The organism is Arthrobacter sp. JZ12 (assembly GCF_035189165.1).
Classification (GTDB): Bacteria; Actinomycetota; Actinomycetes; order Actinomycetales; family Micrococcaceae; genus Arthrobacter_D.
The window spans coordinates 3,252,254-3,307,057 of record NZ_CP045246.1 but is presented as its reverse complement, the minus strand read 5'-3'; the positions used below and the strand labels follow the sequence as shown (position 1 = coordinate 3,307,057).

The window sequence follows — 54,804 nt, the reverse complement described above, 5'->3', positions numbered from 1 at the left end:
TAATGTCCTCAACTGAAGTTTTGACGGACTCTCTGGTCCAGGAAGGCAACTAATCCACAGAGTTATGCACAACCCGTGGATAAATGCGCCACCCGGCAACAGTAGACGATGAAGAATGCAGGCGATAGCTGGCGCAGGCGCTGTGGATCAGCTCACGTTCGCGATAGCCTGACTCCACAGTCCTACCGATGATCCTCACAGGTTGTCCACAGAGATATCCCCATTTCCTGCACAGGGTGCTTCAGAGCCGGTTTGACCGCCCTGCTTTCAGTGCCCTAACGTTAGGTAGTCCTTTATGTCTGCATTTCGCATGCCTTCACACCGTCAGCCATAGGCTGGACAGTACGAGTAGGTGCGCAGGGCGGATGTACAACTTCATTGCGCCGTTCCGTTCTTCCCCCTTGTAGCAACGGAAGCGCATGCCAAGAACGTTCTGGAGTATCAACAGTGAGCAAGCGGACCTTTCAGCCGAATAACCGCCGTCGTGCCAAGAAGCACGGCTTCCGCCTTCGCATGCGCACCCGCGCAGGCCGCGCAATCCTCTCCGCGCGCCGCAGCAAGGGACGCACCGAGCTCTCGGCTTAGCAGCAGTTAATCCGTCCGCCGGCGTCATGACTTTCGTGATGCCCTGACCGTCCCGGAGCTCCAGGTGCTGTCTACCGCCCACCGAGTTCGGACGGCCAAAGATTTTTCACACACCGTCCGTTCCGGTGCCCGATCAGGGTGCCGGAACTTGGTGTTATATGCGGTCGGAACAGGAACCGAGAACCCATCCAGGTTCGGCTTCATAGTGTCGAAGAATGTGGGGAACGCCGTTACCCGGAACCTCGTTAAGAGGAGACTGAGAGAAGCGGCGGCAGCAGCTCTGGTTCGTAGGCCCCTCGGTCTTGATGTCGTTGTCCGGGCCCTGCCTTCTTCGGCTTCCGCCGGCTGGCCGGAACTCAGTTCCGACTTCGAACGATGCCTCGCATCCAGCGCCAAGCGGTCGATCAAGAACAGTAGCGGCAGAACAGGAGACGGCACATGACAACGGTTCATCCGCCGTCGAACCTGTCGCGGCTCGCGTCGATTCCCCGCAACATGCTGATCGCTCTTCTGAAGACTTACCGGTTGGTGGTCTCGCCGCTGTATGGGCAGGTATGCCGATTCTTCCCCTCCTGCTCGGCGTATGCCCTGGAGGCGGTAACCGTTCACGGTGCCTTGAAAGGCTCATGGCTTGCTGGAAAACGGCTGTGTCGCTGCCATCCGTGGAACGACGGCGGTGTCGACCATGTCCCTGCAGGTGGGCGACACTTTGCGCCGGGCGAAGAGCCGCGAATTGTAGTGCTGAATCACCCGGTGATTCCCGCAGATGAGGAAAGCCGCCCCGCGGCCTGAGGAGCAATAAGACTATGGACTTCTTCGAAACGATTCTCCTGCCCTTCCGGTGGCTGGTGTCCTGGATCATGTGGGCGTTCCACGAGGGGTTCACCTTCCTCGGAATGGACGCAGCATCCGGGTGGACGTGGACCCTGTCCATCGTCGGCCTGGTCGTGGTCATCCGAGCTGCGTTGATTCCGGTTTTCGTCAAGCAAATCAAGGCACAGCGCGGAATGCAGGCGCTTCAGCCCGATCTGCGCAAGCTGCAGCAAAAGTACAAGGGCAAGACGGACCAGCTCTCGCGTCAGGCAATGACGCAGGAGCAGATGGCACTGTATAAGAAGCACGGGACCAATCCCTTCGCAGCATGCCTGCCCATCCTCATCCAGATGCCGTTCTTCTTCGCTCTGTTTACGGTGCTGAATGGAGTCTCCACAGCTAGCGATAACGGCGAAGGTATCGGTGCGCTGACTGTTGAGGACGTTCGGCAGTTCGATGCCGCGGAAATCTTCGGCGCTCCACTGTCTTCCTCGTTGCTGCATGGATGGGGTACGCCGGGCCATACCTCGGTCGCCATCCTCTCAATCATCATGATCCTCGCGATGACTGCGTCGCAGTTCATCACGCAGAAGCAGATCATGGCGAAGAACATGTCTGAAGAGGCAATGCAGAGCCCCTTCATGCGCCAGCAGAAGCTCATGCTTTACATCCTGCCGTTGGTCTTCGGCGTCGGCGGCATCAACTTCCCGATCGGTGTACTGATCTACTGGACCACCACCAACCTTTGGACCATGGTGCAGCAGTTCTACGTCATCCGGCGTATGCCCACTCCTGGATCCCCCGCAGCCAAGGCCCTGGCCGAGCGTCGTGCGAAGAAGGGCCTGCCGATGGTTCCCCTGCTTGGCGAGAAGAAGCCTGAGCCGGCGGTGGAAGCCGTCGCGCAGCCCAAGGGTCAACGAGTACAGCCTCAGCGCAAGAACAGGAAACGCAAATGAGCACTGACAACATCCAGGAAGAGACCATCGAGGCCGTGAACGAGGATGCGGTCGATCACGATAGTGCTGCGTCTGTTGAGGACGAGGGCGATGTGGCCGCTGACTACCTCGAGGAACTCCTAGACATAGCGGACATCGACGGAGATATCGATATTGAGGTACGCGGCGGCCGCACCTACATCTCGATCGTCTCTGAAGACAGTGATGCCCAGGGTCTTCAGTCACTGGTCGGACGTGACGGCGAGGTTCTCGAGGCTCTGCAGGAGTTGGCCCGCCTATCTGTCCTGACGTCCACAGGTACCCGTTCACGCCTGGTCCTGGACATCGACGGTTTCCGCGAAACGCGCACGCGGGAGCTTCGCGAGATTGCCGAGCGTGCGGCCGGGAAGGTGAAGGAAACCGGGGAGGACATCGCTCTCGCTCCGATGTCTGCCTATGAGCGCAAGATTGTGCACGACATCATCGCGGATCTCGGGCTGGTAAGTGAGTCGGAGGGTGAAGGCTCGCGCCGCCATATCGTCGTCTCGGCGAGTTCCTGAGACGTCGTTCTTCTCTTTCAAGGAGGGATCCCGATGTCGGTTGAAATAGGGACAAAAGAGCTTCAGGCAGCTCGAACCATCTTCGGAGAACGCCTATCACTGGCTGAACGTTTCGTATCGCATCTGGCGACTTCGGGCATCGAGCGGGGGTTGCTTGGCCCTCGTGAGGTTCCGCGTTTGTGGGAAAGGCACGTTCTCAACTGCGCCGTTATCGGAGAGCTGGTTCCCTCCGACGCACGTATAGCAGACGTTGGAAGCGGTGCCGGTTTGCCGGGGGTTGCCCTTGCGATCGCTCGCCCGGATGCACAGCTTGTGCTGATTGAGCCCCTCGAGCGCCGCGTTGCCTGGTTGCACGAAGTGACGCAAGACCTCGGTCTGACCAATGTCGATATTTTCCGTGGGCGCGCAGAGCAGGCTGTCGGAAAGTTCGACGTGAATGTTGTGACGGCCAGGGCCGTGTCCGCCCTTACTGGTCTGGCAACCCTGACCATCCCGCTCCTTCAGGGCTCCGGTGAAGTTCTTGCCATCAAGGGGCGGAGCGCGGCGGAGGAGGTTGCGAAGGCGGCAAAGGTTATCCGCCGGCTTGGCGGCGTGGACACCAGAATCGAAGCGGTCGGCAGCAGCCTTTTGGAGGAACCGACAACGGTGGTCCGTATTGTTGTCAGCCGGTGACGGGGTGGTTGAGGGGAGATTCCAGACACTGCGTGGTGTCTCGTCGGGTATGCACGGCGTAACAGCTAACCTAGAGTGAACCCTTTCCGCACCCTGAAAGTGAGCGAGACGCTTGTGACGAAAGATTCAGCCACACGGCGCGAGCTGCCGAGCACGAGCATTGGCTCGTCTCTGGCAATCACTATTGCGGATATTCAACCTAAGGTGTTTTCAAACCCGATCAACACCGGGATTGTTTCACGTGAAACGTCGGCGGTGGTAGGGTCTGCTAAGGCTGGGGTGGAGTCGGCGATGAAAAGCAACGGAGAACCGAAGAACGTCATCGATGTTATGGATGACAGCACGCCGCTAGCGCGTGAACTCGCCTCCGAGACGCGTCGACGGGAAAAGCTGCTTGGGCGGAAGCTACGACGCCCTGCAGACACCCGCATCCTGACCGTGAGTAATCAAAAGGGTGGCGTAGGTAAAACAACAACCACGGTGAATCTGGCCGCTGCTCTGGCTTCAGCCGGTCTGAATGTGCTGGTCATTGATATTGATCCCCAGGGAAATGCGTCGACTGCCTTGGGTATTGAGCACCACGCAGACGTGGACAGCATCTACGACGTCCTGATCGACGACCAGCCATTGGCTAGCGTCGTCGCACAATGCCCGGACATTCCAAAACTTATCTGTGCGCCGGCCACAATTCACTTGGCTGGTGCGGAGATTGAGCTGGTCTCCCTTGTAGCTCGCGAGCAAAGGCTTCGCAGGGCTATCGAGCTCTATGCACGCGAGAGGGCGGAGAAGGGCGAAGAGCGTCTGGATTACATCTTCATTGACTGCCCACCTAGTCTCGGATTGCTCACTGTGAATGCGTTCGTGGCAGCCCGTGAAGTACTGATTCCCATCCAGTGCGAGTACTACGCCCTTGAGGGACTGAGCCAGTTGCTGAAGAACATCGAGATGATTCAGAAGCACCTGAATGCCGATCTAGTTGTATCAACCATATTGCTCACCATGTATGACGGCAGGACCAACCTGGCTGCCCAGGTCGCGGCTGAGGTGAGGGAACACTTCCCGCATCAGGTGCTCAAGGCAGTGGTTCCCCGGTCCGTGCGGATATCCGAAGCCCCAAGCTACCAGCAAACGGTTCTCACCTACGATCCGTCCTCCAGTGGGGCACTTTCGTATCTAGAAGCAGCTGCGGAACTCGCGGAACGTTCGTAGAGCGCCTACACGGCACTTCATCGAGCCGCCAGTAGAATTGACGCGATATCAATTTGCGCAGTTTGTCTGCTCTCGGTCGAGAGGAACCGTTGTATGCCTGAAAAGCGTAGAGGGCTGGGTCGTGGCCTTGGAGCACTAATACCGAGCGGTGTCGAGGAAGAGCGGAAGGCTGACTCGGGTACTGGACGCGCGAACGAGCGGGGACGCCCGGTTGACCTGTTCTTTCCCTCAGGGAACGGAAACGGCGCACGGCAGGGCCAAGCTGATGTAGACGGTCTGAATGGAGCGGCGCCCAGCAAGTCCGCGATCAATAAGGATGCACTGACTGCACCTGCCAAGCGCTCTGGTGGCAGGGCGGGCTCGCCGCGTAAAGCAACCTCCGAGGCTCCGAGGAAAGCCAAGCCGGCTCCCGCCCCGGAGGAGGCTCCCGAGAAACCTCAGTTGAAGGCCTCGGTCAAAGAGCGCGGGGCTACGGAAGCCGAGCGTACTGAGGCCCTGGAAGCGCCCGCAAATGAGTCCGTGGCTAGCGTCGCCCCGACCAAGGATGACGAAATCGCTCTTCCTGCGATTCGGGAAGAATCCGACGAAGAGCAAGTAGACGAGGAGAAGCGCGCTCTCGCTGATTCCGGAGACCTCCCGGATTCTGGTGCCGAGGTTTCACGTGAAACGCTGAAGGAAGTACCGGGTGCCAGGTTCGCCGAACTCCCTGTTCTATCTATTCACCCGAACCGCAAGCAGCCCCGCTCGGTGTTCGACGAGGACGAGATGGCCGAACTGGTGCATTCGATCCGCGAAATTGGGGTACTTCAGCCAATCGTCGTGCGTCGCTCAGCTGAGGGTGGTGAGCAGGCGTATGAGCTGGTGATGGGTGAGCGGCGGTGGCGTGCAACCAAAGAAGCGGGACTGGAAACGGTGCCCGCGATCATCCGGGACACTACGGATGACGATCTCCTTAGGGACGCCCTGCTGGAGAACCTCCATCGGAGCCAGCTGAACCCCTTGGAGGAGGCAGCCGCCTACCAACAGCTCTTGGATGACTTTGGATGCTCACAAGAGGAGTTAGCAAGCCGGATCGGTCGCTCTAGGCCACAGATTTCCAACACGCTTCGTTTGATGAAGCTTCCTCCGCTGGTGCAAAGGCGTCTTGCTGCAGGCGTGCTGAGTGCTGGGCACGCCCGTGCTCTCCTCGGCTTGTCTGACCCTGCAGAAATGGAGAAGTTGGCCCAGCGGATTGTCGCTGAGGGTCTCTCGGTTAGGTCAACGGAGGAGATTGTAGCGATGAGCGACGGACTGCGTCGCCCCGCGAAGCAGAACGCGCCACGCGCGGGTGCAAGGCATGAGCGTTTGGACTACCTGGCGACATCTCTATCCGACCGTCTGGATACGAATGTGAAGATTACTCTCGGCGCTAAGAAGGGTCGGGTCAGCATCGAGTTCGCCAGTGTTGACGATTTGAACCGTATCATGGGCGTACTCAACCCGTCGTAGTCTTCAGTGCTGTAGCGGAAGGGCGCTGTTTCACGTGAAACAGCGCCCTTCCTAATCTGGGGAGTGCACTCTCTGGTCGGTGCGAGTGAGCGATGGCGCGACTGCTCGCCTCGCCCCGTCAATAAGTTCGGGTGCTAGGCACGTAGGGCTTGGACTATCTGGAACGCGTCCCTGCGACCATTGTTGAAAACATGGTGAAAGGATGCTGTCGGTGCGAAGAAGCGGCTTGTCAGCGTCGGAGTCGTCTGTGCTGGCGATCCGGGCGGAACATGAGGGCTTCGATGCGGTCTCAGTCCTTCGTTGCGCTGCGGAAGAGGGCTGTTTCACTTGAAACAGCGCGGATCCTCATGCGGCATATCGGTGTGCACGCCCAAGTTGGTCCAGGTGAGCGATGAGGGAAGGCCCGCCTCGCCCCGCCAACATGTCTGGATGCTGACACTAGGGCTTAGACCGTCTGGCAGCGTCTTCATCATGTGAACTTTTCGAAATTATGGTGAAGGTTGCTGCCGACGCCAACGAGTCGGAATTCAGTACTGAGGTAGCTAATGTTGACGTTGCGAACCCGATTTTGTGGGCATTCGTACTGTCGTAGTACAGAGTTGTGTTGCCAAGAGGGCTGTTTCACGTGAAACAGCCCCTCGCACAGTCGCGCGTGTGCAAGCCTAGCAGGAGGAGGTCCATAATGAGCGACCGGCCGCGTGCTCGGGTATTACGGTAGGCCTGCCGTCGGATGCTTGGTATGAGTGTCTGAGGTGCTCCTCAATGTCTCTATTCGACCATCTCAAAGGAAGGCCAGGTTGCTGCCGGCGCGAAGGAGCGAGGAGTTAGCGTTCAGCTCGTCTACGTTGTCTAGATGAATCAATGATGGGTGGATGTGCGTTAAACCCGTCGCTGTGCTGTAGTTCGCTGATTAGGCGTGCCGTTTCACGTCGAACAGGATCATTACAAAGGTCTGTGCACAAGAAGTTGGTTGGTTGGTCTAACCCATGGGATTGTGGCGATGAGCGACCGCTCGTGCCGCCAACCGCGCAGAATGCCGCACACACGGATCAGGACAGCGTTGAACCTCCAAGCAGTTCTTATACGTCCGTCTGGGCTCGATCTGAAGACTACTCTCGACGTCGACTCTGCCTTCGGTAGCGTCATCAACCGCAACTGCACTTCCGGGTGTACCCAACCCGCGGCGTCCCCGGCTGGTGTCGCAAGGGCCATCGTTTCACGTGAAACAGGGTGACCACTTGTGTGGTGCTCGTACTCCCTTGACACACTTGTGCTTCTGGGTGGACGGACTGGGGCTCTGACTTCAAGGCAGTGTTTGGTCCTCGGCAAACCTAGGTTCTCCGGCGCGTCTTCTGCCTCCCTCGGTATGGACAGCTTAGCGCCAAACGCCCAGGCATTTCGATTCTCACTACCGGATAGAGGAATTGCTGCTAGCGACAGGACGAGGTGAAACCCAAAGCACAGTGCGGCCGGCACTATCCCCAACGGCCCTTCAAAGGCGGACTCAGGGGGTGAAAGAGTGGGCCTGCCTCGATTGACTAGGGAGGTAACCGGAATCGGGCAGATCGGGCGTGTTCCAGTCCGTCGCGCTGCAGGTCGGATGCCGATCGAGAAGCTAGGCTGCTACGTTCCCCTGCTGAGCGTCCAGGCGGTTCAATGTCAGCTTTGGGCTGAACTGCGGATCCCAATGGCGCGACAACTGATCAGGGCACCGTATAGAACCCGCACCGGAGTGGGACTTAACCCGCCGTTTCACGTGAAAAGGCAGGAGTTCTACGGCTGGCACCGCGCCTATTGGAGCCACAGGCTGCCTGAACATTACGTATACGGGTGATGCGTGGCTGTACCTGAGGTGGCCGGGCATCCCGTTAAACAGCCCAGGCCAGTGCACTACTGATGATGAGGACGTGGCAGAACCGGTACGGCTAGTTGGTGGATCAGATTCGCGTCCAGAAGGGCGATCGTGGCGGTCTGCCCGCGATGGCGAGGCGATAAGACCGAGTTCGAGTACGGTGAGTGGGCCAGCGGGCAGGGCTAGGGGGCGTGGCCGTGGAGAGCGCGAGGTGGAAGCGACATAACGCTCTGCCGCCTGGCCCACACCTGCCCACGCCCAAAATCGCCCGTGCGCTACCTCGACGGTACGTCCGCAACCACTCATTCGCTTGGAAGGCTCGCTCTCGGCCATGTTGGTGACACCTGCGGGGCAGTCGAGAAGTGGCCTTCGCGTCCCGGTGCGGCGCCAGAGCATCTACTGCCAACCGTCGCCTAGCGCATGTTTCACGTGGAACGGCAACTCGCTTTAGCTAGTGGTCGTGGAACCCGCTGGGCTCCACGAGGGCGTGGGGGCTTGAGCCCCATTGTTGTTTCAGTGGTTGTGCCTCTTCCTCGGCTAGGGTCGTAGGGCTTGCGGCTTCTACAGGACCTAATCACGAGATGTTGGTAGCCTACTCACGACGTCGCTGGCGCGGCACTACCGCTGCGTACATATCGCCCTGTCGCACGATGATCAGCCCCAATCGAACCTAAAGATGGCAGTCGGAGTCTCGCGACCTCTTAAGCAGGGACTAGTACCGGACGTGCTGATCACTGATCGGTACGCCCACTCTCACCTGGAACCAGGTTCGAGGCCAACTCGAATGTGGTCGCGGCCGCCTCTATGCTAGCGGGTGACATGTTCTCGGGACATCGAATACGGGCCGCATGCCGGCGACAGCCTTGAGTTGAGTCAGCAGCTCGCGGGATGCGATCAGATGTGACGTACTAGGCGCACCGAATGGAGGATTCCGCCCGCGCGGGTTCGTGTCGGAGGTAGAGGTGTCTTGACGTCCCGGTTAGCGTTTCACGTGAAACCGCACGGCCTCGCAGTAGCTTCACACTTGACCCTACGCTACGCGCCGTGGCGGTTGCTTTCGCGACACCTCTCATGCTGGCCTTCCGCAGGCACCTCAGAGCGGTCCGGCGGTCACAGTTCCGTGCGCACTCCTGGCTTCCTACTGCGGCGCAGATAACAGTGCAACCGGGCGGCCGTATTAGTTAGCCTGGATCGCACTATGTTCCTTCGGCGGTGTCAAAGGGGCGACATCGGGCGCCCCCGAGAGAGTTTTCCCTTCTCGCTGTTCCGGTCTGGGTACTACTGCCAGCGCTACGCGGTAGCTGTTGTACCGGGAGGAGTTTCACGTGAAACGTAGGCGGCGTGGTTAAGTGCATTGCCGCTGCACCATTGCGAGGCAGCGTCGATATATTTGCGCTTTGGCAGTCAAACGGGCTTGGCACGGTGTCGCCTGTAATCAGGGACTAGTGGGCACGGCTGTGAGTATGCGTTCTATCGCACGGCCAACAGCCTTAGCTTTGACCACGAAAGTCAGTTCCTCATACCCCGTCGGTTCCACCTGGGTGAAAGAGGCTGTGTTGTTATGGCCTCCTCGCCCCACCAGATATCGCGGTCCTCTTGCCGGGAGAGTCACCGAAGCGCGTGCTTGTGCGGGAATTTACTTTGTCTATCTTGACGTTCGGCAGGATCGGGGCCCGACACTTTTCCTTATCAGCGGGCCGCTCCTGGTGTGCGTGCTAGCACTCTCCTCGGCCGTCCCCTTGATCCGGCAGTTTCACGTGAAACGTCGTGAGGTACATATTCTGACTTGCACCACCCTGGTGTATTCGCTAGTAGCCGGTCCGATCGTTGCGGGTTAAGCGAAAGCCATCGCGATTAAACAAAAGGCCGGTCCCTCAAAGGAGACCGGCCTGTCGCTTAGACAGTTCAGAGGAATTCGGCGAACTCCTGCTCAAGTACAACCTTCGGCTTGGCGCCGATCGATGTTGCTGCTACTGCGCCATCCTTGAAGACGTATACAGCCGGAATTGAAGTGATCCCGTACTTCGCAGCAGTGGCCGGGTTGTCGTCCACATTGAGCTTCACGACGTCAATCTTCTCGGAGTGCTCCGCAGCGATATCGTCCAGAATCGGGGACAGCTTGCGGCACGGACCACACCACTCAGCCCAGAAATCAACCATCACGGGTTTCGAAGCGTTGAGTACGTCAGATTCGAAGCTCGAATCGGTAACTTCCTTGGCATTGCTCATAGTTTTGCTCCTTCTTGTTCCTAGACAGCAGCTGTCTCGGAGACTTTCTCTGATTTCGGAGTAGGTACTTCGGCCGCAGTGTCTACAGCGTCCCCAAGGTCAGCGAGGTAGTGCTCAACGTCAATCGCGGCAACGCACCCGGACCCCGAAGCGGTAATGGCCTGTCGGTAGGTCGGGTCAATCACATCGCCGGCAGCAAAGACGCCGGGCAGTGAAGTCTTGGACGTCCGCCCCAGGACAGCAATCGTTCCCTCTTCAGTGAGCTCGAGCTGATCCTTGACGAGTTCAACGCGGGGATCATTTCCGATCGCAACGAAGATGCCGGTGACGGCCAGGTCCCGAGTTGACCCGTCCACGGTGCTCTGAAGAGTAAGACCGGTAACCTTGTCGGAACCGTGAATGCCGACAACCTGAGCGTTCCACTCGAACCGAATCTTCTCGTGAGCCAACGCCCGGTCCTGCATGATGCGGGAAGCCCGGAGCGTGTCCCTGCGATGCACCACAGTGACAGAGCGCGCGAACTTGGTGAGGAACAACGCCTCCTCCATCGCAGAGTCTCCGCCTCCGATGACTGCAATGTCCTGATCCTTGAAGAAGAACCCATCACAGGTTGCACACCAGCTGACGCCGTGCCCGGAGAGCCGCTTCTCGTCCTCCAGCCCGAGCTCGCGGTATGCGGAACCAGTGGAGATGATGACGGCCCGTGCACGGAAGGTTTCGCCGGTGCCGATCGTGACGGTCTTTACGTCGCCTTCGAGGTCTACGGAGGTGACGTCCTCGAAAAGGATCTCGGTGCCGAACCGGGCGGCTTGCTTCTCGAAGTTCTCCATGAGGTCCGGCCCCATGACGCCCTCGGGGAAGCCCGGGTAGTTCTCGACGTCGGTGGTGTTCATCAGCTCTCCACCAGCAGTCACGGAACTGGCGATCAGCAGCGGCTTGAGGTTCGCCCGGGCGGTGTATACCGCTGCGGTGTAGCCGGCCGGTCCTGATCCGACGATGATGACATCGCGAATCTCGCTGGACGCGGACTGACCGGTTTCTGTCTCAGTGCTCACGGGGTGGACGAACCTTTCTATCGGTGAGAGCGATCGAACCCGTTCGGTCCGGTCGCGGTCTTCTGCGTCAACGACAGCGCCAACCTGCTTATTCCGCACACTGGCACAGGGCAGGCTGGGAAGCTAGGAGACGCTGATCTCTGCAATACGCATGCCCCAGGGGTACTGTGCCTGGACGTTTGAGAGTCGGGGCAGCTGGGTGAAGTTCACGATCACATACTGCGCCGTCGGAGGTGCGCCATCGACCTGAGGCACATTGAATGTGACTGACGGGCCGGTGAAGCCTGACTGCGCTACTTGGGTGGCGCCGTCGAGAGTCGGCTCATCGTTGAGCAGTACCGTGAAGCTGCCACCGGAACTGTTCAGCTGCTCGATCTGAATCTCGGAGATGTTGGAAGGCTCCTCGAGCTCCACCACCAGTGCAAGGTTTTGTGCCAGCCCACCGAACGTCTCGTTCGCGTAGACGAGGCTGCCCCAGAAACTCGCGGGATTACCGTCGATGATCGTTCCGAGGTCGGCGTCGGTCTGTGCGTTCAGTTCCGGGTTGTCCGGAACGAGGCGGATTACATTGGCCGGAACCGGGTCAACGAGCTCTTCCGGTGCCGCAGCGGAGGAGCTTCCCTCGGCTGCTGGCTCTTCGCTCGCTTCTGCAGTGCCTTCTCCGGCTGCCTGGGAGGTTGTGGTTTCGCTGGCGGTAGGCGGGCCGAAGAGGGGGCGCAATTGCGTGACGGCGAGAACGACGGCGCCGACAATCACGAGAGCCAGGACCACACCTACGAGCAATCGGGTGAAGCGTGGGTTGTTGCGGCGATCGTCGTCGTCGTAATCCTCATAGGAGTCATCGCCGTACTGGGTGCCGGCAGCGGATGCCCCGCCCGCCGCTGCAGCGGCAGGGAAGCGGGAAGCAGCACGGTGGGGTCCGCTGTCCTGGTGACCGTCGTGGTCCTCGTCGGTCCAGGCAGCCGCACGGGGCTGCTCAGTGCGAGGCGCGGCGGGAGTGGAACGCGGCGGAGCGCTTGGCGGCGGAGGTACGCTCGCGCCGCCTCCTCCTGCGGGTCGGGCTCCGCTGATCTGCTGCGGTTCGGTTCCCGGCTGGGTATGGTTGCCGGACGCGGCGGCACCGCCTGCGAGCCCCGCTGCTCCAGCGGCTCCCGCTGCGGTGGCACCTCCGCGTCCAAAGCGCGGCATGCGGGCCTTTGGAAGCCGCGAGGGACGGCGCTCGTGCTCGTCCTCGTGGTCGTAGTAGTCGTCGTCTTCGTACGTTTCCGGTTCGGTGGAGCGGGCCACACCGAAGATCTCGGAGCCGAGCGTGTCGGTGAAGAAGGGCTCGATGTAGGGCGCATCCTGCTGGATCACCAGATCCAGCAGATCCGCGGCCGGTGCTCGGTTTGTCACGAGGTAGGTACCGGAGTCCGTGATTCCGAGGTCCAGGACCTGGATGTTGCCCGGACGCTCTCCGGTGGCAACCTCCCGGGCACTCGTGGCAACCTGTCCGGCATTCGACGCCGACGCCACCAGGATGCTCACCGGACGGTTCAGCACCTGATCGACGCCGTCCAGCACCAGGTCCCTCTCAGCAGAGGCCAGTACATAAGCGGTGACCTTGTATCGGCCACCCAGTACCGAACCGACGTCTACTGCTTCTGGCACGAGTTCCTCCCGACTGTGGATAGTTTGTACCAATGCTACCGGTCACAGCCGGGCCTCCAGTGCAGCCGCACTGCAGTGCCCTGCATTACCCGGGACGGCACTCGACGACGCTAACGCCGCCTGAAGCGTGTGAGCAGCGGCGCCAGGAACTCGCTCAGTTCCGTAACACGCAGGACTTTGAGCATGCCGAAGTAGACGCCCGCCATCACCGGTCCGGTAATCACAAGAACGACGGCGGCGCTCGCCACTGACTGCCAGGCGAAGCCCTCGGGGCGGTAGCCCCCGAATACCCACAGAAGTGCGGCGCCGACCGCGGCGGATACCAGTCCCGCGACAACCAGGCGGACGTGAACGTCGTAGATGTGCCCTGCACCGTAGCTCCCGATCTTCCGCACCAGGAAGACGTGACTGACGATAACGGCCACGATGTTTCCCAAGGTGTAGCTGAGCGCGAGCATGGGCACGATCAGGCCGGGATCGAACAGGCTGGCGCCCAGGGCCAGGGCCACTCCCGTGACCGAGAGGATCAGCTGGATTTTCAGCGGGGTGATGGCATCCTCGGCCGCGTAGAACACACGGTTCATGAAGAAGTTTGCGCTGAGGAACGGCGCTCCGACAGCGAGCAGGCTGATGATCAGCGCGTTCAGCGCGCCGCCTTCTCGGATGCCGCCGGAGAAGACCATGCCCAACGGACCTGCCAGGGTGAGCAGCGCTGCTGAGCCGAAGACGGTGGCGACGCCGATGGTGCGCAGGCCCCGGGACAGTGTCTCCTTGGTGGTGGCGACGTCGTCCTCGGTGTGTGCCCGCGCGAGGCTGTTGAACATCACGGTGGCAAGCGAGAGCGCGATGACCGAGTGCGGCAGCACATAGACCAGCGAACCGATGTCGAGATTGGTCAGGCCGGCGATGTAGCTATCCGGGGGCAATTCGGTTCGAGCCTCGGTCGCGATGGTGGCTACCCATTGGTTGACCATATAGAGGCCGTTGCCGATCAGCATGGTCACGATGGTGACCGACGCCAACCGGCCGGTCTTGCCCAGACCTACGCCACGCCAACCGAACCGTGGCCGCAGGCCGAGTCGCAGGCGCCGCAGAGGAACGAGGAGTACGAGGGCCTGCACAACGATGCCCAATGTGGTCCCGCCCGCGAGCAGCAGGGTGTGGGTGGGGGTCCAGGTGTCGGGGGTGTGGCCGGTTGTCCGTTCAGCGCCCATGAGCACGATGAAGGCGATGAGGAAGCAGATCGAAACGATGTTGTTGACCACCGGCGCCCACATGTACGGCCCGAATGAGCCGTTGGCATTGAGCACCTGCCCGATGATCGAGTAGAGCCCGTAGAAGAAGATTTGGGGCAGACACCAGTAGGCAAACACCGTGGTAAGGGCCAGTGCATCCCCGGACACATTGGTAAGCAGGTCCGCAATGAACGGCGCCGCCAGGGTGATGAGGACCGTCATCACGAAGAGCACGATCACCGAGAGTGTCATCAGCCTGCTGACGAAGTCGGCGCCCCGGTCCGGCTGTTGGCTCGCCCGGATGATCTGCGGCACCAGTACGGCATTGAACACACCGCCTGCGATCATGAGGAAGATGTAGGTCGGCAGGTTGTTGGCCGCCGGAAAGAGGTCGGATACCGCGCCTGCCGTACCGATTGCCGTCGCCAGAAGCGCCACGCGAACGAGGCCGAGCACGCGCGACACCAGGGTGCCTGCAGCCATAATTGCGCTGGAGCGTGCCGTGGAATCCGTGGGCGGGACATCCCCGGCGGGGGTGGGGCGACGACTGGGCACCACGCCCGCGTCCTGGACCGGTATTGAGGCGGTGTTTGTATCAGACATCGCTCAATATCGTCTCACCAATACTGCCCGACGCCGGTAAAGGCCTGGACGCGCCTCCGGCCGCAGCGCCCGCAACAGCGCGCTCCCTGCAGCGCTCGCGAGCAGAGTCCATACCCGTTACAGGTACTGCGGCAGGACTTCCCGCGCGAGGTCAGCAATGCGACGTTCGTTCGGGAAGGAGAGTTTGCGTCCGAGGTCAGCCAGCGGTACCCACGCGACGTCGACCGCTTCATGATCGGGGTCGTTCTCGATGGTGAGGTGGCCACCGGTGGAAACCAGCAGGAAGTGATGGACGGTCTTATGGACGCGGTGGCCGCTTACGGTGAACCAGTAGTCGATACTGCCCAGCGCGGCCAGCACGCGACCGCGGATGCCGGTCTCCTCTTCGATCTCCCGTACTGCGGCCTGCTCGTTGTCCTCCTGGTTTTCAGGATGGCCCTTGGGCAGGCACCACTCGAGCCGCCCGCCGCGGTTCAGGCGAGCAATGATTGCCACATTGAGCAGGTCCGTGGAGGTATCCACCACGATTCCGCCCGCGGAAACTTCTTCCACGGTAGGCAGGCTCTGATGAATAAGGGGCGCGCCTGAACTGCCCATTGACGCTGTCAATGGGGTGCGCTTGGGTGCGCTCGGAACAGGACGGTCCATGCCCCCACTCTAACGACCTTTCCCGGCGGATGATGACCGGACACAACCCTTCCGCTTGCCTGCGCACCTGCATCGGCGTGTTGTTCACGTGAGGTGGGCCGGTGGTCTTTCGTCGCAGGTGAGAGGCTCGTAATGGCGATTGGCCCGATGTCTGGCACGCTTAAGGCACTATGGTTCACCTGTTGGAAAACTCTCCCCTCACCGCTCCGCTTCCGGCGGTGGTCACGGAGCTTGGCAAGCTCTTCGACGACGCCGGCCAGGAGCTTTCGCTGGTGGGCGGCCCTGTGCGGGACCTCTTTCTTGGCAGGGTGTCGCCGGACCTTGATTTCACCACCGACGCCGACCCCGACCGGACAATTGCAGTGATCAAGCACTGGGCCGATGCATTCTGGGAGATCGGCCGTGAGTTCGGCACCATTGGCCTGCGCAAGGGCACCTTCACGATCGAGGTCACCACTTACCGCGCCGAGGCTTACGACCCCTCCTCGCGCAAGCCCGTTGTCGCCTTCGGAAGCAGCCTCGAGGACGACCTTTACCGGCGCGACTTCACCATCAACGCCATGGCCCTGCGCCTGCCGTCCATGGAGCTCGTGGATCCCTACGGCGGAGTGAAGGACCTCCATGCCGGGATGCTGCGCACGCCGGGCGCGCCGTCGTCGTCGTTCTCTGACGACCCGCTCCGCATGATGCGGGCGGCACGGTTCGCCTCCCAACTGGGCGTCGAGGTAGCGCCCGAGGTACGGGAAGCAATGACGGCGATGGCGGAGCGCATCTCGATCATCTCGGCCGAACGCGTCCGTGACGAGCTCGTCAAGCTGATCAACGGCACCCATCCGCGCCGAGGCATCGACCTGATGGTCTCCACCGGGCTCGCTGACCATGTGCTTCCGGAGGTGCCCGCCCTGCGCCTGGAGATGGACGAGCACCACCGGCACAAGGATGTCTACCAGCACTCGCTGACGGTGCTGGAGCAGGCCTGCGAACTGGAAACCGACGACGACGGCGCGGTGCCGGCTCCGGACTTCGTGCTGCGTTTTGCGGCGCTGATGCACGACGTCGGCAAGCCGGCTACGCGGCGTTTCGAACCCTCCGGCGCGGTCAGCTTCCGGCACCACGACGCCGTTGGAGCCAAGCTGACTGCGAAACGCATGAAGGCGCTCCGGTTCGACAACGACACCATCAAGGCAGTCGCCCGGCTGGTTGAGCTGCACATGCGCTTCTACGGCTACGGTGAGGCGGGCTGGACGGACTCCGCGGTTCGGCGGTACGTCACCGACGCCGGCCCGCTGCTGGAGAGGCTCCACCGCCTTACCCGTTCGGACGTGACAACCCGCAACCGGCGCAAGGCTGAGCGCCTCGCTTTCGCCTACGACGACCTGGAGCAGCGCATCACTGCGCTCGCCGAACAGGAAGAGCTTGCCGCTATCCGACCGGATCTGGACGGAGGGCAGATCATGGCCCTGTTGGGCATCAAACCCGGACCGGTGGTGGGGCGCGCCTACCGCTATCTGCTGGAGGAACGCATGGAGCACGGACCGCATCCTCCGGAGGAGGCGGAGCGTAAGCTGCGAACCTGGTGGGCAGAACAGCCCGAGGCTTCCGGGGAAGATGCATGAGCCAGTCAGGCGCTGCGGCCGCGGATCTCACGAAGGCCGGCACACCACTTCCGCATCTGTGGCTGCTGAGGCACGGTGAAACCGAGTGGTCCCGGGATGGCAATTACACCGGCCTCACCGACCTGCCGCTGACTTCCGACGGCGAACAGCAGGCCCGCGACGCCGCTGCCCATCTGGCCGGAGTCGAGTTCGACCGCGTTTTCACGTCGCCGCTGCATCGTGCCCGGCGGACGGCCGAACTGGCCGGTTTTCCCGATGCCGAAGTGCTGCCCTACGCGCACGAATGGGACTACGGAGACCACGAAGGCCGCAACAGCGCAGCTCTCAGGAAAGAAAAGCCCGGTTACATCATCTGGAACGACGGCGTCCCGAACGGTGAGACCCTTGCGCAGGTGTCGGCGCGTGCCGACCGGATCATCGCTCGCGTTCAGGCAGGATGCGGCACACCTGCCGACCAGGATCCTGATGCCACGCCCATCCGCAACGCACTCCTCGTGGCGCACGGGCACTTCCTTCGCATCCTGACAGCACGATGGCTTGAGTTCGAGGGGGTCGAGGGGCGGCGCTTCATCCTCGGGACGGCCGCGGTCTGCGTCCTCGGTTGGGATAAGCGCACCCCCGCTATCCGGCGCTGGAACCTCTAACAGCCTGCCGCTGCTTGCCGCTGCCTGCCGTAGGTCAGGCGGCGCAGCACCCATTCCGCCGGTCCGGTGCGCATGTGGTCCAAAAGGATCCTGCTTGCCACCAGCTGGGCCGCGAAAATTACGACGGCGATGCCCGCCACTGCTACAGCCGGCAGTCGGTCTGCCAGTTGCAATCCAAGGCCGGTGAAGATCAGACCCAGCACCAGTGACTGCGTCAGATAGTTGGTGAGGGCAATCCGTCCTGCCGGGGCCAGGAAGCTGCAGACCCGTGCACCCGGTTTAGTCCGGAACAACAGGAGCAGGAGGCTGACATAACCGGCCGTCAACAGGGGTGCGGTCAATGTCGAGATGCCGACGGCTAGTACCGAGAACCGGTCCCTGTCCACGTAGACGGTCAGGCAAGCCTGTACTACCGCAGCCGCCAGTCCGATCATTTGCAGTTGCGTGGTGATGCCCAATCCGGTGACGGTCGCTGCAATGCCCAGGCCCACAGCAAGGACGACCGACCCGATGACGCCGATCAGCGCGCTGCCCGTTATCACTGCGGAGGACGTGCGAAGGGAGCGCGTGGCCAACAGGATGAGTCCCATCAGCGCGTAGGTAAGCAGAATGTCGCCGAAGAACAAGAACACTCCGTGAAGGAGGCCGAGTAGCAGAAGGCCGAGGAGTCGACGCCGCGCCCTGGGAACGGGAGACTGCCCGATCGCAATCGCTGCGCGTTCCTGCAACACAAAGCTGTACCCGAACAGGAACGAGAAGAGCAGGTAGAACTTTGCCTCGAACAGGGCTGCCACTGTGAAGCGGGTGAGCAGGTCTGCCGCAGAGGAATGGTTGGGGCTAATGGCCCCGCCCAGCGCGTAGGGATCGGCGAAGTACCAGATATTCACGAACAGAATCCCAGCGAGGGCGAAGCTGCGCAGGGCGTCGATCTCGCTGGACCTTCCCGGAACCGTCGGCTTCGCTTCCCTCACATTGACCAGACTAGTGCGCGGTCTGGCCGGTGATTTCCGAATCTATTCCCGTCTTCGAAAATTTCTTTGGGAATTTTCAGAAACTGCTAGGTGAAACGGCTTCCTCTGCGGTAGCTTTGAGGAGTGCCATTGAGAGATCTCAATTTGCTCTCAATTTGCACCGTTCAGGCAAGCGCAACATCAGAAGTGGAGGTGGGATCAGTGGTTATTCCCTTTGGCGGCATGACGGCCGCGCGTACCCGCCCGGCCTCCGCCGTGTCTGCGCACTGATTTCCTGCTGAAACCAGCACTTCTCCGCTAGATATCCGCGGGAGAAGTCTCTTTTCACCCCTTTTGTGCGACGGCGGAATCCGCCACGAAACTGCTGTGCAGTTTTCATGCCGATTAACACGGCGAATGTATTCGTACCCGCAATTCCGGCACCTTTTCCACCTGCCTTCGGGCTTTTCATGCACCACCCCTTTTTGTATCCAATTAATTCTCATCCAGGAGATCCTTATGCCTGACGTCCAGGTTCTTTCCGTCCCCGTTTCCGTCGAGCGCACCGTGGCTCCTGCCACTGTCCAGCAGCGCTCGTACGGGGAATTCATTATGTCCGGCAACCTCACCCGCCTCGACGGCTCCACCGGCGAATGCGCCGGTGAGCCCGCCGATCCATCAGCGGTGATGCCCGACTTCACCCAACGAGAGGAGGTGAACCTCATGATCAAGAAGCTTCGCCAGAGCGTTTCCTTCTGGAAGCGAATACAGCGCTCGTCAGAGGAAAGTTCCTGGGACAACGCCCAGTCCTATGCCTTGCCGCAGCATCACCTGTACATCAAGTAGCAGCCCATCCCGCATGGCTGAGCTTGAGCCCCCACTGTCGACCGCGAAGGAGGAACCGATGCAAGTCACCGGTCCCACCAACAGAGAAGCCCGCGCTTCCCGGCGCGGGCTTCCGCCTTTAACGGGCCAGTACCTCCTACGCAGCCACTACGGTCGTAACGTCCCAATCCGGTCATGGAATGTGGCGGTCGGCGCGCGCGTTATATCGTCAAACGTGGCCGCCGACTGAGCTGGCCGGAACCAACCCCAATCCAATTGACGCCGAAGGGAGGGACTGTGACCCCGGTGAAGCGCGTAGCGATGCTGTCGCTTCATACATCCCCCTTCGATCAGCCCGGCGGCGGTGACGCCGGGGGCATGAACGTCTACGTGCGCTCCGTTGCCCTCGAGCTTGCAAAAGTGGGCATCGACGTCGAAATCTTCACGCGCGCAGCAGCGGACGGGCAGCCGCACATCGAGGAACTGGGTCCGGGAGTCCTGGTGCGCCACGTAGTAGCCGGCCCCACGCGGCGGGTGCCCAAGGAAGTCCTCCCGCAACTCTCGGACGACCTTGCGGACGCCATCTCCGACGTCACGGACCTGCTGTCGGACGGACACTTCGACATCATCCACTCGCACTACTGGGTATCCGGCATTGTTGGCTTAACCGTGGCAAAGTCGCTGCGGCTGCCATTGGTCCACTCCATGCACACCATGGCGAAGGTCAAGAACCTCCGCCTCCACGCCGGTGGAGTGAGTGAACCCGAGTCCCGTATCGCCGGGGAACAGGAGATCGTTCACGGGGCTGACCGCCTGATAGCCAACACGAGTACCGAGGCTGCGGAACTCGAATCGCTCTACGGAGCGGCGGCCGACAAGGTGGACATCGTGGCTCCGGGGGTTGACCTCGACATCTTTCATTCCGGCAACAGGGCCGCTTCACGCAGCGGCCTCGAGTTCCCACCCGAGGCTTATCACGTGGTCTTCGCTGGGCGGATTCAAAAGCTCAAGGGGCCCCACCTGCTGGTTGAGGCCGCTGCGGATCTGCAGCGCCGGCGCCCCGACATTCCGCTGCAGGTCAGCATTATCGGTTCGGGAAGCGGCCCGGAAGCACTCGAACTCCAACCGCTCATCAACCGGCTTGGAGTGCACGACACCGTAAGGCTCTATCCGCCGGTGATTCCCGAACAGTTGGCCCACTGGCTGCGCGCCGCCGACGTCGTTGCCATGCCTTCCTACAGCGAGTCCTTCGGACTGGTTGCGCTCGAAGCGCAGGCGTGCGGCACCCCCGTTCTCGCCGCGAACGTAGGCGGATTGCCGCAGGCCATCAGTGACGGCCGCACCGGGATACTGGTTGACGGGCATGGCCCCGCGCTCTGGTCAGCAGCGCTGGAGGCACTGCACGACGACGCCGAGATGCGCCGCACGCTGGGGTCTCACGCCTCTATTCATGCGCTGGCGTTCGGCTGGCAGCGGACCGCGCTTTTCACGGCGCAGAGTTATCGAACCGCCGTCGAACAGTACGAGGGCGCAGCCGTTTCCTAGCTGAGTCGCGTGAAGGGGCGGTATCCCAGGCGGGGGTATGCCTAGGATGGAGAAGTGAATGCCGCGGAACTCGCCAGCTACCTTGACTCTGTAGGAATCACCGGGAACGTCGCGACGCCGCGCCAGGACAACCTGCGGCACATGCGCCTCTTCCTTGAAGGCAACGAGCACCTCGAATTCGGTGTGCGCCTGACGCGTGAATGGACGTTCGACGAAGTGTTCGAGGTAATGCACCAACGCGTGGGCATCAGCACCGACGTTGAGCTCCTTGAAGGCCAGGACACTATCTCCGCCGAAAAATGTGTAGCCGCGCTGGACCGGTTTGCAGACCGCTTCGGGGAGGCGGTTCGCGCAGGCGCACGCATCCTCTTCGCAACCGGTCATCCGGCGGGGCTGCTCCCGGTTCACGCCGCCCTCGCTGCAGCAGCGGAGCGTGGCGGAGCCAAGCTGGTGAAGGTGCCCGAAGGCCAGCCCTTCCGCGACGGCGATATCCGCCAGCTGTTCGGGGTGCTGGCATGGCACCAGTACGGCGGACTGGTGCACACCCACTATCCGGAACCGATGCGCCTGAGCCTGCAACTGCTCGCCTCGCAGGGCGCTCCGCCTCCCGAGCTTGTTGTGGCCGACCACGGCTGGGCGGGATTCGCAGCCTCGGAGGGGATTCCCACCCTTGGATTCGCCGACTGCAACGATCCGGGTCTGTTCGTTTCCGAGGCCCAGGGCCAGATTGAGGTGGCCGTACCCCTCGATGACAACCTGTGCCCGGGCCTCTACGAGCCGATGACCCGCTACATCCTTGAGCGAGCCGGACTGGCCTGAGGTTCAGCGCACCCCCACGTACCCGTGCACTGGTAGATTGAGCGTGAGCTCACACCCCGAGCCGGCCCAGTCCATCCATCACCCCGGAGGGATTCAGACGATGACGTCTATCCATGCCCCAGTGTCCGACCTGGAGATTGCCCGCGCAGCGCCGATCCGACCCATCGAGGAGATCGCTGCAACGGTGGGAATCCCGGCCGATGCGCTGGAGCTCTACGGCCGGCACAAGGCAAAGATCGACATCAGCCGTCTGCCCGAGGTACCCGGAAAGTCCCCTGGGAAAGTGGTGCTCGTCAGCGCCATGAGCCCCACCCCTGCGGGTGAGGGAAAATCGACCTGCACAGTTGGTCTGGCCGATTCACTGGCCCGGGCCGGGCAGCGCGTCATGGTGGCGCTGCGGGAACCGTCCCTGGGGCCGGTCATGGGGATGAAGGGCGGGGCCACCGGCGGTGGCTATTCGCAGGTGTTGCCCATGGAGGACATCAACCTCCATTTCACCGGTGACTTTCACGCCATAACGACCGCCAACAACACACTGATGGCCCTGGTCGACAACTCGATCCACCAGGGCAACCCGCTCAATATCGATCCCCGAAGGATCACCTTCAAGCGCGTGCTGGACGTCAATGACCGGGCGCTGCGTGAAGTGGTCATCGGGCTCGGCGGTCCCGGCCAGGGCGTACCGCGCCAGGACGGCTTTGACATCACCGTGGCGTCCGAAATCATGGCAGTCTTCTGTCTCGCGACCGATCTTCCGGATCTTCGGCGTCGGCTGGCGCGGATCACCGTTGGCTACACCTACGACCGACGACCGGTCACCGTTGCGGACCTCGGCGTGGAAGGCGCCCTCACACTCCTGCTGAAGGACGCCCTCAAGCCAAACCTCGTACAGACCATCGCGGGAACGCCGGCGCTGGTGCACGGAGGCCCCTTCGCCAACATCGCGCACGGCTGCAACTCGGTCATCGCCACCCAGACAGCGCGCAGTATCGCCGACATAGTAGTGACCGAGGCAGGGTTCGGGGCGGACCTCGGGGCCGAGAAGTTCATGGACATCAAGGCGAGGTCGGCAAATGTGGCGCCTGACGCCGTCGTAATTGTGGCCACCGTCCGCGCCCTCAAGATGCACGGCGGGGTTGCGAAAGCGGACCTCGGCGCGCCGAATGTACCGGCACTGCAGTGCGGCATCGAGAACCTGCGCCGCCATGTGCGGAATGTGCAGAAGTTCGGCATCAACCCCGTGGTCGCCATCAACAGGTTCACCACCGATACCGATGACGAGCTTGCCTGGATCCTGAAGTGGTGCGCGGCCGAGGGCGTTCCTGCCGCAGTAGCCGACGTGTGGGGAGACGGCGGAGGAGGCCCGGGCGGCGACGACCTCGCCGCAAAGGTCCTGGCCGCCCTGGACGCGCCGTGTTCCTTCCGGCACCTCTACCCGCTGGAGCTGTCGGTGGAGGAGAAGATCCGGACCATCGCCTGCGAGATCTACGGCGCTGCCTGCGTCGAATTCTCGGTCGAGGCCCTGCGCCGGCTGCGCGAGATCGAGGCCAACGGCTGGAATTCGCTGCCCGTTTGCATGGCCAAGACGCAGTACTCCTTCTCCGACAACCCCGGCCTGCTTGGAGCACCGGAAGGCTTCACCCTTCACGTCCGCGACCTCATCCCCAAGACCGGTGCCGGTTTCATCGTGGCCCTGACGGGAGCCGTCATGACCATGCCCGGGCTGCCGAAGGAACCGGGTGCCCTGCGCATGGATGTGGACGACGACGGCGGCGTAGTCGGCCTCTTCTAGCCGGCTCCGCTGGGTTCGGGGCGGTTCAGACGAAAGGATTCGAGTGAAGGCGCTCTATAAACCCGGTGCTCAACCGGGCTTCGAGTTGGTGGACCGGCCGGAACCCTCGGTAGGACTTGGCGAGGTCAAGATCCGGGTTATGGCCACGGGAATCTGCGGAACGGATCTCCATATCGAGTCGTGGGACTCATGGGCGGCCGGCACGATCAACGCCCCGCTGATTCCCGGACACGAGTTCTACGGCGAAGTGGTCGAACTGGGCGATGGTGTCCATGAGGTGCGGGTCGGGGATCGGGTGTCCGGCGAGGGGCACATAGTCTGCGGCATCTGCCGCAACTGCCGCGCCGGCCGCCGGCAAATGTGCATCCGCACGATCAGCGTCGGAGTGCAGCGCGACGGTGCCTTCGCCGAATACATCGTGATTCCGGAAACCAACGTGTGGGTGCATCACGACGGCGTCACCCCTGAGCTCGGGGCCGTCTTCGACCCGTTCGGCAACGCCGTCCACACGGCGCTGAGCTTCCCCGTCGTCAGCGAGGACGTGCTCATCACCGGAGCTGGTCCAATTGGGCTCATGGCGATCGCAGTGGCTCGGCATGCCGGCGCCCGGCACGTCGCGATCACCGACGTCTCCGAACGGCGACTGGAACTGGCACGGTCCATCGGCGTGGACCTGGCCGTGGACGTGAGCAAGACCCGCATCATCGAGGCGCAGCGGGAGCTGGACATGCGCGAAGGGTTCGACGTGGGACTCGAAATGTCCGGACACCCGTCCGCCCTGCCGGAAATGATCGACAACATGAACCACGGGGGACGGATCGCGATGCTGGGCCTTCCCTCCGAGGACATCCGGATCGACTGGGCCAAGGTGGTCACCCACATGCTCACGCTGAAGGGCATCTATGGACGCGAGATGTTCGAGACCTGGTACGCGATGAGCGCCATGATGCATTCGAACCATGCCCTGCGTGATGCCGTGGCGAGTGTCGTGACCGACGTGCTTCCGGCGTCGGACTGGCGGAAGGGGTTCGCCATCGCCCGCAGCGGCCACAGCGGCAAGGTTGTCCTGGACTGGACGTCAATCTAGAGGAGTTGGAATGTTTGCTTCAGTAAGGAATCAGTTGCAGTCCGAGCTCGACGAGATCCGGGATGCCGGGCTGTACAAGCGTGAACGCACCATTTCCTCGCCGCAATCCAACTCCATCCGTGCGGCGCTTGGCGAGGGCGACGGCACGCAGGTGCTGAACTTCTGCGCCAACAATTACCTCGGCCTCGCCGACCATCCGGCCCTGATTTCCGCGGCCAAGGATGCGCTGGATGAGCGGGGCTTCGGTATGGCGTCCGTCCGGTTCATCTGCGGAACCCAGGACCTGCACCTTCAGTTGGAGCGGCGGGTTTCACACTTCCTCGGTACGGAGGACACCATCCTGTTCTCCTCCTGTTTCGATGCGAACGGCGGGGTCTTCGAATCCCTGCTGGGCGCTGACGACGCCGTCATCTCGGACGCGCTCAACCACGCTTCGATCATCGACGGAATCCGGCTGAGCAAGGCTCAGCGGTTCCGTTACGTGAACCGGGACATGGCCGACCTTGAAACGAGGCTGCAGGAAGCCGCCGGTGCTCGCCGTCGTCTGGTGGTCACCGACGGCGTCTTTTCGATGGACGGCTACCTGGCACCGCTGCGGGAGATCTGCGACCTCGCCGAGAAATACGACGCGATGGTGATGGTGGACGATTCGCATGCCGTCGGGTTCATGGGTGCTACAGGTGCGGGCACGCCTGAGCATGCGGGCGTCTCCGAGCGGGTGGACATCTATACCGGAACCTTTGGGAAGGCGCTGGGCGGTGCGTCGGGTGGCTATGTGTCCGGGAGGGCCGAGATTGTCGAGTTGTTGAGGCAGCGCGCCCGCCCTTATCTCTTTTCCAACTCGCTGGCGCCGTCGATCGTCGCTGCGACGCTGACCTCACTGGACCTTGTCCAGGACAGTGCGGACCTGCGCGGCCGGCTGAACGAGAACGCCGCACTGTTCCGCCGCCGGATGACGGAGGAGGGATTCGAACTCCTCGAGGGTGAACACCCGATCATTCCCGTGATGTTCGGGGACGCGGTCCGCGCTGGGCGGGTGGCGGACGCGATGCTTGAGCAGGGCGTCTACGTCATCGCGTTCAGCTATCCGGTAGTTCCCAAGGGAGCCGCGCGAATCCGCGTGCAGCTCTCGGCGGCGCACAGTCCCGAGGATGTGGAAACCTGCGTGTCGGCTTTCGTTGCTGCCCGGGATGCCGTGGGATAAGCACCGCTAGTTTTCGCCGCGCAGCACGTCCACATGGACGTGGTCGAGGTGTCGGAGGATCTCGTTTTCCGGGTCGGGGGCGTCGTAGTTGTGCCACTGGCCTCGGGAGAGGTGCGCGCTCCAGAATTTATCGTCGAAGATGACGTACTGGATGTTGTAGTCCCCGGCATGGGCAACCAGCCATTGCGACAGGATCCAACCCTGGCGCCGGTTCTCCTCGGTGACGGGGCGGAAGAAGACGTCGATGGCCCGACCGTCGTAGTGCGTTGATTCCGCTCCGTGACCCGAACTTACGCCTCCCGGGGCGAAGCCGCCGAGGCTCGATTCACCGAACACCTCACTCATCGCGTCGCGCAGCTTCTCTGCGCGCGGTGTCAGGCCGCTGGGAGTGAGCGGTTCCTCCTCCAATCCATCCGTGGCAGTACCTCGACAGGACAGGCTTGGACCGGCGTCGTCGGGTGGTCCTTCGATGAGCCGTTGCATCACTGCCTCGTCGATGCCGGCGGCGCCGTCGATGCTGTCGATGTCTGCAAACGAGGACCCGCGCGCTAGGAGGGCCGCGGTCGTGGTGGCCCGCTGTGCTTCTTCCCGGCTGAGCCCCACGTCCCCTTTGGACGTCTCGACGGTGCATTCCGACAGTCCCAGCAGCGAGGTGCTGCGGTCGCTCAAACCGTTGACCAACACGAATCCGAGGAGCAGCACGGGGACAAGCAACAGGAAGACCAGCAGGAAGGGGCGACGCCGCACCTCCGGCCTCTGGTCGGCAGTCATCACATGAGCCTTTCGCTGAGGGTAGGTCCCACAGGGTTAATCGACCGCTTCCACCGTTGGTTCCCGCGGCACACCTACGACACATTCCGGCGCAGGGGAGGCCTTCTCCCGGACCATAACTACACTGATGGTGTTTTGCTCGCTAGCGCAGGGGGACGCGTGGGATTCGACGCCGGCCGCAGGGCCCTTATTTTCGCTGGTCTTGGGCTGGCGCTGGCAGGTTGCGCAACCAAGCCGCCTCAATCCCAGCCCGCTGAGAGCGCAACCGCGCGCGCCACAAGGAGTGCGGCGCCGTCGTCGTCGCCTACTCCCGCCCCCAGCGCCTCGCTCACGCCATCGCAGCCCGCGCTTCCTGCCGTGAGGAAATCGTCGCGCGGTTCACCGGCATAGTGCCGCAGCAATGGGGGCTTGATGTTCCGGGCGTGCTCAGCTCGCTCCCCGTCGACGCCGGCGGAGCCGTCCTGACCCTTGACTATTGCGGAGGTCCGGGTGGGAGCCAGACCGATCACGCCATCTTCGACCTCCTGCGTGAACGCCGGATGCCGGCCACCCTCTTCATGAACTACCGCTGGATTGAAAGTAACTCCGCGCTGGCGAAGGAATTGGCGGAGGATCCGCTGTTCGAGATCGCCAACCACGGCACCCAGCACCTGCCGCTCAGCGTAAATGGGCAGAGCGCCTACGGTATCCCGGGAACAACGGGACCGGGCGAGGTGTACGACGAGATCATGACCAACACCGCCGTGATCACCGAGCTTGCCGGCCGGCCGCCGCGCTTCTTCCGGCCCGGAACCGCGCACCTGGACGAGGTGGCCGCGCAGATCTGTCTGGCATTGGGCCAGGTCCCAACCGGGTTCAGCATCAACGGCGATGCCGGGGCAACGCACCCGGCCCACCTCGTGACCCAGGAACTGGTACGCGCACAGTCCGGGGACGTCATCATCGCCCACGGAAACCAACCGGCATCCGGGACCGGCGCGGGAGTCGCCGCGGCGCTCGCTCAACGGGAGATCCTCGGCGCGCAGTTCGTTCCGCTGCCACCCCGGCTGCCCGAACCTTCCTGGCCGTAGCCCTACGCGGCTTTGGCCTCACTACCAGGAACAGTCCTCCTGCCGTCAGCAAGACAAGCACGCTAACGACGACGGCGGTAGCCGGGTCAGTGGCCAACAGTTGCGGGATGGCCCGGCCCGGTGCCGTAACGGCGAAGACAAATGCGATGGCGATGCCGATGTAGCTGCCGATCATGTTGGCCCGGTGTGCCACGATATTGCGGCGGATGGCGGAGACCAAGCCAAGGGTCACGGTGACGATCGTGAAAGCAGAGAGGCCGTGGAGCCAGCTGAAGTGGCCGTCGCTGACGATCCAGAAGCTGGTGAAGCAGACAAAGTACATGGCCAGCACCCAGGTGTAGCCGATGATGTGATGGGTGCGGTCCCGGCGTCGACGGAAAATGTTGATCGGTCCCAAAACCAGCACGTAGAGCGCGGCGATCACGTGGGCGGCGATGAGCGGGTTCCAGTCCATGGTTATAAGATAGGCGCACTATCCTATAGCTGTACATCAGGATAGTTGCCGTCATTTTCCTATCCAACGGAAGGACCACGGCGTGCAGTTGAAGGAACTCAGCACAGCCTCCGGAGTGAGTGCGGCCAGCATCAAGTTTTATCTCCGGGAAGGACTGATCCAGCGCGGCGAGCAGGTTCATCCCACCCGTGCCGAGTACGGCCAGTTGCACCTTCGGCGCCTGGAGCTGATCGGCGCGCTGCGCTCGGTGGTAGGACTGGGGATCGAGCAAATCCGAACCCTCGTTCAGCTCATAGACGATCCGGAGGTGTCCCGACTGGAACTGCTCGGGAGGACCCAGGCTTTAGTTCTCGGCGCACCCGGCGAGGATGCCGCTGACCACCCGCTGGTTGCCGAGCTGCTCACCAGCCAAGGCTGGCCGGACGCTCCCTCGGATGCGAGGGCGCTCTTCAACAGGACGCTCGAGGAGATGGAGGGGATGGGGCTGTCGGTGAGCTCCGACGTCGTACGCGGCTACGCCGAAGCGGCAGATCAGGTGGCACAGCAGGATCTAGGGACCGTATTCGACGCCGGCAGCAGGGATGAGGCGGTTCTCGCCGTCGCGGTGGGCGTGCGGGCCTACAGCAAGCTGCTCCTGAGCCTGGTGGCGTTGGCGCAAGCGTCGCACAGCATCAAGCGGTTGAGTGGGGACGAAGACCGAGGCACCGCCACCTGACAAAACCCACTCAAACGGCAAAACGCCCCCCGGCCGAAGCCAGGGGGCGTTTGCGGAATTAGCGCTCTACATCTCCGCGGATGAAGGCTTCGACCTTCTCGCGGGCGATGTCGTCGTTGTACTGCTCCGGAGGCGACTTCATGAAGTAGCTGGACGCCGAGAGGATCGGGCCGCCGATGCCGCGGTCGGCAGCGATCTTGGCGGCGCGGATTGCATCAATGATGACGCCGGCCGAGTTGGGGGAGTCCCAGACTTCCAGCTTGTACTCGAGCGAAACGGGAGCGTCGCCGAAGTTGCGGCCCTCAAGGCGAACGAAGGCCCACTTGCGGTCATCGAGCCATGCGACGTAGTCGGACGGGCCGATGTGAACGTCGTCGGCGCGGAGTTCGGCCTCGACATTGGAGGTGACAGCCTGGGTCTTGGAAATCTTTTTCGACTCGAGGCGGTCGCGCTCAAGCATGTTCTTGAAGTCCATGTTGCCGCCGACGTTCAGCTGGTAAGTGCGGTCCAGGGTGACGCCGCGGTCTTCGAACAGCTTGGCCATGACGCGGTGCGTGATGGTGGCACCGATCTGGCTCTTGATGTCGTCGCCCACAATGGGAACGCCGGCCTCGGTGAACTTGTCGGCCCATTCCTTGGTGCCGGCAATGAAGACGGGGAGGGCGTTGACGAAGGCGACGCCGGCGTCGATGGCGCACTGAGCGTAGAACTTGGCCGCGGACTCGGAACCGACGGGCAGGTAGCAGACCATGACGTCAACCTGGGCGGCCTTGAGCTCGGCGACAACATCCACCGGCTCAGCGTCGGACTCGACGATGGTCTCTCGGTAGTACTTGCCCAGCCCGTCCAGAGTGTGGCCGCGCTGGACCTTCACACCCGTGGGGGGCACATCGGCGATCTTGATCGTGTTGTTCTCGCTTGCCCCGATCGCGTCCGCCAGGTCAAGGCCAACCTTCTTGCCGTCTACGTCGAAGGCGGTGACGAACTGAACGTCGCTGACGTGGTACTTGCCGAACTCAACATGCATCAGGCCCGGGATGGTTGCTGTTGGGTCTGCGTCCTTGTAGTACTGAACGCCCTGCACCAGGGATGCGGCACAGTTACCAACACCGACGATTGCTACCCGAATGGGGTTAGTTCCCACTGTTCTCCTTCATACGCGTCCTAGAGACTGCCCGGCCCGAGGCCGATACCCGTGCGGTCTATACCTTTTGCGACCGGCAATCCCCACAGCTCACACAGTCTACTTCTAATTGCGAACGCGCGAAGGCGTCGCCGCATTCCGTGACGCCGATCCCCGGCCCTGGCTGAGCCGTGCTGCTCCGGGTCCTGCTTTGGGCCCTGCAGGGCCTTCCGGCACGAGCAGCCGTAACAGCCGCTTCAGCTCGGCCTGGTCATCTGCCGTGAGCTGCGAGAAGTACTCGTCGGCTTCACGCTGACGAACGCGCCGGATCTGTTGCAGCAACTCCTCGCCGTCCGAGGTGAGAAACACCAGGGTTGCCCGCCGGTCGGAGGGATCCGGTGCACGTTGCACCAGGCCGTTCTCCTGCAGGACGTCGACCACCTCGGTTGCGGACCGTGGAGCGATATGGAGCATGTCCGCCAGCTCGCGCAGGCGTAGGGCGGGCGCGGACGACGGCGCGTGCGCAGCTTGCGCAATGGCCCGGAGTGCACGGGCCTGGTGCGGAGTGATCCCGAACGGCTCGAGTTGTTGCGACCACTTACGGCGAAGCCCGCGGAAAGCCGCGTGCATCAGATCGCCGAGGCCGGCGGAGTCAGGGGAGGAGACCATGCATCAATGGTAGAGGAAGCAGAAGTACCTCATAGTGAGGTAACCTCTCTATATCGAGATTTGGAGCAGTCAGCAGCAGGAGGACCCGTGGCAGTTCCTACCGGGATCGGCCGGCAACCAAGAGGACACAATCCTGACAAGGGGGGCGCCGACGTCGTAATGCCTGGTGCCGAATCCTGGTCAGCCGGCGGCCGGGGCCCGGCGCGTCCCGATCCACGGGCACGGCAGCAGCTAGCCGAGCACCCGGTGAGCCTGCGCCGCATAGCGGCCCTCTTCGCGCCGCACAGGGGGACGATCGCCGTCGTCGTGCTGTTGATTACTGCCAGCTCGGTGATCAACCTTGCCCAGCCTTTCCTGGTCCGCGCTGTCATCGATGAGGCGCTGCCCGGGCAGGACATCGGGCTTCTGCTTCTGCTGACGACGTCGATGGTTGGCGTGGCTGCGGTGACGTCACTGATCGGGGTGGTGCAGACATGGATGGCGACGGCGATGGGGCAGCGGGTGATGCACCGGCTGCGCGTCGATCTGTTCACCCATGTTCAGGCGCAGTCCCTGGGGTTCTTCACCAGGACGCACGGGGGGGAGGTGCAGTCACGGCTGACGCATGACATCTCCGGGATGCAGTCGGTGGTTACGTCCTCGGCGACGGGTGTGGCAGCCAACCTGACCACCGCCGTCGCAACTGCCGCAGCCATGGTGGCGCTCTCGCCCGCGATGAGCCTGATCTCGCTCGTTGTCCTGCCACCCGCTATCTGGTTGTCGCGCCGGGTCGCACGGATACGTAGGGAGGTGACCGATGAGCGCCAGCGCGAACTCGCCCTCCTGCACACTCAGGTGGAGGAGGGTCTCTCGGTGTCCGGGGTGCGGCTCGCCAAACTCCTGGGCACCACGGCCCGGGATGCCGCCCGGTTCTCGGACCGGTCGGAGAAACTGGTTGGCCTGGAGTTGCGCAGCCAGCTCGCGGGCCGCTGGCGAATGGCCACGATGCAGATCGTCTTCGCGGCGATTCCCGCGGTCATTTACCTGGCAGCGGGGTTCCCGGCAACCAGCAGCGGCATGACGATCGGAACACTGGTTGCCTTCACGGCCCTGCAGGCAACGATCTTCCGACCGATCATGGGACTGCTGAACCTTGGTGTGCAGTGGGTTGCTGCCCTGGCCTTCTTCAGCCGGATCTTCGAGTACCTGGACAGGGAACCCCAGATCAAGCCGCCGCAATCACCGGTCCGGCTGGCTGCGGCGGACGTGCGCGGGGAGGTCCGCTTCGAGGATGTGCGGTTCAGCTACGACCAGGGAAACGAGGTTCTGCGCGGCATCGACCTGGTGCTTCCGGCGGGAACCACAACCGCCGTCGTCGGAGCTACCGGGTCCGGCAAGAGCACCCTGGCGTCACTGGTGCCTCGCCTCAACGACACCTCGAGTGGGCGGGTGACCATTGACGGTGCGGACGTCCGCGATATTCATCCCGAGGATCTGGCGAAAATAGTCGGCGTGGTTTCCCAAGAGACATACCTGATCCACGCGTCTGTGAGGGAGAACCTGCTGCTGGCAGATCCCAAGGCTACCGATGAGGACCTCTGGAAGGCTTTGGAGGCCGCGCGGATTGCCGACGCCATCGCAGCGCTTCCCGATGGGCTTGACACACGGGTAGGCGCGCGTGGCCACCGCTTCTCCGGAGGGGAACAGCAGCGACTGGCAATCGCCCGGACCATCCTGCGAAATCCGCCCGTACTGGTTCTCGACGAGGCCACCAGCGCGCTGGACAACGCCACCGAGGCCCGGGTGCAGCAGGCGCTGGACCGGCTCGCCGTCGGGCGGACCACGCTGGTGATTGCACACCGGCTGTCGACGGTGGAGAACGCCGACGAAGTGCTGGTCCTGGACGCCGGCCGCATCGTGGAGCGGGGAACGGCCGGAGCGTTGCGCTCGGCGGAGGGAGCGTTTGCGCGCCTCGCGGCGAGCAGGACAACCGCACGGACAACTACCGAAATGGCCGAACGCTGACCGCACGGTAGTGCCGGCACGCTACCCGGTGACTAGGCTTACCAGGCATGGGACTGGAGGAGAGCCCGCGCCGACCGGCCGGCATCTCGGTGCCCTCTCGCAGGGACAGGCTGCTTCGGAAACTCACCGAGGGGATAGGCGGTCCGCTGGGTGCGCACGCCGCCCCCGGCCGCGTGCGGCCGGTGATCTTCACGGTGGAGCGCGTACTCATCCTGATGACGACGACGGCGGCTGTGCTCGCGATCCTGGTCAAGGCTCCTTGCCGCGACAGCGGCTGGGTACGGCCCGACCAGTTCTACCGCGCGTGCTACTCGGACTGGACGGAGGCGTTCCAGTTCCAGGGGTTGGGAAGCGGGATCTTCCCGTTCACTGAGGGGTCACCATTCGACGGGCCCGTGCTGCTCGGGGCACTCGCCGGGATCCTGACCCTGTTGGTTCCGGTGTCGGCGGCGGGGGTGGTGCAGACGGAAGCCCTCGTCCGCTACTTCGACGTGAACGCGCTGCTGGCGGTGGCTGCCTGGATCGGGACTGTCGTGGCCACCATGCGCCTGGCGAGCCGGCGACCCTGGGACGCTGCGCTGGTGGCCGTGGCGCCCATCGCAATCCTTACTGCAGCATCGGGTTGGACCCTCATCCCGGTGGCGTTCAGCGTCTTCGGTCTGTTGTCCTTCGCCAGGAATCGGTTCATGATCGCGGGGATCCTGCTGGGTCTGGGGACCGGGTTCAGCGCTCATTTGCTGTTGGCCTACGCGGCGGTTGTACTCCTCGCCGTCCGCACCGGCCGCGCACGTCCCGCGATCGTCACAGGGCTCAGCCTCGCAGCGACGTCGGTCCTCACCAGCCTTCCCTTCGGACGACGATGGAACTCGGCCTTCCCTTGGGACTACGACCCCGCGGCCCTCAACGTGACATCGTCGCTCGTGTCCGGGTTCAATCTCCTCGCCGGGCGGGTGGGGCTTCAGCCCCTGTCGGACGCGGCGGTGGGGATCACCGCCGTCGTAAGTTTCCTGGTCCTGACCGGCCTGGTGGCGCTGCTGGTGCTCAGGGCGCCGCGCAGGCCGCGCCTTCCGCAGGTTGTGCTGCTGCTGGTGGGTGTCCTCGTGCTGGTCATTCCCAATTACCGGCCCGAGCTGACCCTGTGGCTGCTGCCTTTCGTGGCCCTGTCCTACGTCGACTGGCGGGTGTTCCTGACCTGGCAGGTGATTGAGGCTCTGCACTGGTGGGCGTTCTGGATGGTTGTTGCCCGCGATGCGTCCTCTGGTGCGGCCTCGAACAACATCGACAACCTCTACTATTTGGCGGCCGTGGTGGCACGGCTGGTGGTGACGGGATTCATTCTCTACCGCGTCGCCGGACACATCCTCGAACCCGATACGGATCCGGTACGGCGGCTCTCCATCGACGACCCCGCCGGCGGTCCCTTCAACGGTGCTCCCGATCGGGACGGCGCTCCGAAGCGGACCGGCGACACTCCGGTAGGCTGGAACGCGTCCAGTTCGAGCCCGAAGAATCCTGCACCGAAAGACCCCCAGTGACACAACCCGTCTTCCGCAGTGAGCGCCTAACGCCCGAGGGCTTCGAGGCACTGGCGCAGGCCCACCCCAATGTTGTCATCCCCCTGGAGCAGACTCCCCAGTGGGCGGACTTCGAGCGCAGCCTGGGACGCCAGCCCTACGGAATCTGGGCCTATTACGACGACGACGGCACCCCCGCCGTGCTGATGAGCCTGCTTCGCATGCAGCGCCGCTTCCGGGAGTCCCTGGTATCAGTCAACGGGCCGGTCTGGCTCACCGAGCGCTCGCCGGAGGCTGAGCTGCGGCTGATGCGCACCGTCCAGGAGCAGTTCGCTGCAGACCCTGATACCGATCCGCTGTACGTCCGGATGCAGGTTGAGCACCCTCAGCCGCCCGCGGACGGCCCGATCGAGCACGGCTGGTACGAGCGCGAGATTGTCGTTGATCTCACGCCGAGCGAGGACGCGATCTTCAAGTCCTTCCGGCCCAACGCCCGTAACAGCATCCGGCGGGCGGAGCGTTCCGGTGTCGAGGTGCGAACCATTGAGCGGAACGACTGGATCCGGGTCTTCCGTGGGGACCTTTTTCCCATCCTTCAGGAAACTGCCGAACGCGACGGATTCTCGAGCTTCGGGGCCGATTACTACGAGAAGCTGCTGTCCGAACTCGGTGACTACCTCCGGCTCCTGGTGGCCTACGTGGACGGGCGGGCTGTCAGCTGGCTCATCACCACCGAATACCGCGGCTACTCCGTCTACTACTTCGCGGGCAGCACGGCCGATGCTCGGAAGACCTTCGCCCCATACCTGCTGCTGTGGGAGGCGTTCAAGCAGCTGAAGGCCGCGGGGAACACGGCGTGCGGTCTGACCGGAATCGTGAGCGAGAACTACCCCCAGTTGGTCAACGTGACCACGTTCAAGCGGAACTTCTCCAAAAACGTCGTGGAAATACCCACTACCTATGACGTGCCGCTCAACCCCGGGAAGTACAGGGTGGTTGCCGGTCTGCTCTCGCTGCGGCGGTCAGCGCCGGCCAAGGTGCGCGGGGCGTTGATGGGAGCAGCGTCGTCGTTGTCGAAGCTGCGCACGCGCACCGGAGTACGGAGCTAGCCATGGCAGACGTCGCGATTATCGGTGCCGGGCCCAACGGGCTGGCGGCCGGCGTCGTGATGGCCCGTGCGGGTTTGAGCGTCGAGGTGTTCGAGGCGCAATCCACCCTGGGCGGTGGGTCCCGCACTGCGGAGCTGATCGAGCCGGACCATCTGCACGATATCTGCTCCGCCGTGCACCCGATGGCGCTGGCGTCCCCTTTCTTCCGGGCGTTCGGCCTGTCGGAGCGGGTGCCGTTTGTGGTTCCGGAGCTTTCCTACGCCAATCCCCTGGACGGTGGTCGTGCCGGGCTCGCCTGGCGGGACCTTGGTCGGACGGCGCTCGGCCTGGGTCCGGATGGGCAGGCGTGGCGACGGCTGATGCGGCCCCTGGTGCAGCACATCGACGGCGTGGTGGACACCGGGTTAAACCCGTTCCTGCGCATTCCGCGCCACCCGGTGGCGGCTGCAGCGCTGGGGCTCGCGACCGTGGAGCAGGGGTCGCCACTCTGGAATCTGCGGTTTTCGACGGAGGAAGCAGCCGCGCTGATCTCGGGAGTGGCTGCGCACGCCGTCGCCCCGCTACCCACCCTCGCGTCCGCAGGCGCGGGGATGACGCTCGGTGCCCTCGCCCACGCGGTGGGATGGCCGATCCCCGTCGGGGGATCGCAGTCCATCATCACTGCCATGGCTGACGACATCCGCGCCCACGGCGGCGTGCTCCACACCGGGCACAGGATCGACGCGGTGGGCGAGCTCGACGACGCCCGGGCTGTGCTGCTCGATGTCTCACCGCCCGCGCTGGCCAGGATGGCCAGTGGTCGGCTTCCCGCCCGGTACTCGGCCGCACTGGAACGGTTCCGTTTCGGCGACGGCGCCTGCAAGGTGGACTTCATCCTGTCCGGTCCGGTTCCGTGGGCCAACGAGGAAGTGATGCAGGCCGGCACCGTGCATGCCGGCGGATCCCGCGAGGAGCTCGCGGCCTCCGAAGCGGACGTCGCGGCCGGCAAGCACCCGGAGCGTCCGTATGTGCTGATTTCGCAGCCCTCTGCCTTCGATCCGTCCCGTGCGCCCCACGGACGCCACGTTCTGTGGACGTACTGCCATGTTCCCAACGGCTCGCACCGGGACATGACCGACGCCGTCGTGCGGCAGATCGAGCGGTTCGCACCAGGCTTCCGCGACGTCGTCGTCCGTTCCCATGTAACGACGGCGGCAGACACCGAGCGCCACAACGCCAACTACGTGGGCGGCGACTTCAGCGGTGGAGCCGTCACCATTCCGCAGTTGCTGGCGCGGCCCTCCTTCAGCCCGAAGCCGTGGCGGACGCCAGTGAAGGGGCTCTACCTTTGCTCGGCGTCGACGCCGCCGGGACCCGGAGTGCACGGGATGGGCGGCTATCACGCGGCAAGGCTCGCGCTGAAGGACGTGTTCGGGCTGCCGGTGCCGGATCTGTCTCCGGGCGTTTAGTTGATCTTCGTTCCAAGCTTCCCGCCTTCCATCCCACCACAGAGCTGTTTCAGTGGGATGGAGCGTTTCGCTCCCAGCCGACCTCTTCACTCAGTGGGAGAGCCGGCGGGCCACCCATTCCGGAAGTTCGACGGCGGTCTCCTGGCTGAGGCTGTGGCCGCCTGGATCCCGGCGCGGGTGGGCAGTGGCGCCTGACTGCTCGGTGATGTAGGTCCAGGTGCGGTCGAGGAGTTCGCGCGGAATCACGGTGTCGGCGTCCCCCTGCGCGACGAAGACCGGCACTCCGGTGAGATGTCCCGGTGTAGTGGGGACACCGGCGTCGAACGGGAGGGTGCCGTACAGGATTGCGGCGCCGGCGAAGCGGACAGGGTCTGAGAGCAGCAGTCCGCCTGCGAACGCGGCGCCGCCGCTGAAGCCGATCAGGAGGACGGAGCGATCGGCGGGCGCCACCTCGTCGAGCCAGTTCCGAAACCACGCCATGGTCTGCTCGAGCGACTCGGCGATGGGACGTCCGATGCCCCGGTTTGCGAACCACGCATAGCCGCCACCCTCCGCGATGGGCGCGCGCACTGCTGCATAGGACGCGCTGGCAGGCAGGTGGTTCGCCAGGCCGATGATCCCGTTTTCGTCGGCGCCTCGGCCATGGAGGAGAACCACCAAAGGCAGATCGGGGTTGTCCTGGCCGTGCCAGGCAACGACGGGTTCAGGGAAGTGGTTCATGCGTTCCTCCTTGGCTGGCGCCTGAGCTCTTGTGGCAGTCTAGTCATAGATGGTTGTAGCTTCAACTAATCCGAGGCGAAGAGCACGTCCAGAGGGGCAATGGGGACGATGTCTTGCGCCTTGGCACGCATTTCCGTGCTGACGGTGACAAGCGCGTCGGCCTGCAATCGCGCAACAGCCAGGTACTCGGCGTCGTACGTTGAGTCCCAGCCCTGCTCACGGGCGATTTTCCACGCTGTCCGGCGGGATACTCTGTCGCCCAACAAGCGCATTTTCATTTCGGTCATGCGCTCGTGGTGTAGCAGAGCCTCGTCCTCCGAGAGCCGGCCCTGCTGAACGGCTTCGAAGAGCAGGGAGAGCGATTGCGAACGGATAAGGTTCGGCGCTACGAGTTGATGCTTGACGGCCACTCCTTGAGTGCCCTGCACAAGATGCAAGAGGGTTGGAGCGTCAATCGCGTACCGAGTCATGGGGCAAGCTTAGTTTCCCGGCTTTCCTGATTGGATTCCCTCCGGGCGTCTAGCATAAGAGATATTCGCAGGGCCGCCCTTATCGTTATTCAATCTATACGGACGCCGAGCCGCATAACCCAAAATTCGGCGGATAATGAAGTCGTCGCTTTCACTTATCCGGGGGATCATCCATGCGTTCTATGCGTAAAATCATCACGGCAATTTTGCCCGCTTTGGCTTTGTCCACGTTATTCACTGCTGTTCCAGCCAAGGCTCAACCGACGTGGCACGCCTCCCGTCCTTACATAATGTCTGAAGAGCTGATTGCTTTTGACAGTAGCGGCGTTCTCTGGAATTACGGCAGAGTCTACTCGGGCAGGAACCGGATTGGCTCCGGGTGGAGCGGAATGGCCGAAATCCACGTGACCGACTGGAATGCGGACGGTATCAAGGATCTGCTGGCCAAGGGTAAGGATGGCAGGCTCCACATCTACTGGGGCAAGGCGGATGGCGGATTTCGGGCATCGACTATCGGCCATGGTTGGCAGAATTACGATATTTCTGTCGGCTACTGGAAGCAGGCCGATAACTATCCGTCAATCATCGCGAAAAGCACCGTTGATGGAAGGCTCTATAACTACACAAATCCGTCAGGGACCGCGATCATAGGAGAACGGATCCTTGAGGGAAGCGGTTGGGGATCACTGAATGTGAATCTCTTGGACTGGGACGGTGACGGAGGCCAGGACATTGCTGCCACAACAACGTCGGGCGATATGCTCCTGTATCGCACCGACGGTAACGGGAATTTCTATGGGGAGACCCGTAAGAGAATAGGAAACGGATGGGATTCGATGAATTATGTCGGATCGTTCACGCGCTACAGGGAAGCCAGTGAGCCGGGCTTCGGAGAGGCCAGCGAGCCGGGTTTGCTAGCGAGGTCTGAGGATGGAGTGCTTCACTTCTACGGTTTCGGGAATGGCAGCTGGAACTCCCGGGAGCGGATCGGAACTGGGTGGAACAGCTTCACGATCGCTGAAGCTGAAGGGTAAGTCTGGGTAGCGGTTGGGTGAGGGCGCGAACCTTCGGCAGCTCCCTCCCCAAGCGTCATTGGACCAACGCCATTTCCGGGGCGGGAGCCCGGAGAGTAAGCTGGGTCACGATCAAAAAACTTCATAGCTCTACTTTTCTTAGCCACTGACCCGCAGCGGGAGAGTCCTGCCGATCACTCAGCAGGCGCCGTAGGAGCAAATCCTCCCCAGGAATCTCTCAGGCCCAGCACCGCCGCGGAAAGGCAACTCTGGAAAGCAGCCCGGCCATTAATGGCTGTGCTCACCGACGGTGCAAGGCGGTCTTTCGAGTCCGCGGAATCTCTCAGGTCCCATACAGAGCGGGGAGGAACTCAACCAGCGTTCGTGCCTGGCGCGAACACCGATTTACGGAGTTCCCATGACCCACCAGACGGAAACCACCTTCTCCGACCGCCACATCGGCCCACGGTCCAATGACGCCGAGCACATGCTCAACGTGCTTGGCTACCCGAGCCTGGACAAACTCGTTGACGTAGCTGTGCCGGCGAGTATCCGCCTGAGCGAGGGATTGGACCTGCCCACCGCCCTCAGCGAATCCGAGGTCCTCGCCCAGCTTCGACGGATCGCGGCGAAGAACAAGACGGCCGTCCAGATGATCGGTCAGGGCTACTACGACACGATCACCCCTCCCGTGATACGGCGCAATGTGCTTGAGTCGCCCGCCTGGTACACCGCCTACACCCCGTACCAGCCCGAGATCTCCCAGGGCCGCCTGGAGGCCCTCCTAAACTTCCAGACCATGGTGCAGGACCTCACCGCCCTGCCCATCGCCAACGCGTCGCTGCTCGACGAAGCGTCCGCGGTCGCCGAGGCAGTGCTCCTGATGCGCCGCTCCGGCAAGAACAAGGGACGCACCGTCCTGGACGCCGATTGCCTGCCGCAGACCATCGCCGTTGTGAAGGGCCGCGCTGAAGCGCTCGGCTTCGAGGTCGAGATCGCGGACCTCTCACAGGGCCTGCCCGAAGGCGACATCAACGGCCTCGTGCTTCAGCAGCCCGGCACCTCGGGCGCGCTGCGTGACCACAAGGACATCATTGAAAAGGCGCACGACGCCGGCGCACTGGTTACGGTAGCCGCCGACCTTCTCGCGTTGACCCTCATCACCCCTCCCGGCGAGCAGGGCGCGGACATCGCCGTCGGCTCCGCCCAGCGTTTCGGGGTGCCGCTTTTCTTCGGCGGACCGCATGCCGCCTACATGGCTGTGCGCAAGGGACTCGAGCGCATGCTCCCCGGACGCCTGGTGGGCGTCTCCAAGGATTCCGACGGCGCCCCCGCCTACCGCCTCGCGCTGCAGACACGCGAACAGCACATCCGCCGAGAGAAGGCGACCTCCAACATCTGCACCGCGCAGGCCCTGCTCGCGATCGTGGCCAGCATGTACGGCGTCTACCACGGGCCGGACGGCCTGAAGGCGATCGCCGAACGCGTCCACGGGAAGGCCGCCCGGCTCGCAGCAGCCCTGCCCGGCACCGTACACAAATCCTTCTTCGACACCCTCCTGGTCAAGGCTGACGGCAGGGCCGAGGAGCTCGTGAAGGCCGCTGACGAACGGGGAATCAACCTCCGGTTCGTTGACGCTGACCACGTGGGCATCTCCTGCGACGAGACCACTACGGACGCCCACCTGCAGACCATCGCCGAGGTCTTCGGCGTCGACCTGCCGGCCGTGGCTGAAGCCGGGCCAAAGGTACGAATCCCCGCGGAACTGAAGCGGACGTCGTCGTACATGACCCACCCGGTCTTCTCGCTGCACCGCTCCGAGACGCAGATGCTGCGCTACCTGCGGCGCCTCTCCGACCGCGACCTGGCGCTGGATCGCACCATGATTCCGCTGGGATCGTGCACCATGAAGCTCAACGCCACTGTGGAGATGGAGCCCATCTCCTGGCCGGAGTTCGCCACCATCCACCCCTTTGCGCCCGAACACCAGACCGAGGGCTGGCGGGAACTCATCGGCGACCTCGAGAACCGCTTGGCCGAGATCACCGGTTACGCACGTGTGTCCATCCAGCCCAACGCCGGATCCCAGGGCGAGCTGGCCGGCCTCCTCGCCATCCGCGGCTACCACCTCTCCCGCGGCGACGAAGCCCGCAACGTGTGCCTCATCCCGTCGTCGGCGCATGGCACTAACGCCGCCTCCGCCGTATTGGCCGGCATGAAGGTAGTCGTCGTGAAGACCGCCGCGAACGGCAACATCGACCACGACGATCTCAAAGCCAAGATCGAAGCCAACCGCGACTCGCTCTCCGCCATCATGATCACCTACCCGTCTACGCACGGCGTGTTCGAGGAGGACGTGTGCTGGGTCTGCGACCAGGTGCACGCCGCCGGCGGCCAGGTCTACATCGACGGCGCCAACCTGAACGCGTTGGTGGGACTGGCGAAGCCCGGCGAATTCGGCGGCGACGTCTCCCACCTCAACCTGCACAAGACCTTCTGCATCCCGCACGGTGGAGGTGGTCCCGGCGTCGGACCCGTTGCGGTGGCCGAGCATCTCGTGCCCTTCCTGCCCGGTGATCCCAACGCCGACGACGGCGCGAGCGAGGCCGGCGTCCCCATCTCGGCTTCACGCTACGGCTCAGCAGGCGTGCTTCCGATCTCCTGGGCGTACATCTCCCTCATGGGCAATGAGGGTCTCACAGCTGCAACCAAGTCGGCCCTCCTGGCCGCGAACTACGTTGCAGCCCGCCTCAACGGGCACTTCCCGGTTCTGTACTCAGGCGAGAACGGGCTGGTTGCGCACGAGTGCATCCTCGACCTGCGCGCGCTCACTGCAAAGACCGGAGTCACGGCCGAGGACGTGGCCAAGCGACTCATCGACTACGGCTTCCACGCTCCGACCCTGAGCTTCCCGGTCGCCGGAACGCTCATGGTCGAACCAACGGAGTCGGAAGACCTGGAGGAACTGGACCGCTTCATCGACGCGATGATCGCCATCAAGGGCGAGATCGACCGGGTGGGCGCGGGCGAGTGGTCGCTGGAGGAGAGCCCGCTTCGGCAGGCACCCCATACCGCGCAGTCCCTGATCAGTGACTCGTGGTCGCACCCGTATTCCCGCGAGGTCGCGGCCTATCCGGTTCGGACCCTGCGTCACGACAAGTATTTCGCTCCTGTCCGCCGGATCGACGGAGCCCACGGCGACCGGAACCTCGTGTGCTCCTGCCCTCCGCTCGAAGCTTTCGAGGACGGCACAGTCGTGCTCGAGGACACCACCGCGCCGGCTGCGAACTAAGGATTCCTGATGACCAAGCAGACAGCTCTCTACGCCCAACACTCTGAACTCGGCGCATCCTTCACTGACTTCGGCGGCTGGCAGATGCCCCTGAAGTACCGGAGCGAGCTCGAGGAACACCACACTGTCCGCCGCGCAGCCGGCATCTTCGACCTCTCCCATATGGGTGAGGTGATGGTGACCGGACCGCAGGCAGCGGAGTTCCTGAATTACGCGCTGGTGGGCAATCTCGCCGTGATCGCAGTCGGAAAGGCGAAGTACTCGCTCATCTGCAACGGGGACGGCGGCGTGATCGACGACCTCATCGTGTACCGGCTCGCCGAGGACCGGTTCCTGGTGGTGCCCAACGCGTCGAACTCCGACACCGTCGCCGCCGAACTGCAGACGCGGTCGGACGCCTTCGAGGTCACCGTCGAGGACCAGTCACAGGACACGTCGCTGATCGCGGTCCAGGGCCCTAACGCTGAGGGGATCCTTCTGGGCCTCGCGTCACTGGAAGACCAGGATGCGATCACGTCGCTGAAGTACTACGCCGCAGTGCAGGTGGAACTGGCGGGGCAGAGCGTGCTGCTGGCCCGCACCGGCTACACCGGCGAAGACGGGTTCGAGCTGTTCATCGGCAATGCCCAGGCGGGTCAGCTGTGGAAGGCGGTCCTCGAGGCCGGTACCGATCATGGATTGGCGCCGTGCGGTCTGGCCTCCCGCGATTCCCTCCGCCTGGAGGCCGGCATGCCCCTGTACGGTCACGAGCTGGGTCTGGACACCAACCCCTTCGAGGCGGGACTGCGAGGCGTCGTCAGCTTCAAGAAGACGGATGACTTCGTGGGCCGGTCAGCGCTGGAAGCGCTGAAGGACCAGGTTCCTGCGCGCACGCTTGTCGGCCTGCGCGGCGCCGGTCGTCGGTCGGCACGCGCCGGGTACGACGTCGTCTCGGACGGACGCGCGGTCGGTACCGTCACGTCCGGCCTCCCCAGCCCGACCCTCGGATACCCAGTGGCGCTCGCCTATGTCGAGTCGGGGCTGAGCGAGCCCGGTACCGAGCTTCAGGTGGATCTCCGTGGCCGGCCCGAAGCCTTCACCGTAATTGAACTGCCGTTCTACAGGCGCTCGGGCCGGTCATGACCATCAGCGCCTTCGATCTGTTCAAGATCGGAATCGGCCCGTCGAGTTCGCATACCGGTGGGCCAATGACGGCCGCGTATCTGTTCACCCAGATGCTCTTCCAGCGGGGACAGCTTGAGCAGACGCGCGAGGTGAAGGCTGAACTGTTCGGTTCACTGGGCGTGACCGGGCACGGTCACGGCACGGTCAAGGCCGTCATCCTGGGTCTCGAGGGGGAGCAGCCGCACCTGACGGATCCGCAGCGCGCCGAGCCGCGCGTCGAGCAGATCTCGGCCACAAAGGCCCTCCGTCTGGGCGGCACTCACGAGGTTTTTTTCGACCCGCAGACCGACCTCATCCTTCACCGGAAGGAGCGGCTCGAGTATCACACCAACGGCATGCGATTTACTGCGTATGCCGAGGACAGAATGGTTCTGCTGTCGCGCGAGTACTACTCCGTCGGCGGCGGCTTTGTGTTGGATGAGGACCAGATCGGGACAGACACTCCTGCGGAAAACAGCGTGGACGTGCCATACCCCTTCACCTCCGCCGAGCAGCTGCTCGAGATCGCTGCGACTACCGGGAAGTCATTCGCGGACATCGTGCTCGCAAATGAACTCGCCACCCGAAACGAGAATGACGTCCGCGGCGGCCTGCTGAAGATCTGGGACGTCATGCAGGACACCATCCGGCGGGGAACCATCAACAGTGGCGAGCTCCCGGGCGGACTCCACGTCCGCCGTCGTGCTGCCAAGCAGTTCGAGCTGCTCCGCAAGGAGGCCGATCCGAACGATCACCTCAGCACCATGGAGTGGGTCACCCTGTTCGCGCTCGCGGTCAACGAGGAGAACGCCGCCGGAGGCCGCGTGGTCACCGCGCCCACCAACGGCGCGGCCGGGATCATCCCGGCCGTCCTGAAGTACTACACCGACTTCGTGCCCGGAGCCGACGACGACGGCGTCATCCGCTTCCTGCTCACCAGCACCGCCGTCGGTGCCCTGTTCAAGACCAACGCGTCCATCTCGGGCGCCGAGGTCGGCTGCCAGGGCGAGGTGGGATCCGCGTGTGCGATGGCGGCAGCCGGCCTCGCCGAAGTCCTCGGCGGCACACCTGCTCAGGTCGAGAACGCAGCCGAGATCGGCATCGAGCACAACCTCGGCCTGACCTGCGACCCGGTGGGCGGGCTGGTGCAGATCCCCTGCATCGAGCGCAACGCGGTGGCAGCCATGAAGGCGATCACCGCGGCGCGCATGGCGGTCCGCGGCGACGGGCAGCACTTCGTGTCGCTCGACGCCGCAATCAAGACCATGCGCGAGACCGGCGCCGACATGATGGACAAGTACAAGGAAACAGCCCGCGGAGGGCTGGCCCTGAACGTCGTGGAATGCTGAATGGCTCTCCCCGCACGCGTTGAGATCATTCCGGGGCACGACGTCGTCGCCCGGTTGGGCCGCGAACTGCCGGCGCCCGCGACGATCACGATCACCTGCCTGCCGCACCATGGACCGTCTGAAACGGTGGATCTGGCGGTCGAACTTGCGGCGCTCGGTTACCGCGCCGTGCCGCACTTGGCGGCCCGGTCGATCGAGTCCAAGCAGCAGATGGACACCTTCTCGAAGCGTCTGGCCGACGCCGGCGTCAAGGACATCTTCGTGATCGCCGGGGACGCCAAGGCCGACGCCGGACCGTACGCCTGGAGCGTTCCCCTTCTGGAGGAACTCGCGGGCACCGGCTCCTTCCGGCTCGGCTTCGCTGCCTATCCCGAGGGGCACCCCGCCATCCCCGAACCCGAGCTCACGCAGCTGCTGCTGAAGAAGCAGGAGTACGGCGACTGGGCAGTGACCCAGATGTGTTTCTCCGCGCCGGTGCTTTCCGACTATCTTGCCCGCATCCGCGCCGACGGGTTTACCCTCCCGGTCTGGGCCGGCGTCCCCGGACAGGTGCGACGCACCCGGCTCGTAGCGCTCGCCGGAAGGATCGGAGTTGGTCCGTCGCTCAAGTTCGCCAAGCGCAGTGGTTCGCTGCTGCGGTCGGTGCTGGCGCCGTCGTCGTACGATCCCACGCGGCTGGTCGGATCGATCGAAAGATCAGGCGGGTTCGCCGGGCTTCACGTCTACAGTTTCAACGATTTCGCGCGGTTACCCGGCGCCTCGTGACCCCTGACCTCACTGTGGCGGGCTGACCAGAGCAGTACAGAGCAGGATGAACGCAGCGAAAGAGAGCAGCGTCCGAAGGTGGTTCCAGCCCACCCACCGCTTCTCGAACCGGAGCCGGGCAGCAGCTGAACCACCTGTCTGCGCTGAGGCCGACCGCTCAAGTTCGAGGTTCAGGGGAATGTTGATCGTGAACGTTATGCCGAGCACTGCGACGTAAAGGATTAGCGCAGTGGCAACTGTAAACAGGCGCGGGGTGCCTTCACTGACCTGCAGTACGAGTGCCCAGGCGGTGAAGAGCAGCGCCCCGAAAAAGCTCACGGCGAACCAAAGGTTCTGAATGGCTGTGTTGATGGCGCCCATCGCCTGAACGAAGGGCTGGTCCCCGATCCTGCGGAGGCCGGGCATCACCGAAACGGAAAAGGCGTAGAAGAGTCCGGCGATCAACCCCATCGACGCCGTGGCCAGAACAAGAACTGTGGTGTGCATTCGAAAGCCCCCTGTTATGCACCTACGTGACAGTTAACTATCTAACCGGCAGTTGCCTGGACCCGGCCCGTCAGTCTCCCTTGACGTTGACGATCTGACGCAGGGTGTGCCGCACGCGAACCAGGTCGCGGGCGTCGTGCATGACCACGTCGATGTCCTTGTAGGCGGCGGGGATCTCATCGATGAAGGCGTCGGTGTCGCGGTACTCAATGCCGCGCATCGCCCGCCGTAGCTCCTCGCGGGTGAAGGTGCGCCTGGCTGCTGACCGGCTGTATTCCCTGCCGGCCCCGTGCGGCGCTGAGTTCAGCGACGGCGCGAAGCCGAGCCCCTCCACCACGTAGGAGGCTGTCCCCATGGAACCCGGAATCAGCCCGGGCCGGCCCGCGGAGGCATCGATGGCCCCCTTGCGGCTCAGCCAAACCCGCTTGCCGTAGTGCGTTTCCTGTGCCGTGTAGTTGTGGTGGCAGTTGATGCGCTCCTGCTCCTGGACGGCCTCGCCGGTCCAGTCAGCGACACAGGAGACCACGCGGTCCATCATCTCCTCGCGGTTGAGCAGGGCGAAGTCCTGCGCCCACCGGAGTTCGTGGATGTAGTCCCAGAACTCGTCGTCGTCCTCCTCAAGGTAGGCGAGGTCGTTGTCGGGGAGCTGGATGCCGCGGGCGTCGCACTGGTCCAGCGCTACCCGGATATGTTTCTGCGCAATGCGGTTGCCGACGCCGCGGGAGCCGCTGTGAAGGAACAGCCACACGCGGTCCTGCTCGTCCAGGCTTACCTCGATGAAGTGGTTGCCGGAGCCCAGCGAGCCAAGCTGCAGTGCCCACTGCTTGGAGTACGACGCCGGGTTGAAGCCGGCGTCTTCCGCCTGCCGGATGAGGCGCTCGATGCGCGGCTCGGCGGAAGGAAGGATCTTCTTGTTGCTGTGGCCGGCGGACAGGGGGATGGCGCGCTCGATCGCCTCGCGCAGGGTTCTGCGTTCGAGCCGCCGCAGGTCGTCCTTCCGGAACTGCGTCCGGACGGCGATCATTCCGCATCCGATGTCAACGCCCACCGCGGCCGGAATGATTGCGCGGAGAGTTGGGATGACGGATCCCACGGCGGCACCTTTTCCCAGATGTGCGTCCGGCATGCTGGCCAGGTGCGGGTAGATGAACGGCATGGACGCCGTTTTCAGGTTCTGCGCCCGTGTCTGTTCATCGAGGATGCTGGCGAAGTTGATGTACGTGGCGCTGACCTTTTCCATGGTCGTCCCATCCTCCGCTACCCGACTCTCAGCATCAACCAGATTTTCCCAAGCCGGGCAGGCGAGCATGGGGCGTCCCCCTCCAGGGTGGGTGGGGACGCCCGCGCAGGAGGAATCGATGAGCATAGAGATTATCGTCGGCTTGGTAGCCGCCGCAGTCCTGATTTCCGGTACAACAGTTGCTGCTGTTTCTGCGCAGGGACGACGACGGCGCGAGCCGGCTCCCGCCGTCCTTTCCCCCGAGGACCGGCGACTTCTGCCCCATCTGGGGATGACCCCGAGTCAGTGGCTGAAGCTCACGGATTCCCAGCGGGCGAACCTCCGCGGCCACGCGATGCGGACCATGTAGGCACGGGAATCAGCCGGTTACGTCAACGAAGATCGGGTTGGCATAGAACCAGGTGTCCAGCCACGGGTTGGCCTCCTCGGTGCCGTTTCCGTGCCGCTGCGGACCTCCCGGGTCGACGTCGGCACCGTAGTAGCCGGCGCCGTTCCGGTTGCCGTCGCTGCCCCGCACCCGAAGGTAGAAGGACTGGTCCACGTCGCGGAAGGTGTGGCTGACGGTCACAGTGCCGGACTCGCCGGATACATCGAACTGACGCGTCACCCGTGTGCCGGGTGCGCGCAAAGCATCCCGGTCGGCCGAGGGGCCTGTGACCGGGCCGCTGATGACGTCGACGTGTGCCACCCGGGGCAGGATCCCTGCGGCATTTCGGTACTCGGTCGGCGTCAGGGTGATGGACACCTCGACGTCGGTCCCGCGACGGACCTGCAGCCGTGATCCGAGGGTGACGCCGTTTGCGCCCCTGCCCGGCTGTCCGTTCGCTTCACGGACGCGCACTTCAAGCCCGGCCAGCAGGTGTCCGTGGTCCACCCACATCCTGCCGCTGCGCATTGCGGAGAGCACTCCGCCGTAGCTTCTGTGAAGTACGCCCGTGTGGGTCCGGCTGAACTGCCCGGGCCAGAAGTCGCTGCCTCCTTGGGGCTCTCCGGTTTCCACCGGGTCCGGTCGACGGCCCTCCACGCTCCAGCGGTCGAACTCGTTGGGCAGGCTCAGGTAGGGCTCCCGCTCCGGGTAGGGGCCGGTCTTCAGCGTGTCCTTGACGGTGAGGTGGTTGTCGGAATTCGCGGTGATCCAGAAGGGCAAGCCTTCGGCGAGCATGGAGTCCCAGACGCCGCCGACGGTGTGCCGTGGCCCAGTCGAACCCGCCGTACGGCCGGTAGGCGTCGGCCGGGTAGCCCGCGAAGCTGTACTGGCTGGGGGCGTTGGTGTATTCGCCGCGCTGGTCGCCGGGAACTGTGAACTGGCTGATGCCGCTGCCCTGAGCGCCTGGCGCGCCCTCCATGCCGATCATTACCTCGCGCGCCGCGTCGCGCCAGGCGCGCAATTCGTGAGGTGAGTCGATCCCAAGCCGCATCGGATGATTGGCGAGAACCAGGACGTCGTCGATGTAGCCGGTGCGCCGCTGCTCGGCCAGCCATGCGATGGCCTCCGCGGCTTTGCGTTCTGCGAGTCCTTCAGCGGTTGAACCCGGTGCGGGCTTCTCCCAGCCGTTGAGCTTGCCGTCCCAGACCAGTTCGAAGGTCCGGAGGAGGTCGACTTCGTTGGGGCCGGGCGCAACAAGAACGGACCCGTGCTCCGCAGCGGGGATGTACCACTCCAGTCCCTGGAAGATGAGCAGGTCCTTGTTGGCGGCGCGCTGTTCCCGGATTTCCCGATTCGAGTTGACTGCGCCTCCGTTGTTGGCGTGACCGAAGTTTGAATGTTCGGTGAAGGCCAGCCAATCGACGCCGTACTTCCGGGCTGCGTCGAGCTGGTGCTGGATGAGGTATTTCGCATCGTGGCTGTACTGGGTGTGAACGTGATGATCGCCGACCAGCCATGTGAGCTGAGGGTCGTTGCGCCTCTGCCCGCCCCCGGGAGCGCCGAAGGCTGCCCCTGCCGTTGCGGTTGCCGTGGCACCGGCGCCCGCAAGGATGGCGGCGGACCTCAGGATTGCACGTCGGTTCCACCCGATCGCCTCCAACTCCCGGTCCGCAGCTGCCGTGGAAAGTTTCGGGTCGAACTGGTCATGGGTGTTGCACATGCAAATTCCTTCAAACAGTGGGGATTGACTCCTGCACGGTAGGCAGACCCGATGTACCCGGCGTGAAGCCCGCATTAACAGGAGCTTGCCAGAGGCAATTACCAGTCACGAGTTTCGTCACACTTTGATGGTGAAGCCTCTGTAATGCACCGCTAACCTGCGGCACTTCATCCGGAAACTCGCGCATGAGTAACTGGGTTCAATGGCGTTTCCTCTCTGGAAACCATTCAATTCCCTCAGGGGTTCAGATGGACGGTTTAACTCCCGGCGGTGTGTGGCTCGTCGTGGCAACAGCCCTGGTGATGCTGATGACACCAGCGCTGGCATTCTTCTATGCAGGCATGACGCGAGTGCGCTCCACGCTCAACATGATCATGATGAGCCTGGCAGCGATGGCGCTGGCCGGTCTCACCTGGCTCCTCCGGGGCAGTTCGATGGCTACGAGCGAGGCGTCCGCCCTTGGCATGTTCGGTGATCCATTCGCCAACCTGGCCGGCCTCGCTGCCTCGGACTCGGGAGACCTGCTGGGTATGGCGTTCAATGCAGCGTTCGCTATCGTCACCGTGGCGATCATCTCCGGCTCCATCGCTGACCGCGCCCGCTTCGGCGCATGGTGCCTGTTCGTTCCACTCTGGGTGACCCTGGCTTATGCGCCCATGGCCTATGCCGTCTGGAATGGCGGAATCCTCTCCGCTGACGGAGCCATAGGCCAGTGGGCCGGAGAGGCAATCGACTTCGCCGGCGGTACGGTCATCCACATGAACGCCGGAATGGCAGCCCTCGTACTTGCATTGATCCTCGGCGCCCGCAGCGGGTTCGGCAAGCAGGCCAGCCACCAGCCGCACAACCTACCCATGGTGGTCCTCGGCGCCGCTCTACTTTGGATCGGCTGGTTCGGCTTCAACGTGGGTGCTGCAGGAGATGACCGTCAGGCGGCCGTCATCCTCCTGAACACGATCGCAGCGCCTGCAGCCGCCGTCGTCAGTTGGCTGGCGGTGGAGCGGATCCGGGACGGCCGTCCCACCACTTTCGGCGCCGCATCGGCGATCGTTGCCGGGCTCGTGGCCATCTCACCTGCCTGCGCGGACGTGACCATCCCCGGCGCGATTGCCATCGGCCTGGCGACCGGCGTCGCTTCCTGCCTGGCGATCAGGCTCAAGTACCGGCTCGGCTATGACGACTCGCTCGACGTCGTCGCGGTGCACCTGGTCACCGGGTTTGTTGGAACCGTGGCACTTGGATTCTTCGCAATACCCGGCGAAGAGAGCGCAGGCGGGCTGTTCTATGGCGGCGGGACCGGCCAGCTCTGGAGCCAGCTCGTGGCAACCGGTTTCGCCCTGGCGTATTCCGGCCTCGTAACGGCAGTGTTGGCACTGGTCATTCACAAGGTGATCGGATTCCGCGTGGCCAGCCATGTGGAGGAGGAAGGCGTGGACCTCCATGAGCACTCGGAGTCGGCCTACGCGCCGGGAGCGCTCGTCGGCGCACCCTCCGCCCTGAGCTCCAACCAGTCATAGGGCCTCGATGGTGGATGGAGACGCGCGGGGTGAAACACTTGAGCGGTGGCACACCTCGACGTCTCCAACATCGACTACTTCCTCTCCGATGGCCGGCAACTCCTCAACGGCGTCAGCTTCAAGGTGGGGGAGGGACACAAGACGGCCCTGATCGGTCCCAACGGGACCGGTAAAACCACCCTGCTGCGCATCGTCGCCGGAGACATCACGGCTGACGAAGGAGCCGTCACCCGGTCGGGTTCCATGGGAATCATGCGCCAGTTCGTCGGCCAGGTCCGCGACGACACCACGGTGCGCGACCTCCTTGTCTCCGCTGCCCCGCCGGCGCTCGCCGAAGCGGCGCGGCGCATCGATACCGCTGAGCTCGCCATGATGGAACACGACGACGAACCCACCCAGATGCGCTATGCGCAAGCTATTGCCGACTGGGGAGACGCCGGCGGGTACGAGCTGGAGACCACCTGGGACGAGGTAACGATGGCGGCACTCGGAGTGCCGTATGACCGCGCGCAGTACCGGGCGGCGTCGTCGTTGTCAGGAGGCGAGCAGAAGCGGCTGGTGCTTGAAGCGTTGTTCGCCGGACCGGACGAGCTGCTGTTGCTGGATGAGCCGGACAACTACCTGGACGTCCCCGGGAAGCGCTGGCTGGAAGCGAAGCTCAATGACAGTCCGAAATCAGTCCTGTTCGTCAGCCATGACCGGGAACTCCTGGCCAATTCCGCAACCCGGATCGTGACGCTGGAACCGGGGGCCCTGGGCGCCTCCAGCTGGATTCACGGCGGGGGCTTCAGCACCTACCTGCAGGCCCGGGCCGACCGCAACGCGCGCTTCGAGGAACTGCGCCGCCGCTGGGACGAGGAGCACATCAAGCTCAAGGAACTCGTCAACATGTACAAGAACAAGGCGGCATTCCGCTCGGACATGGCAAACCGGTACCACGCCGCCCAGACCCGGCTCACCAAGTTCCTCGAGGCCGGACCGCCGGAAGCCATTCCCATCGAGCAGAACGTGAACATGCGGCTCAAGGGCGGCCGCACGGCCAAACGAGCCGTCGTTGCCCAGAAGCTCGAGCTCACCGGGCTCATGAAACCCTTCAGCACCGAGATCTGGTTCGGGGACCGGGTGGGCGTCCTCGGCTCCAACGGGTCCGGGAAGTCGCACTTCCTGCGCCTTCTCGCCGCCGGCGGGTCAGACCCGGACAAGGAACATGAGCCGGTGTCAGAGGTAACCATCGCACCGGTGCCGCACACCGGCGTCGTGAAGTTGGGCGCGAGGATCCGCCCCGGATTCTTCGCGCAGACCCACGTGCGCCCCGACCTTCTTGGGCGGACCCTGCTGGACATCCTGCATCGCGGGGACGACCACCGCTCCGGCCTCGGACGGGAAGCAGCCTCCGCGGTCCTGGACCGGTACGGCCTGGCAGGACAGTCCGAGCAGCTCTATGACTCCCTGTCGGGAGGTCAGCAGGCCCGCCTGCAGATCCTTCTCCTCGAGCTGTCCGGAGCAACGCTGTTGCTGCTCGACGAACCCACCGACAACCTTGACCTGCACTCAGCCGAGGCGCTGGAGCGCGCCATCGACGCCTTCGAGGGAACGGTGCTGGCCGTCACCCACGACCGTTGGTTTGCCCGGAGCTTCGACCGGTTCCTGGTGTTCGGCGAGGACGGCAGGGTGTACGAGTCCCAGGAACCGGTGTGGGACGAGGGTCGTGTGCAGCGAACCCGCTGAAGCAGGCAGGCACCGGCGGCATTCGTTGTCCCAAGCAACACACTGATTGACCGTTGTGGACCCTGCAGGACTGTCCGCATACGGTTTAGTGGTGCAAACCAAAGTTGAGCCGGCAATGTGGGCAACCTTCGCTATCTTCGGCCTGAACGGACTTGTCTTCGCGAGCTGGGCAGCGAGGATTCCCGCGGCGTCCGAGGTGCTCGGGTTGAGTGACGGACACACTGGAACCCTGCTGCTGGTGGGCGCCATTGGTTCGCTCATCTCACTTCCTCTGTCCGGCGGAATCGCTGCGCGCATCGGCACCGCGAACACCGTGCGTGTGGGTGGCGTGGCCGCGACAATTGCAGCGTCCACGATCGCCGCCGGATTGCTCATCGCTTCCGTGCCGCTCGCTGCAATCGGGCTGTTCATCTTTGGCCTGGGAATCGGGCTATGGGATGTTGCCCAGAACCTGGAGGGAGCCGACGTCGAACGCCTCCTGAGGCGCACTATCATGCCCAAGTTCCACGCGGCGTTCAGCGGTGGCGCCTTCCTCGGAGCGCTCGTCGGCGCCGGGCTTGCGGCTGCAGGGGTGAGCCTGTCGGCTCATCTGACGGTGGTGGCCGTGCTGGTGCTGGCGATCTCGCTCTGGGTCCCTCGTTACTTCCTGCCGGAGCAGGCCCATACGGACAAGCACGACGACGACGCGAAGCCGCGCAACGGCCTCACCGCATGGAGGGAGCCGCGCACGCTGCTCATCGGGCTGGTGGTGCTGGGGGCCGCGCTGACAGAGGGCGCTGCCAATGACTGGGTGGCGAAGGCGACCGTCGATGGACTGGGAACCACCGAGGCCGTCGGTGCTCTCATGTTCGGAGTGTTCGTAGCGTCAATGACCCTGTTCCGCTTTGTGGGCGGCGGCTTCATCGACCGGTTCGGCCGGGTGCGCGTACTGCAGGTTAGCCTTGCATCCTCGCTGGCTGGGCTGGTCCTGTTCGTCTTCGCGCCGAACGTGATTCTCGCCGGCCTCGGCGCCGTCCTGTGGGGCACGGGTGCGGCGCTCGGTTTCCCGATGGGCATGTCTGCCGCGGCGGATGAGCCGCGTTTCGCAGCCGCACGCGTGGCGGTTGTCTCCACAATCGGCTACATGGCCTTCCTGGCGGGCCCTCCACTTCTGGGTTTCCTGGGCGACTTGGTGGGAATCCGCACCGCCCTGCTCGCGGTCGGCGTGGCCGTGCTGGCTTCATTCCTTGTAGCCCCCGCAGCCGCTGAGCGGCAGGCCGGGGAGCCGGAGGCCTCGCGCGTCAATTCCTGAAGGCACGGCGGGCAATGCAACTAGCGGGCGGCGTTCCCGCCGCCCGCTACGGAGTGCGCTATTCGGTGCGCTGTTGATGCGTTATTGGGTGTCAGTGCCGTCCGGGAGTCTGCCCGGGGCCGGCGTCGTCCCGTCCACGGTCATCCCGCCTGCCGTCTCGGGACGTCTCGGCGAACGGGTCGATCTCGTCGGCATGCCGGGCGCGCTCCTCGGTTTCCCTCCGCAGTCCCTGGGCGTCGGCCTGCCGCTGCTCAGCCTCCCTGCGAAGCCGTTCGGCGTCCACCTCCGCCTGCTGGGCCTCGGCTGCCGCCCGGGTGGCATGGGCTTCCCGTTCGCGGGCTTCAAGGTCTTTGGCATGCGCTTCTTCCCGGATCTGGTTGGCGCGGTCATGATCTTCGCGCCGTTTCTTCTGAACGTGGGCCTGACGGCGTTTCCGTCCGAGGAAAACGATCAAACCGATGATGAGCAGCACTACCAGGATTCCGATGATGATCCAGACCCACGTTGTTGTGTCCATTGCCTCCGCCTTCCTGAAGTGGAACCCGCCAGGCGACGAAGGCATGGCGAGCGGCGCCCGATCGGGACGTCAATAGCTACTCTCGACCTGTACCTGAAGGTCGTCAAGGGGTGGACGGCCCAGGCAGACGGCCCAGGCAGACGGCCCAGCGGGGGGAGCAAGCCGGGCGCGGACCGGGGGTCAGACCGTGGCTGCCCTCCTTTCATAGATCCTCCCTGAGGACGACGACGGCAGCGGACGACCGAACTATGCTCAACAATGCTGTGCCCACCCAGCCCTGCCGCCCGGATCTC

Annotated in this window: 48 protein-coding genes, 1 pseudogene and 1 riboswitch; of the genes and pseudogenes, 31 read left to right on the top strand and 18 right to left on the bottom strand. The window is 63.6% G+C overall.

Translation table 11 applies throughout. From position 1 onward, the window contains the following. The first annotated feature begins 447 nt into the window (after positions 1-447). From rpmH to GC088_RS15395, 8 genes are all read left to right on the top strand, one after another. A complete protein-coding gene (gene rpmH / locus GC088_RS15430; protein WP_055854070.1) occupies positions 448-585 on the top strand; it encodes a 50S ribosomal protein L34 in 138 nt (45 codons plus the stop codon). A 64-nt stretch (positions 586-649) separates the two neighbouring features. Next, on the top strand, positions 650-1,027 hold the full coding sequence (rnpA, locus tag GC088_RS15425; RefSeq protein ID WP_323959881.1) for a ribonuclease P protein component: 378 nt from the start codon (positions 650-652) through the stop codon (positions 1,025-1,027). Beyond that, positions 1,024-1,377 carry a membrane protein insertion efficiency factor YidD gene (gene yidD, locus GC088_RS15420; RefSeq protein WP_323959880.1) on the top strand — a complete coding sequence of 118 codons (354 nt, stop codon included), beginning with the start codon at positions 1,024-1,026 and terminating at the stop codon, positions 1,375-1,377. The genes rnpA and yidD overlap by 4 nt, the downstream gene beginning before the upstream one ends. 14 nt (positions 1,378-1,391) lie before the next feature. After that, positions 1,392-2,354 carry a membrane protein insertase YidC gene (gene yidC, locus GC088_RS15415; protein WP_323959879.1) on the top strand — a complete coding sequence of 321 codons (963 nt, stop codon included), beginning with the start codon at positions 1,392-1,394 and terminating at the stop codon, positions 2,352-2,354. Beyond that, positions 2,351-2,893: a Jag family protein gene (locus tag GC088_RS15410; RefSeq protein ID WP_323959878.1), complete on the top strand. Its 543-nt coding sequence runs from the start codon at positions 2,351-2,353 to the stop codon at positions 2,891-2,893. Before yidC ends, GC088_RS15410 begins: the two co-directional genes overlap by 4 nt. Positions 2,894-2,926: 33 nt before the next feature. Beyond that, the gene (gene rsmG / locus GC088_RS15405) at positions 2,927-3,565 is read left to right on the top strand and encodes a 16S rRNA (guanine(527)-N(7))-methyltransferase RsmG (protein ID WP_323959877.1); all 639 of its coding nucleotides are present in this window, start codon (positions 2,927-2,929) and stop codon (positions 3,563-3,565) included. A 279-nt stretch (positions 3,566-3,844) separates the two neighbouring features. Continuing rightward, positions 3,845-4,774, top strand: a complete 930-nt coding sequence (locus GC088_RS15400; RefSeq protein WP_416377546.1) for a ParA family protein — start codon at positions 3,845-3,847, stop codon at positions 4,772-4,774. A gap of 93 nt (positions 4,775-4,867) precedes the next feature. Continuing rightward, on the top strand, positions 4,868-6,262 hold the full coding sequence (locus GC088_RS15395; RefSeq protein ID WP_323959875.1) for a ParB/RepB/Spo0J family partition protein: 1,395 nt from the start codon (positions 4,868-4,870) through the stop codon (positions 6,260-6,262). 3,757 nt (positions 6,263-10,019) lie between these two features. Here the strand turns inward: GC088_RS15395 and trxA are convergent. The 5 genes from trxA to GC088_RS15370 all read right to left on the bottom strand — a co-directional run bounded on the left by trxA (position 10,020) and on the right by GC088_RS15370 (position 15,483). Next, positions 10,020-10,343 carry a thioredoxin gene (gene trxA / locus GC088_RS15390; protein WP_323959874.1) on the bottom strand — a complete coding sequence of 108 codons (324 nt, stop codon included), beginning with the start codon at positions 10,341-10,343 and terminating at the stop codon, positions 10,020-10,022. A gap of 20 nt (positions 10,344-10,363) precedes the next feature. Beyond that, positions 10,364-11,398: a thioredoxin-disulfide reductase gene (gene trxB, locus GC088_RS15385; RefSeq protein ID WP_323959873.1), complete on the bottom strand. Its 1,035-nt coding sequence runs from the start codon at positions 11,396-11,398 to the stop codon at positions 10,364-10,366. A 123-nt stretch (positions 11,399-11,521) separates the two neighbouring features. Then, positions 11,522-13,048, bottom strand: coding sequence for an ABC transporter substrate-binding protein (locus tag GC088_RS15380; RefSeq protein ID WP_323959872.1), 1,527 nt, complete (start codon positions 13,046-13,048; stop codon positions 11,522-11,524). A 110-nt stretch (positions 13,049-13,158) separates the two neighbouring features. After that, the gene (gene murJ / locus GC088_RS15375; RefSeq protein WP_323959871.1) at positions 13,159-14,886 is read right to left on the bottom strand and encodes a murein biosynthesis integral membrane protein MurJ; all 1,728 of its coding nucleotides are present in this window, start codon (positions 14,884-14,886) and stop codon (positions 13,159-13,161) included. A gap of 117 nt (positions 14,887-15,003) precedes the next feature. Further along, positions 15,004-15,483 carry an NUDIX hydrolase gene (locus tag GC088_RS15370; RefSeq protein ID WP_416377545.1) on the bottom strand — a complete coding sequence of 160 codons (480 nt, stop codon included), beginning with the start codon at positions 15,481-15,483 and terminating at the stop codon, positions 15,004-15,006. Between the two features lie 221 nt (positions 15,484-15,704). On the opposite strand from GC088_RS15370, the gene GC088_RS15365 reads away from it, so the two are divergent. Together GC088_RS15365 and GC088_RS15360 are read left to right on the top strand one after the other, a co-directional pair. Next, positions 15,705-17,150 carry a CCA tRNA nucleotidyltransferase gene (locus GC088_RS15365; protein WP_323959869.1) on the top strand — a complete coding sequence of 482 codons (1,446 nt, stop codon included), beginning with the start codon at positions 15,705-15,707 and terminating at the stop codon, positions 17,148-17,150. Next, positions 17,147-17,794, top strand: coding sequence for a histidine phosphatase family protein (locus GC088_RS15360; protein ID WP_323959868.1), 648 nt, complete (start codon positions 17,147-17,149; stop codon positions 17,792-17,794). Before GC088_RS15365 ends, GC088_RS15360 begins: the two co-directional genes overlap by 4 nt. Here the strand turns inward: GC088_RS15360 and GC088_RS15355 are convergent. Next, positions 17,791-18,765, bottom strand: coding sequence for a DUF418 domain-containing protein (locus tag GC088_RS15355; protein ID WP_323959867.1), 975 nt, complete (start codon positions 18,763-18,765; stop codon positions 17,791-17,793). The genes GC088_RS15360 and GC088_RS15355 overlap by 4 nt on opposite strands. Positions 18,766-19,263: 498 nt before the next feature. Here GC088_RS15355 and GC088_RS15350 point away from each other — a divergent pair, with 498 nt between their 5' ends. The 6 genes from GC088_RS15350 to GC088_RS15325 all read left to right on the top strand — a co-directional run bounded on the left by GC088_RS15350 (position 19,264) and on the right by GC088_RS15325 (position 26,016). Further along, a complete protein-coding gene (locus GC088_RS15350) occupies positions 19,264-19,590 on the top strand; it encodes a hypothetical protein (RefSeq protein ID WP_323959866.1) in 327 nt (108 codons plus the stop codon). 276 nt (positions 19,591-19,866) lie between these two features. Beyond that, complete coding sequence (mshA, locus tag GC088_RS15345; RefSeq protein ID WP_323959865.1) at positions 19,867-21,114, top strand: D-inositol-3-phosphate glycosyltransferase; 1,248 nt, start codon at positions 19,867-19,869, stop codon at positions 21,112-21,114. A gap of 54 nt (positions 21,115-21,168) precedes the next feature. Then, complete coding sequence (locus GC088_RS15340; RefSeq protein ID WP_323959864.1) at positions 21,169-21,933, top strand: phosphatase; 765 nt, start codon at positions 21,169-21,171, stop codon at positions 21,931-21,933. Between the two features lie 100 nt (positions 21,934-22,033). Next, positions 22,034-23,725, top strand: a complete 1,692-nt coding sequence (locus tag GC088_RS15335) for a formate--tetrahydrofolate ligase (RefSeq protein ID WP_323959863.1) — start codon at positions 22,034-22,036, stop codon at positions 23,723-23,725. 43 nt (positions 23,726-23,768) lie between these two features. Beyond that, entirely contained in the window at positions 23,769-24,812 is a 1,044-nt protein-coding gene (gene tdh, locus GC088_RS15330; protein ID WP_323959862.1) for an L-threonine 3-dehydrogenase, read from the top strand. A gap of 10 nt (positions 24,813-24,822) precedes the next feature. After that, the gene (locus GC088_RS15325; RefSeq protein ID WP_323959861.1) at positions 24,823-26,016 is read left to right on the top strand and encodes a glycine C-acetyltransferase; all 1,194 of its coding nucleotides are present in this window, start codon (positions 24,823-24,825) and stop codon (positions 26,014-26,016) included. A 6-nt stretch (positions 26,017-26,022) separates the two neighbouring features. On the opposite strand, the gene GC088_RS15320 is transcribed toward GC088_RS15325, so the two are convergent. Continuing rightward, on the bottom strand, positions 26,023-26,787 hold the full coding sequence (locus GC088_RS15320) for a VldE C-terminal domain-containing protein (RefSeq protein WP_323959860.1): 765 nt from the start codon (positions 26,785-26,787) through the stop codon (positions 26,023-26,025). Positions 26,788-27,026: 239 nt separating this feature from the next. Further along, entirely contained in the window at positions 27,027-27,188 is a 162-nt protein-coding gene (locus GC088_RS15315; RefSeq protein WP_323959859.1) for a hypothetical protein, read from the bottom strand. On the opposite strand from GC088_RS15315, the pseudogene GC088_RS15310 reads away from it, so the two are divergent. Then, positions 27,177-27,566: pseudogene (locus GC088_RS15310) on the top strand (polysaccharide deacetylase family protein); the annotation flags it as partial. The gene GC088_RS15315 and the pseudogene GC088_RS15310 sit on opposite strands and share 12 nt — an antisense overlap. Positions 27,567-27,726: 160 nt before the next feature. Here the strand turns inward: GC088_RS15310 and GC088_RS15305 are convergent. Then, positions 27,727-28,311 carry a DUF2306 domain-containing protein gene (locus GC088_RS15305; RefSeq protein WP_323959858.1) on the bottom strand — a complete coding sequence of 195 codons (585 nt, stop codon included), beginning with the start codon at positions 28,309-28,311 and terminating at the stop codon, positions 27,727-27,729. Positions 28,312-28,393: 82 nt separating this feature from the next. Here GC088_RS15305 and GC088_RS15300 point away from each other — a divergent pair, with 82 nt between their 5' ends. Further along, on the top strand, positions 28,394-29,026 hold the full coding sequence (locus GC088_RS15300; protein WP_323959857.1) for a MerR family transcriptional regulator: 633 nt from the start codon (positions 28,394-28,396) through the stop codon (positions 29,024-29,026). A 58-nt stretch (positions 29,027-29,084) separates the two neighbouring features. On the opposite strand, the gene GC088_RS15295 is transcribed toward GC088_RS15300, so the two are convergent. Both GC088_RS15295 and GC088_RS15290 read right to left on the bottom strand, forming a co-directional pair. Then, positions 29,085-30,170, bottom strand: a complete 1,086-nt coding sequence (locus tag GC088_RS15295; protein WP_323959856.1) for an inositol-3-phosphate synthase — start codon at positions 30,168-30,170, stop codon at positions 29,085-29,087. 105 nt (positions 30,171-30,275) lie between these two features. Beyond that, a complete protein-coding gene (locus GC088_RS15290) occupies positions 30,276-30,818 on the bottom strand; it encodes a MarR family winged helix-turn-helix transcriptional regulator (protein ID WP_323959855.1) in 543 nt (180 codons plus the stop codon). A gap of 159 nt (positions 30,819-30,977) precedes the next feature. Here GC088_RS15290 and GC088_RS15285 point away from each other — a divergent pair, with 159 nt between their 5' ends. The 4 genes from GC088_RS15285 to GC088_RS15270 are packed head-to-tail and all read left to right on the top strand — an operon-like array spanning position 30,978 to position 36,893. Further along, positions 30,978-32,822 carry an ABC transporter ATP-binding protein gene (locus GC088_RS15285; RefSeq protein WP_323962110.1) on the top strand — a complete coding sequence of 615 codons (1,845 nt, stop codon included), beginning with the start codon at positions 30,978-30,980 and terminating at the stop codon, positions 32,820-32,822. A 47-nt stretch (positions 32,823-32,869) separates the two neighbouring features. Continuing rightward, a complete protein-coding gene (locus tag GC088_RS15280; protein WP_323959854.1) occupies positions 32,870-34,357 on the top strand; it encodes a glycosyltransferase family protein in 1,488 nt (495 codons plus the stop codon). Next, positions 34,354-35,445, top strand: a complete 1,092-nt coding sequence (locus tag GC088_RS15275) for a lipid II:glycine glycyltransferase FemX (RefSeq protein ID WP_323959853.1) — start codon at positions 34,354-34,356, stop codon at positions 35,443-35,445. The genes GC088_RS15280 and GC088_RS15275 overlap by 4 nt, the downstream gene beginning before the upstream one ends. A 2-nt stretch (positions 35,446-35,447) precedes the next feature. After that, a complete protein-coding gene (locus tag GC088_RS15270) occupies positions 35,448-36,893 on the top strand; it encodes a phytoene desaturase family protein (RefSeq protein ID WP_323959852.1) in 1,446 nt (481 codons plus the stop codon). Between the two features lie 90 nt (positions 36,894-36,983). Here GC088_RS15270 and GC088_RS15265 read toward each other — a convergent pair whose 3' ends face one another. Together GC088_RS15265 and GC088_RS15260 are read right to left on the bottom strand one after the other, a co-directional pair. Continuing rightward, positions 36,984-37,613, bottom strand: a complete 630-nt coding sequence (locus GC088_RS15265) for an alpha/beta hydrolase (protein WP_323959851.1) — start codon at positions 37,611-37,613, stop codon at positions 36,984-36,986. A gap of 65 nt (positions 37,614-37,678) precedes the next feature. Beyond that, positions 37,679-38,083 (bottom strand): type II toxin-antitoxin system VapC family toxin, encoded by a 405-nt coding sequence (locus GC088_RS15260; protein WP_323959850.1) that lies wholly within the window; start codon positions 38,081-38,083, stop codon positions 37,679-37,681. 290 nt (positions 38,084-38,373) lie between these two features. Between GC088_RS15260 and GC088_RS15255 the strand changes: the two genes are divergently transcribed. The 5 genes from GC088_RS15255 to GC088_RS15235 all read left to right on the top strand — a co-directional run bounded on the left by GC088_RS15255 (position 38,374) and on the right by GC088_RS15235 (position 45,645). Next, positions 38,374-39,117 (top strand): hypothetical protein, encoded by a 744-nt coding sequence (locus GC088_RS15255; protein WP_323959849.1) that lies wholly within the window; start codon positions 38,374-38,376, stop codon positions 39,115-39,117. A gap of 146 nt (positions 39,118-39,263) precedes the next feature. Next, a riboswitch (glycine riboswitch) is annotated at positions 39,264-39,359 on the top strand. Positions 39,360-39,514: 155 nt separating this feature from the next. Beyond that, entirely contained in the window at positions 39,515-42,388 is a 2,874-nt protein-coding gene (gene gcvP / locus GC088_RS15250) for an aminomethyl-transferring glycine dehydrogenase (protein ID WP_323959848.1), read from the top strand. A 9-nt stretch (positions 42,389-42,397) separates the two neighbouring features. Next, positions 42,398-43,510, top strand: coding sequence for a glycine cleavage system aminomethyltransferase GcvT (gene gcvT / locus GC088_RS15245; RefSeq protein WP_323959847.1), 1,113 nt, complete (start codon positions 42,398-42,400; stop codon positions 43,508-43,510). Further along, positions 43,507-44,880 (top strand): L-serine ammonia-lyase, encoded by a 1,374-nt coding sequence (locus tag GC088_RS15240; protein ID WP_323959846.1) that lies wholly within the window; start codon positions 43,507-43,509, stop codon positions 44,878-44,880. Before gcvT ends, GC088_RS15240 begins: the two co-directional genes overlap by 4 nt. Beyond that, on the top strand, positions 44,881-45,645 hold the full coding sequence (locus GC088_RS15235; RefSeq protein WP_323959845.1) for a methylenetetrahydrofolate reductase: 765 nt from the start codon (positions 44,881-44,883) through the stop codon (positions 45,643-45,645). It begins immediately after the preceding gene. 9 nt (positions 45,646-45,654) lie between these two features. Here GC088_RS15235 and GC088_RS15230 read toward each other — a convergent pair whose 3' ends face one another. Together GC088_RS15230 and GC088_RS15225 are read right to left on the bottom strand one after the other, a co-directional pair. Next, positions 45,655-46,131, bottom strand: a complete 477-nt coding sequence (locus GC088_RS15230) for an anthrone oxygenase family protein (protein WP_323959844.1) — start codon at positions 46,129-46,131, stop codon at positions 45,655-45,657. 70 nt (positions 46,132-46,201) lie between these two features. Beyond that, entirely contained in the window at positions 46,202-47,371 is a 1,170-nt protein-coding gene (locus tag GC088_RS15225) for an RtcB family protein (protein WP_323959843.1), read from the bottom strand. A gap of 118 nt (positions 47,372-47,489) precedes the next feature. Between GC088_RS15225 and GC088_RS15220 the strand changes: the two genes are divergently transcribed. Then, a complete protein-coding gene (locus GC088_RS15220) occupies positions 47,490-47,720 on the top strand; it encodes a hypothetical protein (RefSeq protein WP_323959842.1) in 231 nt (76 codons plus the stop codon). A gap of 9 nt (positions 47,721-47,729) precedes the next feature. Here the strand turns inward: GC088_RS15220 and GC088_RS15215 are convergent, their stop codons facing one another. Next, a complete protein-coding gene (locus tag GC088_RS15215; protein ID WP_323959841.1) occupies positions 47,730-48,245 on the bottom strand; it encodes a hypothetical protein in 516 nt (171 codons plus the stop codon). After that, positions 48,214-49,458: a PHP domain-containing protein gene (locus tag GC088_RS15210; protein ID WP_323959840.1), complete on the bottom strand. Its 1,245-nt coding sequence runs from the start codon at positions 49,456-49,458 to the stop codon at positions 48,214-48,216. The genes GC088_RS15215 and GC088_RS15210 overlap by 32 nt, the downstream gene beginning before the upstream one ends. Positions 49,459-49,706: 248 nt before the next feature. Between GC088_RS15210 and GC088_RS15205 the strand changes: the two genes are divergently transcribed. The 3 genes from GC088_RS15205 to GC088_RS15195 all read left to right on the top strand — a co-directional run bounded on the left by GC088_RS15205 (position 49,707) and on the right by GC088_RS15195 (position 53,994). Beyond that, the gene (locus tag GC088_RS15205) at positions 49,707-50,975 is read left to right on the top strand and encodes an ammonium transporter (RefSeq protein WP_323959839.1); all 1,269 of its coding nucleotides are present in this window, start codon (positions 49,707-49,709) and stop codon (positions 50,973-50,975) included. A 45-nt stretch (positions 50,976-51,020) separates the two neighbouring features. Then, a complete protein-coding gene (locus GC088_RS15200) occupies positions 51,021-52,703 on the top strand; it encodes an ABC-F family ATP-binding cassette domain-containing protein (protein WP_323959838.1) in 1,683 nt (560 codons plus the stop codon). A gap of 115 nt (positions 52,704-52,818) precedes the next feature. Next, positions 52,819-53,994 carry an MFS transporter gene (locus tag GC088_RS15195; RefSeq protein WP_416377544.1) on the top strand — a complete coding sequence of 392 codons (1,176 nt, stop codon included), beginning with the start codon at positions 52,819-52,821 and terminating at the stop codon, positions 53,992-53,994. Positions 53,995-54,085: 91 nt separating this feature from the next. On the opposite strand, the gene GC088_RS15190 is transcribed toward GC088_RS15195, so the two are convergent. Continuing rightward, complete coding sequence (locus GC088_RS15190; RefSeq protein WP_323959836.1) at positions 54,086-54,511, bottom strand: LPXTG cell wall anchor domain-containing protein; 426 nt, start codon at positions 54,509-54,511, stop codon at positions 54,086-54,088. Between the last annotated feature and the right edge of the window lie 293 nt (positions 54,512-54,804).

Excerpts from the sequence above, each read along its gene's own strand:
- yidD (WP_323959880.1), top strand. The coding sequence starts at position 1,024 with ATGACAACGGTTCATCCGCCGTCGAACCTGTCGCGGCTCGCGTCGATT.
- yidC (WP_323959879.1), top strand. The coding sequence starts at position 1,392 with ATGGACTTCTTCGAAACGATTCTCCTGCCCTTCCGGTGGCTGGTGTCC.
- GC088_RS15410 (WP_323959878.1), top strand. The coding sequence starts at position 2,351 with ATGAGCACTGACAACATCCAGGAAGAGACCATCGAGGCCGTGAACGAG.
- rsmG (WP_323959877.1), top strand. The coding sequence starts at position 2,927 with ATGTCGGTTGAAATAGGGACAAAAGAGCTTCAGGCAGCTCGAACCATC.
- GC088_RS15395 (WP_323959875.1), top strand. The coding sequence starts at position 4,868 with ATGCCTGAAAAGCGTAGAGGGCTGGGTCGTGGCCTTGGAGCACTAATA.
- trxA (WP_323959874.1), bottom strand. The coding sequence starts at position 10,343 with ATGAGCAATGCCAAGGAAGTTACCGATTCGAGCTTCGAATCTGACGTA.
- murJ (WP_323959871.1), bottom strand. The coding sequence starts at position 14,886 with ATGTCTGATACAAACACCGCCTCAATACCGGTCCAGGACGCGGGCGTG.
- GC088_RS15370 (WP_416377545.1), bottom strand. The coding sequence starts at position 15,483 with ATGGGCAGTTCAGGCGCGCCCCTTATTCATCAGAGCCTGCCTACCGTG.
- GC088_RS15365 (WP_323959869.1), top strand. The coding sequence starts at position 15,705 with ATGGTTCACCTGTTGGAAAACTCTCCCCTCACCGCTCCGCTTCCGGCG.
- GC088_RS15360 (WP_323959868.1), top strand. The coding sequence starts at position 17,147 with ATGAGCCAGTCAGGCGCTGCGGCCGCGGATCTCACGAAGGCCGGCACA.
- GC088_RS15350 (WP_323959866.1), top strand. The coding sequence starts at position 19,264 with ATGCCTGACGTCCAGGTTCTTTCCGTCCCCGTTTCCGTCGAGCGCACC.
- GC088_RS15335 (WP_323959863.1), top strand. The coding sequence starts at position 22,034 with ATGACGTCTATCCATGCCCCAGTGTCCGACCTGGAGATTGCCCGCGCA.
- GC088_RS15325 (WP_323959861.1), top strand. The coding sequence starts at position 24,823 with ATGTTTGCTTCAGTAAGGAATCAGTTGCAGTCCGAGCTCGACGAGATC.
- GC088_RS15320 (WP_323959860.1), bottom strand. The coding sequence starts at position 26,787 with ATGACTGCCGACCAGAGGCCGGAGGTGCGGCGTCGCCCCTTCCTGCTG.
- GC088_RS15305 (WP_323959858.1), bottom strand. The coding sequence starts at position 28,311 with ATGGACTGGAACCCGCTCATCGCCGCCCACGTGATCGCCGCGCTCTAC.
- GC088_RS15290 (WP_323959855.1), bottom strand. The coding sequence starts at position 30,818 with ATGGTCTCCTCCCCTGACTCCGCCGGCCTCGGCGATCTGATGCACGCG.
- GC088_RS15285 (WP_323962110.1), top strand. The coding sequence starts at position 30,978 with ATGCCTGGTGCCGAATCCTGGTCAGCCGGCGGCCGGGGCCCGGCGCGT.
- GC088_RS15280 (WP_323959854.1), top strand. The coding sequence starts at position 32,870 with ATGGGACTGGAGGAGAGCCCGCGCCGACCGGCCGGCATCTCGGTGCCC.
- GC088_RS15270 (WP_323959852.1), top strand. The coding sequence starts at position 35,448 with ATGGCAGACGTCGCGATTATCGGTGCCGGGCCCAACGGGCTGGCGGCC.
- GC088_RS15265 (WP_323959851.1), bottom strand. The coding sequence starts at position 37,613 with ATGAACCACTTCCCTGAACCCGTCGTTGCCTGGCACGGCCAGGACAAC.
- GC088_RS15260 (WP_323959850.1), bottom strand. The coding sequence starts at position 38,083 with ATGACTCGGTACGCGATTGACGCTCCAACCCTCTTGCATCTTGTGCAG.
- GC088_RS15255 (WP_323959849.1), top strand. The coding sequence starts at position 38,374 with ATGTCTGAAGAGCTGATTGCTTTTGACAGTAGCGGCGTTCTCTGGAAT.
- gcvP (WP_323959848.1), top strand. The coding sequence starts at position 39,515 with ATGACCCACCAGACGGAAACCACCTTCTCCGACCGCCACATCGGCCCA.
- gcvT (WP_323959847.1), top strand. The coding sequence starts at position 42,398 with ATGACCAAGCAGACAGCTCTCTACGCCCAACACTCTGAACTCGGCGCA.
- GC088_RS15240 (WP_323959846.1), top strand. The coding sequence starts at position 43,507 with ATGACCATCAGCGCCTTCGATCTGTTCAAGATCGGAATCGGCCCGTCG.
- GC088_RS15235 (WP_323959845.1), top strand. The coding sequence starts at position 44,881 with ATGGCTCTCCCCGCACGCGTTGAGATCATTCCGGGGCACGACGTCGTC.
- GC088_RS15230 (WP_323959844.1), bottom strand. The coding sequence starts at position 46,131 with ATGCACACCACAGTTCTTGTTCTGGCCACGGCGTCGATGGGGTTGATC.
- GC088_RS15225 (WP_323959843.1), bottom strand. The coding sequence starts at position 47,371 with ATGGAAAAGGTCAGCGCCACGTACATCAACTTCGCCAGCATCCTCGAT.
- GC088_RS15220 (WP_323959842.1), top strand. The coding sequence starts at position 47,490 with ATGAGCATAGAGATTATCGTCGGCTTGGTAGCCGCCGCAGTCCTGATT.
- GC088_RS15210 (WP_323959840.1), bottom strand. The coding sequence starts at position 49,458 with ATGTGCAACACCCATGACCAGTTCGACCCGAAACTTTCCACGGCAGCT.
- GC088_RS15205 (WP_323959839.1), top strand. The coding sequence starts at position 49,707 with ATGGACGGTTTAACTCCCGGCGGTGTGTGGCTCGTCGTGGCAACAGCC.
- GC088_RS15195 (WP_416377544.1), top strand. The coding sequence starts at position 52,819 with ATGTGGGCAACCTTCGCTATCTTCGGCCTGAACGGACTTGTCTTCGCG.
- GC088_RS15190 (WP_323959836.1), bottom strand. The coding sequence starts at position 54,511 with ATGGACACAACAACGTGGGTCTGGATCATCATCGGAATCCTGGTAGTG.